The sequence below is a fragment of the Paenibacillus sp. J22TS3 genome (assembly GCF_018403205.1).
Classification (GTDB): Bacteria; Bacillota; Bacilli; order Paenibacillales; family Paenibacillaceae; genus Fontibacillus; species Fontibacillus tuaregi.
This window is the reverse complement of the sequence record NZ_BOSF01000009.1, coordinates 1-57,671: the sequence shown is the minus strand read 5'-3', so window position 1 is coordinate 57,671 and position 57,671 is coordinate 1. Positions and strand designations below refer to the sequence as shown.

52 protein-coding genes (1 of these 52 running past the window's edge) are annotated in these 57,671 nt (G+C 53.0%); 38 read left to right on the top strand and 14 right to left on the bottom strand.

Annotated features, from left to right (window positions below; all coding sequences use genetic code 11):
• From KJS63_RS22565 to KJS63_RS22555, 3 genes are all read left to right on the top strand, one after another.
• Nucleotides 1–1,759, top strand: partial view of a M4 family metallopeptidase gene (locus tag KJS63_RS22565; RefSeq protein ID WP_213621178.1) — the final stretch only. 2,615 nt of this gene lie to the left of the window's left edge; only the last 1,759 of its 4,374 coding nucleotides appear in the window; the start codon falls outside the window, past its left edge; its stop codon occupies nt 1,757–1,759.
• Between the two features lie 143 nt (nt 1,760–1,902).
• Nucleotides 1,903–3,027, top strand: a complete 1,125-nt coding sequence (locus tag KJS63_RS22560) for a DUF2087 domain-containing protein (protein ID WP_213621177.1) — start codon at nt 1,903–1,905, stop codon at nt 3,025–3,027.
• Nucleotides 3,028–3,306: 279 nt separating this feature from the next.
• Nucleotides 3,307–4,830, top strand: coding sequence for a sensor histidine kinase (locus KJS63_RS22555; protein WP_213621176.1), 1,524 nt, complete (start codon nt 3,307–3,309; stop codon nt 4,828–4,830).
• Here the strand turns inward: KJS63_RS22555 and KJS63_RS22550 are convergent.
• A complete protein-coding gene (locus tag KJS63_RS22550; protein WP_213621175.1) occupies nt 4,799–5,404 on the bottom strand; it encodes a response regulator transcription factor in 606 nt (201 codons plus the stop codon). The genes KJS63_RS22555 and KJS63_RS22550 overlap by 32 nt on opposite strands.
• 267 nt (nt 5,405–5,671) lie before the next feature.
• On the opposite strand from KJS63_RS22550, the gene KJS63_RS22545 reads away from it, so the two are divergent.
• The 15 genes from KJS63_RS22545 (at nt 5,672) to KJS63_RS22475 (ending at nt 17,241) form a co-directional block, all read left to right on the top strand.
• The gene (locus tag KJS63_RS22545) at nt 5,672–6,145 is read left to right on the top strand and encodes a hypothetical protein (protein WP_068613466.1); all 474 of its coding nucleotides are present in this window, start codon (nt 5,672–5,674) and stop codon (nt 6,143–6,145) included.
• Between the two features lies 1 nt (nt 6,146).
• Nucleotides 6,147–7,202, top strand: coding sequence for a phage tail sheath subtilisin-like domain-containing protein (locus KJS63_RS22540; protein ID WP_213621174.1), 1,056 nt, complete (start codon nt 6,147–6,149; stop codon nt 7,200–7,202).
• A gap of 294 nt (nt 7,203–7,496) precedes the next feature.
• Nucleotides 7,497–7,931 (top strand): phage tail tube protein, encoded by a 435-nt coding sequence (locus tag KJS63_RS22535; RefSeq protein WP_213621173.1) that lies wholly within the window; start codon nt 7,497–7,499, stop codon nt 7,929–7,931.
• 149 nt (nt 7,932–8,080) lie between these two features.
• Complete coding sequence (locus KJS63_RS22530) at nt 8,081–8,479, top strand: phage tail assembly chaperone (RefSeq protein ID WP_068613475.1); 399 nt, start codon at nt 8,081–8,083, stop codon at nt 8,477–8,479.
• 26 nt (nt 8,480–8,505) lie between these two features.
• Nucleotides 8,506–8,670, top strand: a complete 165-nt coding sequence (locus KJS63_RS22525; protein WP_204249253.1) for a hypothetical protein — start codon at nt 8,506–8,508, stop codon at nt 8,668–8,670.
• A gap of 26 nt (nt 8,671–8,696) precedes the next feature.
• Nucleotides 8,697–10,805, top strand: coding sequence for a phage tail tape measure protein (locus KJS63_RS22520; protein ID WP_213621172.1), 2,109 nt, complete (start codon nt 8,697–8,699; stop codon nt 10,803–10,805).
• Entirely contained in the window at nt 10,805–11,464 is a 660-nt protein-coding gene (locus KJS63_RS22515) for a LysM peptidoglycan-binding domain-containing protein (protein WP_244862738.1), read from the top strand. Before KJS63_RS22520 ends, KJS63_RS22515 begins: the two co-directional genes overlap by 1 nt.
• Nucleotides 11,461–12,471 carry an XkdQ/YqbQ family protein gene (locus KJS63_RS22510; RefSeq protein WP_213621171.1) on the top strand — a complete coding sequence of 337 codons (1,011 nt, stop codon included), beginning with the start codon at nt 11,461–11,463 and terminating at the stop codon, nt 12,469–12,471. Before KJS63_RS22515 ends, KJS63_RS22510 begins: the two co-directional genes overlap by 4 nt.
• 3 nt (nt 12,472–12,474) lie before the next feature.
• The gene (locus tag KJS63_RS22505) at nt 12,475–12,960 is read left to right on the top strand and encodes a DUF2577 family protein (protein WP_213621170.1); all 486 of its coding nucleotides are present in this window, start codon (nt 12,475–12,477) and stop codon (nt 12,958–12,960) included.
• Nucleotides 12,960–13,373 (top strand): DUF2634 domain-containing protein, encoded by a 414-nt coding sequence (locus KJS63_RS22500; RefSeq protein ID WP_068613492.1) that lies wholly within the window; start codon nt 12,960–12,962, stop codon nt 13,371–13,373. Before KJS63_RS22505 ends, KJS63_RS22500 begins: the two co-directional genes overlap by 1 nt.
• A 2-nt stretch (nt 13,374–13,375) precedes the next feature.
• Complete coding sequence (locus KJS63_RS22495; RefSeq protein WP_244862737.1) at nt 13,376–14,437, top strand: baseplate J/gp47 family protein; 1,062 nt, start codon at nt 13,376–13,378, stop codon at nt 14,435–14,437.
• Nucleotides 14,427–15,023, top strand: a complete 597-nt coding sequence (locus KJS63_RS22490) for a YmfQ family protein (protein ID WP_244862736.1) — start codon at nt 14,427–14,429, stop codon at nt 15,021–15,023. The genes KJS63_RS22495 and KJS63_RS22490 overlap by 11 nt, the downstream gene beginning before the upstream one ends.
• Nucleotides 15,023–16,495 (top strand): discoidin domain-containing protein, encoded by a 1,473-nt coding sequence (locus KJS63_RS22485; protein WP_213621169.1) that lies wholly within the window; start codon nt 15,023–15,025, stop codon nt 16,493–16,495. Before KJS63_RS22490 ends, KJS63_RS22485 begins: the two co-directional genes overlap by 1 nt.
• Complete coding sequence (locus tag KJS63_RS22480) at nt 16,488–16,928, top strand: hypothetical protein (protein WP_213621168.1); 441 nt, start codon at nt 16,488–16,490, stop codon at nt 16,926–16,928. The genes KJS63_RS22485 and KJS63_RS22480 overlap by 8 nt, the downstream gene beginning before the upstream one ends.
• Nucleotides 16,918–17,241: a hypothetical protein gene (locus tag KJS63_RS22475; protein ID WP_213621167.1), complete on the top strand. Its 324-nt coding sequence runs from the start codon at nt 16,918–16,920 to the stop codon at nt 17,239–17,241. The genes KJS63_RS22480 and KJS63_RS22475 overlap by 11 nt, the downstream gene beginning before the upstream one ends.
• Nucleotides 17,242–17,637: 396 nt before the next feature.
• On the opposite strand, the gene KJS63_RS22470 is transcribed toward KJS63_RS22475, so the two are convergent.
• The 6 genes from KJS63_RS22470 to KJS63_RS22445 all read right to left on the bottom strand — a co-directional run bounded on the left by KJS63_RS22470 (nt 17,638) and on the right by KJS63_RS22445 (nt 26,021).
• The gene (locus KJS63_RS22470; RefSeq protein WP_213621166.1) at nt 17,638–20,973 is read right to left on the bottom strand and encodes a DEAD/DEAH box helicase; all 3,336 of its coding nucleotides are present in this window, start codon (nt 20,971–20,973) and stop codon (nt 17,638–17,640) included.
• A 25-nt stretch (nt 20,974–20,998) separates the two neighbouring features.
• A complete protein-coding gene (locus KJS63_RS22465) occupies nt 20,999–21,328 on the bottom strand; it encodes a thioredoxin family protein (RefSeq protein WP_213621165.1) in 330 nt (109 codons plus the stop codon).
• 410 nt (nt 21,329–21,738) lie between these two features.
• Entirely contained in the window at nt 21,739–23,607 is a 1,869-nt protein-coding gene (locus KJS63_RS22460) for an alpha/beta fold hydrolase (RefSeq protein ID WP_213621164.1), read from the bottom strand.
• A gap of 63 nt (nt 23,608–23,670) precedes the next feature.
• Complete coding sequence (locus tag KJS63_RS22455; RefSeq protein ID WP_244862735.1) at nt 23,671–24,252, bottom strand: TetR/AcrR family transcriptional regulator; 582 nt, start codon at nt 24,250–24,252, stop codon at nt 23,671–23,673.
• 546 nt (nt 24,253–24,798) lie between these two features.
• Nucleotides 24,799–25,326, bottom strand: a complete 528-nt coding sequence (locus KJS63_RS22450; protein WP_213621162.1) for a GNAT family N-acetyltransferase — start codon at nt 25,324–25,326, stop codon at nt 24,799–24,801.
• Between the two features lie 233 nt (nt 25,327–25,559).
• Nucleotides 25,560–26,021, bottom strand: coding sequence for a MarR family winged helix-turn-helix transcriptional regulator (locus KJS63_RS22445; RefSeq protein ID WP_213621161.1), 462 nt, complete (start codon nt 26,019–26,021; stop codon nt 25,560–25,562).
• Between the two features lie 159 nt (nt 26,022–26,180).
• Between KJS63_RS22445 and KJS63_RS22440 the strand changes: the two genes are divergently transcribed.
• Nucleotides 26,181–27,056, top strand: a complete 876-nt coding sequence (locus tag KJS63_RS22440; RefSeq protein WP_213621160.1) for an SDR family NAD(P)-dependent oxidoreductase — start codon at nt 26,181–26,183, stop codon at nt 27,054–27,056.
• 261 nt (nt 27,057–27,317) lie between these two features.
• Nucleotides 27,318–27,644 carry a YnfA family protein gene (locus KJS63_RS22435; protein ID WP_213621159.1) on the top strand — a complete coding sequence of 109 codons (327 nt, stop codon included), beginning with the start codon at nt 27,318–27,320 and terminating at the stop codon, nt 27,642–27,644.
• Between the two features lie 184 nt (nt 27,645–27,828).
• On the opposite strand, the gene KJS63_RS22430 is transcribed toward KJS63_RS22435, so the two are convergent.
• Entirely contained in the window at nt 27,829–28,833 is a 1,005-nt protein-coding gene (locus KJS63_RS22430; protein ID WP_213621158.1) for a TPM domain-containing protein, read from the bottom strand.
• A complete protein-coding gene (locus KJS63_RS22425) occupies nt 28,830–29,486 on the bottom strand; it encodes a LemA family protein (protein WP_213621157.1) in 657 nt (218 codons plus the stop codon). The genes KJS63_RS22430 and KJS63_RS22425 overlap by 4 nt, the downstream gene beginning before the upstream one ends.
• Nucleotides 29,487–29,735: 249 nt before the next feature.
• Between KJS63_RS22425 and KJS63_RS22420 the strand changes: the two genes are divergently transcribed.
• From KJS63_RS22420 to KJS63_RS22410, 3 genes are all read left to right on the top strand, one after another.
• Nucleotides 29,736–30,758: an aminoglycoside phosphotransferase family protein gene (locus KJS63_RS22420; RefSeq protein ID WP_213621156.1), complete on the top strand. Its 1,023-nt coding sequence runs from the start codon at nt 29,736–29,738 to the stop codon at nt 30,756–30,758.
• Entirely contained in the window at nt 30,755–31,756 is a 1,002-nt protein-coding gene (locus KJS63_RS22415; RefSeq protein WP_213621155.1) for a glycosyltransferase, read from the top strand. Before KJS63_RS22420 ends, KJS63_RS22415 begins: the two co-directional genes overlap by 4 nt.
• A 299-nt stretch (nt 31,757–32,055) precedes the next feature.
• On the top strand, nt 32,056–32,331 hold the full coding sequence (locus KJS63_RS22410) for a hypothetical protein (protein ID WP_213621154.1): 276 nt from the start codon (nt 32,056–32,058) through the stop codon (nt 32,329–32,331).
• Between the two features lie 212 nt (nt 32,332–32,543).
• Here KJS63_RS22410 and KJS63_RS22405 read toward each other — a convergent pair whose 3' ends face one another.
• A complete protein-coding gene (locus KJS63_RS22405; protein WP_187386100.1) occupies nt 32,544–32,690 on the bottom strand; it encodes a hypothetical protein in 147 nt (48 codons plus the stop codon).
• 243 nt (nt 32,691–32,933) lie between these two features.
• Here KJS63_RS22405 and KJS63_RS22400 point away from each other — a divergent pair, with 243 nt between their 5' ends.
• From KJS63_RS22400 to KJS63_RS22355, 10 genes are all read left to right on the top strand, one after another.
• A complete protein-coding gene (locus KJS63_RS22400) occupies nt 32,934–33,719 on the top strand; it encodes a formate/nitrite transporter family protein (protein ID WP_068613546.1) in 786 nt (261 codons plus the stop codon).
• A 30-nt stretch (nt 33,720–33,749) separates the two neighbouring features.
• Nucleotides 33,750–34,214 carry a pyridoxamine 5'-phosphate oxidase family protein gene (locus tag KJS63_RS22395; RefSeq protein ID WP_213621153.1) on the top strand — a complete coding sequence of 155 codons (465 nt, stop codon included), beginning with the start codon at nt 33,750–33,752 and terminating at the stop codon, nt 34,212–34,214.
• Nucleotides 34,215–34,511: 297 nt separating this feature from the next.
• Nucleotides 34,512–35,336, top strand: a complete 825-nt coding sequence (locus KJS63_RS22390) for a transporter substrate-binding domain-containing protein (protein ID WP_213621152.1) — start codon at nt 34,512–34,514, stop codon at nt 35,334–35,336.
• 63 nt (nt 35,337–35,399) lie between these two features.
• Nucleotides 35,400–36,182, top strand: a complete 783-nt coding sequence (locus tag KJS63_RS22385) for an amino acid ABC transporter permease (protein WP_213621151.1) — start codon at nt 35,400–35,402, stop codon at nt 36,180–36,182.
• Nucleotides 36,155–36,865, top strand: a complete 711-nt coding sequence (locus KJS63_RS22380; protein WP_213621290.1) for an amino acid ABC transporter permease — start codon at nt 36,155–36,157, stop codon at nt 36,863–36,865. The genes KJS63_RS22385 and KJS63_RS22380 overlap by 28 nt, the downstream gene beginning before the upstream one ends.
• Entirely contained in the window at nt 36,862–37,614 is a 753-nt protein-coding gene (locus KJS63_RS22375; protein WP_213621150.1) for an amino acid ABC transporter ATP-binding protein, read from the top strand. Before KJS63_RS22380 ends, KJS63_RS22375 begins: the two co-directional genes overlap by 4 nt.
• 25 nt (nt 37,615–37,639) lie before the next feature.
• Nucleotides 37,640–38,683 carry an LLM class flavin-dependent oxidoreductase gene (locus KJS63_RS22370; RefSeq protein WP_213621149.1) on the top strand — a complete coding sequence of 348 codons (1,044 nt, stop codon included), beginning with the start codon at nt 37,640–37,642 and terminating at the stop codon, nt 38,681–38,683.
• A 2-nt stretch (nt 38,684–38,685) separates the two neighbouring features.
• Nucleotides 38,686–39,864, top strand: coding sequence for an amidohydrolase (locus tag KJS63_RS22365; protein WP_213621148.1), 1,179 nt, complete (start codon nt 38,686–38,688; stop codon nt 39,862–39,864).
• A 7-nt stretch (nt 39,865–39,871) separates the two neighbouring features.
• Nucleotides 39,872–40,990, top strand: a complete 1,119-nt coding sequence (solA, locus tag KJS63_RS22360; protein WP_280520846.1) for an N-methyl-L-tryptophan oxidase — start codon at nt 39,872–39,874, stop codon at nt 40,988–40,990.
• Between the two features lie 264 nt (nt 40,991–41,254).
• Complete coding sequence (locus tag KJS63_RS22355; protein WP_213621146.1) at nt 41,255–43,423, top strand: sensor domain-containing protein; 2,169 nt, start codon at nt 41,255–41,257, stop codon at nt 43,421–43,423.
• 372 nt (nt 43,424–43,795) lie between these two features.
• Here KJS63_RS22355 and KJS63_RS22350 read toward each other — a convergent pair whose 3' ends face one another.
• Entirely contained in the window at nt 43,796–44,782 is a 987-nt protein-coding gene (locus KJS63_RS22350) for an aldo/keto reductase (protein ID WP_213621145.1), read from the bottom strand.
• A gap of 310 nt (nt 44,783–45,092) precedes the next feature.
• On the opposite strand from KJS63_RS22350, the gene KJS63_RS22345 reads away from it, so the two are divergent.
• The 4 genes from KJS63_RS22345 to KJS63_RS22330 all read left to right on the top strand — a co-directional run bounded on the left by KJS63_RS22345 (nt 45,093) and on the right by KJS63_RS22330 (nt 53,324).
• Complete coding sequence (locus KJS63_RS22345; protein ID WP_213621144.1) at nt 45,093–46,412, top strand: glycoside hydrolase family 125 protein; 1,320 nt, start codon at nt 45,093–45,095, stop codon at nt 46,410–46,412.
• Nucleotides 46,409–49,705, top strand: a complete 3,297-nt coding sequence (locus KJS63_RS22340) for an alpha-amylase family protein (RefSeq protein ID WP_244862734.1) — start codon at nt 46,409–46,411, stop codon at nt 49,703–49,705. Before KJS63_RS22345 ends, KJS63_RS22340 begins: the two co-directional genes overlap by 4 nt.
• Nucleotides 49,706–49,813: 108 nt before the next feature.
• Nucleotides 49,814–50,374 (top strand): hypothetical protein, encoded by a 561-nt coding sequence (locus tag KJS63_RS22335; RefSeq protein ID WP_213621143.1) that lies wholly within the window; start codon nt 49,814–49,816, stop codon nt 50,372–50,374.
• 193 nt (nt 50,375–50,567) lie between these two features.
• Nucleotides 50,568–53,324, top strand: a complete 2,757-nt coding sequence (locus KJS63_RS22330; RefSeq protein ID WP_213621142.1) for an alpha-mannosidase — start codon at nt 50,568–50,570, stop codon at nt 53,322–53,324.
• A 235-nt stretch (nt 53,325–53,559) separates the two neighbouring features.
• On the opposite strand, the gene KJS63_RS22325 is transcribed toward KJS63_RS22330, so the two are convergent.
• From KJS63_RS22325 to KJS63_RS22315, 3 genes are all read right to left on the bottom strand, one after another.
• Nucleotides 53,560–54,414 (bottom strand): sugar phosphate isomerase/epimerase family protein, encoded by an 855-nt coding sequence (locus KJS63_RS22325; protein WP_213621141.1) that lies wholly within the window; start codon nt 54,412–54,414, stop codon nt 53,560–53,562.
• Between the two features lie 2 nt (nt 54,415–54,416).
• Nucleotides 54,417–55,298: a sugar phosphate isomerase/epimerase family protein gene (locus KJS63_RS22320; protein WP_213621140.1), complete on the bottom strand. Its 882-nt coding sequence runs from the start codon at nt 55,296–55,298 to the stop codon at nt 54,417–54,419.
• Between the two features lie 63 nt (nt 55,299–55,361).
• Nucleotides 55,362–56,420 carry a Gfo/Idh/MocA family protein gene (locus tag KJS63_RS22315; protein WP_213621139.1) on the bottom strand — a complete coding sequence of 353 codons (1,059 nt, stop codon included), beginning with the start codon at nt 56,418–56,420 and terminating at the stop codon, nt 55,362–55,364.
• A gap of 132 nt (nt 56,421–56,552) precedes the next feature.
• On the opposite strand from KJS63_RS22315, the gene KJS63_RS22310 reads away from it, so the two are divergent.
• Nucleotides 56,553–57,413, top strand: coding sequence for a helix-turn-helix domain-containing protein (locus KJS63_RS22310; RefSeq protein ID WP_068613582.1), 861 nt, complete (start codon nt 56,553–56,555; stop codon nt 57,411–57,413).
• The last annotated feature ends 258 nt before the right edge of the window (nt 57,414–57,671 follow it).

The window sequence follows — 57,671 nt, the reverse complement described above, 5'->3', positions numbered from 1 at the left end:
GTCGGCAGGACTTGGCTATGAGGTCATGCGCAGCAGTGACCAGCTGCTCTTGATCCGGTTCACCGGCACAGCCGCAAGCCATACGAACGCTGATGATGCGGTCGTTACGATTAAGATTAAGGCCGGATATATTGCCGGTGTTGATAAAGATCTGACAGCGGGGACCTTCCTTCTGGACTTTAATGATCCGGTTCAGGCTCCGGGGAACTCCTCTGGGGGAGGTTCCACAGGGGGGACGGCCCCGGATAATGGCAGCGGCTCCTCTGGCGGATCTTCCGGCGGTGGCAGCTCTGGAGGTACTTCAGGAGACACTTCCGGCGGCAGCAGCCCGGGCGGTTCCTACGGTGGAAGCACTGGGGGTGCTGACAGCGGCAGCCCAGGCAGCGGCTCAGCCGGTGGAGGTGGCGCCTCAGGGGGAGGGGGCAGCAGCTCTGGCGGAGCAGGTGGTGGCGGCGGTGTTCCTGCGCCGACCCCTCCGGCAGTACCTGAGACCCCGGCCGCCCCTGAGGGAACAGGCACGTTTAACAGCACCGCAGCAGGCTTCGAATACGTGCCGGCTACTGGTGAAGTGAAGACCAGCCAGGTGAATGGGCGCCAGCAGGCAGTGCTGGATGTGAGTGCCGATACGGCAAGCCGCGCGGTCAGCCGGATGTCTTCCGGAGCCGCTGTCTGGCAGGTCCGTCTGAACGATAGCGCGGACACCTGGAAGATCACCTATCCGGCGGATGTGCTCCGTCAGGCGGCGGGATTGGCCGGGGCTGTAGTCGAGCTGGATACTCCTGTCGGAAGCTTCGACCTGCCGTTATCGGTTCTTAACCAGAGTGCGGTTAAGGAACAGACTGGCAGCTCTGGAGCCGGCTGGCGGGTAGAAGTGACGATTAGCCAGGCCGATGCTTCCCGGAGCTCGCTATGGAACGCGGCAGTCTCCCGAGCGGCTGCAGGGAACCTGATCCGCCCGGTTGAATACGAGGCTGCATTGACGAACGAGGTGCAGAAATTTGTCCTGCAGGACTTCGGACGTGAGTATGCCTCCCGTACGATTGATCTGCCGACGGGAACAAATGGGCAGCGATGGTCTGCCGTAACACTGGATGCGGACGGGCAGCTTGTGTTTGTGCCTGCTGTTCTGATGAAGAACAGTGAGGGGTATTCTGTACGGATTCTAACAACCCACACAAGTCTATATGGGATAGTATCAAGCGGGAAATCCTTCAACGATCTGACCGGACACTGGGCACGCAGTGACATTGAACTGCTGGCTTCGAAATTGCTGGTCAAAGGGACTACCGCAGAGAAATTCGCCCCGAACCAGCGGATTACCCGTGCCGAATTCGCCGCATTGCTGGTCCGGTCTCTGGGACTGCCGCTGGATAGAATGAGTTCAAGCTTCCGCGATGTGAAGACCGGTGTCTGGTACACTGCTCCGATTGAAGCGGCATACCAGGCAGGGCTGATTAAAGGTACGGGGGGCGGTTTGTTCCAGCCGAACGCGCCGGTAACCCGTGAAGAAATGGCGGCGATGCTGAGCTCGGCTATGAATCTGCTCAATAAACAGGCTCCGGCTGGCGGGAACGGAATCAACGTATTCAAGGACAAGGGCTCCGTATCTGCCTGGGCGGTTTCTTCTGTGGATTCCGCTGTAAAGGCCGGGCTGCTTCAAGGCAGCGGAGGACTGTTCAGACCTGGTGCACCGTCCACCCGGGCAGAGGCTTCCGTGGTGCTTAAGCGGCTGCTGGTATTTGGACAGCTGATGAATTGAGATAGAGAACTCTTATTAAGGCCGCGCCTGGTCATCAACAGGCGCGGCCTTTTTGCCTGGATAGGCAGTACTGCTGCAACATAGATTGACAGAAATTAGACAAAATAATAAAATGCCTATTAATAAACAAACGAAATGAGTTGATGTCCGTGGTTGATTCGGAATTGATCTGGAATGCTACCTTGGCGGAGCTGGAGCGGGGTTACATGGAGAAGGAGGACCATTTCGTATGTATCTGCTGCGGACGCAGCTTTGAGAAGGGAATTATTTATCCGGAGGATGATGTTCTCTATGAGTCGGAGAAATATGTCCGCGTGCATATCAGGAAGAAACATGGCTCTGCTTTTGAATTTCTAATTGACTTGGACAAGAGCTACACAGGCTTATCCGAGATTCAGAGCAACCTGCTGAAGCTGTTCTATCAGGGGAAGAGTGACAAGGAAGTGCAGCAGGAACTAGGGATTGGCAGCACCTCCACCGTTCGCAACCACCGTTTCGTGCTTAAGGAGAAGGAACGGCAGGCCAAGGTGTTCCTCGCGGTGATGGAGCTGCTGCGGACAAGGGATAAGCATGCTCCCGCCCCGCTTAAGATCCAGACCGGCAGCAGCAAGGACGACCGTTACCGGATTACGGAAAATGAACGGGACAAGGTGCTGGGCAAATATTTTCCACAGGGCACGAATGGTCCATTGAAGAGCTTCTCCATGCGTGAGAAACAGAAGCTGATTATTCTTAACGAGTTGTCCAAGCGGTTCGAGCCGGGGAGAAGATACAGTGAGAAGGAAGTCAACGGGATTCTGGAGACGGCTTTTGAGGACTATGCGCTGCTGCGCCGTTATCTGATTGAGTATGGGTTTATGAACAGATTGCCGGATGGAAGCGAGTATTGGCTCGCCGGTCCGGCCTCGGAACAGGGGGAGAATGGAATGGATCGTAAGCAAGAGCTCAAGATGCTCGCCAAGGAAATTAAGATCGAAGCAGGAGTTTACCAAATCAGGAACAAGAAGAACGGCAAAATTTACTTGGACAGCACGCCCAATTTGAAGACAGTCAACGGCCAGGAGTTTTCCTTAAATATGGGTTCTCATATGTGTAAAGAGCTGCAAAAGGAATGGACGGAGATGGGTAAGGAGAACTTCGTGATCGAGGTGCTGGAGACTGTGAAGGAGAAAGAGGGCGTCCGGCTGGATATGAAGGACACGCTCAAGAAGATGAAGGAGAAATGGATGAATGAACTTCAGCCTTATGGGGAGAAGGGTTATCATTAGGGATTAGCTGAGGGACTGCTGCCTTGGTTACGCGTGCCAAGGCAGCTGTCGGCAGACAAGTCAGGAAGTCACTTTCAAGATTTAAGTACAAGCCTCAAAAGTCATATTAACGTATTCAGACCAAGTAAGGAAGTTATTTCAAGGTCGTGTGTCCTTTAGGACATACGGCCTTTTTGGATTGAAGACAGAGCATCATAATAATCCTGATCAACCCTGTGCTGAACGCAGGAAGGGGTACATGAAGAAGATAAATTCCCTGCTGACTGAATAAGGGATTTAATGTATGATAAGGTAATTAATGAGTATAAATGGAAGGGGCTTGGGGAAAGCCGGATGGGGATTATTTACATTCTTATGTTTCTGTCGTTGTGGACGCTGGGTATCATTATTCTTGCGTCCCGAACAAGGAGCAATGTCTGGGTCGGGCTCACGGTTCTGTTAGGGGGATCGGCCAGCTTTGCCTTTTCCATGCATCTGTCGATTATGCCCTTTGTTCAGGATGCGGCATGGCTGCATCCCGTCCTCAATGTGATTTTGTATGGGTCGACAGTGGTGGCCATGCACATTTATTTTTATCTGGTTCCCTATGTATTCTTCATGGGCGGTCTCTGGTTGAATGAAGGATTGTCTTACCGGATCAAACTCATCTGCTCCCTCGTGCTGCTCCCCGGTCCCTTCATCATGATCTTCAACCATCTCGCCACCGAGCCTTGGAACGCCTTCACTCTAGCCTGGTTCAGATGGTGGGACGGCATGTATGTCCTACTGGGCTGCATTGGATATTATGCGGCTTATTTCTTGGAAACGAACCCCGAGCGTAGGCGGAGTCTGAAGCGGGCCATGCTTATATTCCCTACCGTAATGGTGTGGGCCTTTACTTCGGACTATGTGAATTTTGATAACCTAAAGCTGGGCATGTGGTCTTTTCATCTAGAGAGCAATGGAATGTGGCAGGCGAATTTCATAGCTATTCTGGGGACTGTCGGGTTGATTCTCACTTATTCGATTCGCAACGGTTTTCTTGGCATTAAGCTGAGGATCGAACGACAGCGCCTGGACCACTCGATACGGACCCTGACGATGGGGGTATCCATACTCAATCACTCGATCAAGAATGAGATACAGAAGATTGATTATTTGGCGGAGAAATGCAGCTCGCTAATCCGGTCAGGACAGTCCTCCCGGGCAGCGGGCACGATTGAACAGGTACATACGTTAACCAGGCATCTGCTTCATATGGTGAACCGGATCAAAGAGAAGGCAGAGGATGTAGTCCTGGATGAGGAAGCACATGATATCGGGCAGCTGATTGAGTCGGTGCTTGATTCGGCCAAGACGTTAACGGAGAACAGGCCGGTTCAATTGTCAGCCCGGATGGAAGCGGAAGGAACCTTGGTATGTGATGCGGTTCATATCCAGGAGACCCTCTCTAATCTGATCCGTAATTCTCTGGATGCCCTTCCGGAGAGCGGAGGAGAAATAGTCCTTAGAACGGTTGCGGGAAGGAGGGAATTTAGGATTGAGGTTAGGGACAATGGTGCGGGTATTCCCAAAGAGCACTTGAGCAAGATCTTTGAACCCTTCTTCACCACCAAAAAGAATGCGCTTAACTACGGTTTGGGCCTATCCTACTGTTCCAGTGTGATGTCCAAACACGGGGGGAAAATGCTCGCGAGCGTAAATGAATACGGATCTGGAGTTACGCTATCACTGCACTTCCCCGGATTCAAATATAGACCTTTGGCCAGAGAAGTAAGACACTCCCGGGATGCTAGCCATCTGGATCATCCGCATCCATCTTAAAGTGGGTCAGCTTATTCTTGATGCTGCGCAATTGCGATTTGATCGTATTCGTCGATTTGTGCAGCTGTTCCGAGATCTGGCGCTTGCTCAGCCCGCTCCGGCGGAGGTCGAACACCTCGCGTTCCGTGGACGTCAGCTCCATGAGCTGAACCTCACTGCGCATAATGCGGGCCGCATCCGAATGGATCGCCGCGCGTCCGAGGTGGGCTTCACGTATAGCGTGCAGCATATCCTGCAGGCTGGATTTGTTAATATAGTTCAATGCGCCGAGTCTGAAAGACTTCATGACAACTTCGGCATCGGTAATTGACGTAAGCATAATGATCTTCACCTGGTCCTTGCCAGGCATCCGCAGAATTTGCTCCACGGCCTCGAGGCCATCCAGATTATTCTCGCTTAAATTAATATCCATCAGAATAATGTCAATATCCAGCCTGGAAGCCATTTCGATGGCTTCTTTTTTTGTTGCGGCTATCGCTGCAACCTCAATGTCGGGCTCGTCTGCCAAGTCGGCACTGATATTCTCCCTCCAGAATGGGTCGTCATCCACAAGCATAATCCGGATTACACTCACTCCACAATCCTCCCAGCCGTTCTCTACCAGATACTTACAAGTACATTCAGTATATCAATCCTCTGGGTCTTGCGATAGGGTGAAATGTTTTCACCCCTGGTGAAAAAAGTTCATCCTCCCCGGATCGCTGGAGTCGGCTCTATAATTCGTATTGCAGCTGCGGCAGCCGTGGTGGCATGAAGGTTGAAAGGGGGGAGCCCAAGCCTAGACCGCCTGAGTTAACCAGGGTGGCTAACAGGGATAAGTAAACGAAGGGGATGAAAGATCATGTCACTCGCCGAAGAGATTACAGGTATTGCGGAGGTTATTAAAGCCAAATTCCCGGATGCGGTGGTTCACTCCTATCAGGAGCCTGTGCCTGCCGAGCGGAAAAAAGGCCAGTTCGTCATCATGCTGAAGCAGGATATCCGCCGGGGCGAGAGCTTGTCCCAGACCTGGGTACAGCGACAGTATACGGTCGTTCATTATGGGGAGAACGCACGGCAAGCGGTAGTTGGCATGGACACGTTAAGCCGGTACGTGATGAACGAGCAGGTGTCTATTCCCGCTGCTGGTTCAGCAGGGAAAGCAATTAAGGCGGAATCTTTCACTTATGACAGCGCGGAAGAGCAGGAGAACGGCCTTGTCCGCTGCAGCGCGGTGCTTCAAATCCAGTACCGGGAGCCGGTGGCTGTTGAGACATTTACGAAGCTGAAGCGTGTGGAAGTCAGAATGCACAACAATTTGAAAGGTGGTCATTAATATGGGTGGAACATGGGATCCGATTACTCTGCCAGTCCGGCCGGGTCTTTATATTAATTTCGTGGAGGCCGCTGCGGCCCAGATCAAGGGAGGGGCCAGAGGCACCGTTGCGCTGCCGCTGTTCCAATATGGCACGGCTGAAGCAGGCAAGTTTTATACCATTGAGAAAGAGGTTGAGGCGGTAGAGAAGTTCGGGATCGCCAATGTGGCTCCTATTCGTCTTATTCTGCAAGGTGGAGCCAAAGAGGTGCTGGTCTACACAGTGCCCGCCGCACCAGCCAAGGCCAAGAGCGATGCAGAGGTGTATCTTGCGCTGAGAGATGCGTTTGAATCTCGCAACTTTAATGTATTTGTATTCCCGGGAGAGCTCTCGGCGGAGGAGCAGGATAATACCCGCAACTGGTGTATCCGCAACCGGGGGGAAGGCAAACACTTCCTCACCGTCTTTGGTGGAACCGCGGCGGATGATATGAATCCGGAGCTTGGGAACGCCCGGACAGACCGGCTTGCTGATGATTATGTGGTGAATTTGATTACGGGCGCCAGCATCAACGGCGAGCTGTACAGCTCTTCCCAATATGCGCCGTATATTGCGGGCTTAATTGCCGGTACAGGAATTAATAAGTCGATCACGTATACTCCAGTACGCGCCACGGATGTGGTCAAGCGGCTGAAGAACAGTGAAGTGACCGCAGCTCTTAAGAAAGGCTCACTGGTGCTTGTTCATGACGGGGAGAAGGTAAAGGTAGAGCAGGGGCTCGTTACCAGCAAGAAGAAAATTCGCGCAATCCGCGCAAGACAGGCGGTAGCAACTGATATTCCTAAGACGGCGGCTGACTCCTACATAGGCAAGCTGGATAACAATGCAGACGGTCAGGCCGCCCTGATTGCTGCCGTCAAGGCTTATCTGGAGCGTCTTGAGCTGAACAATGTGCTTACCGATATCGTGGTGGGACTTGACCCGGACCGCAAATCGGAAGGCGACAGCGTGTTCCTGCTAATCAGCTTTACAGAGATTGACAGCATGGAGCGGATTTTCCTGACGGTGAAGGTTTAGGAGCAGGAACAAGACCAGGAGCAGGAATAGGACCAGGAGTAGTCTATATAGAATGAATTTTAGGATTAGCCGATCTCAGCGGAGAGGCCGAGTGATTCTGAAGAAGCGGAGCGTCCGCCTTTGTCTCCGAAATGCCCCAGTGGATATCTAGTTCAAGTATTTCGGAGACAATAGCGGCCTTAAAGAACACTCGGCATCGCAGCGCCCCATAAGGGCAACCTTCATAAGTTCATTTTATATAGCTGGAAATCAGGATTTGATCATATTCAGAACACTATTTAGGAGGGATTTGTTTTGCTGGATGCAACCCGTGTAATTAATGGAACTTATGGATACGTGTATCACAACGGGCAGTGGCTGACCAATATCAAAACAGCCGAGGCGAATGTGGAAATCACGAAGGAGGAAATTAAACGTTCGGGTACCCGCTGGACCGCACACAAGGTTACGGGTCTAAGCGGAACCGGAACGATCTCCGGTTACAAGGTGACGTCAGAGTTTGTGGAGCTGATCGGCCAGGTTGCCGATGACTCTAAGGGAACGTTTATTACTGAATTGATTCTGAAGCTGGAGGACCCGGAGTCTTATGGGGCTTATCGTGTCCGTCTTAAAGGGGTTATGTTCGACAAAATCCCGCTCGTTCACTTCGAAGTGGGCTCGCTGGTGGAAGAGGAGCTTCCGTTCAACTTCACCGGTTATGAACTGCTGGATGTTATTCATCCGGAATAGGCTGGCTTAACCGGCAGCCGGGCTTTATGAACGCCCCGGGTGCGGCTCTGCAGGAGGGGGGGGCTGGTCTGCCTTCTTGGTGTGACAAGGCTCCTCACCTGATTCGGCTCCGCCTAGGAGCAATTAACTTATATAGAGGAGATGTAATTATGGCTCTTGCAGAAAACAGACAGAGCAGCGTGCTTCATGCCCTGCTAAGTATTGATAGCAAGCCGCAAAAGGATGTTCACATGAAGCGGCTTGGTGTGGATTTTCAAATTCAGGCGCTTGATGGAAAGACGATCAACCGGATTCAGGAGCAATGCACCCATTATACAGGCAAAGGACAGAAGCGGGAGAAGGTGCTGGATGAAGAGCAGTTCGGCGCGCTGGTGATCCAGAAGGCCTGTCTGATTCCAGACTGGTCGGCCAAGGAGCTCATCGACAAGTACGGCACACCGACTGAAGCGATTTTAGGGCTTCTGCTGGCGGGCGAAGTTGCGAAGCTGTCCACAGAGATTCTGGAGATCAGCGGCTTCGACAGCGACGACGATGAAATAAAAAACTGATCAAGGCGGGCGGCGAAGCCTTCCTCTTGCATTTGATCTTCCAGCGGCATCATATTCCGCCGGATGAAGTGTACAACAAGGAAGAAGGGGTCAAACGCTTCATGTACGCGTCGATGCTGCTTCAGCTGGAGGAGGAAGAGAAAGCACAGAAGAGGGAAGAGCGGCTGGCCGCCCGCAGAAGAGGCGGATAAGACGGATTGGCGGGAGGTGAAGATGCTTGAGCAATAATTTATCTAGTGCGGAGAAGCTGAGCAAGCTGCTAGCGAAAATCACGGAAATGACTAACAATCTGTCAAAGCCGGGTGTGTACAGCAAGATCAGCGAGGGCTGGCAGAAGGCAGCGAAAGGCCCCGCCCTGGCTGCTGCTATGCAGATGGAAATGATCCGCGGCGGGAAGCAGGCCGTCAAGAAGGCCTATGCCATCCGGGCCGAAGCCGCGAAGCAGGAGGCGGCGAAGGCGGCCAAGGCGGCAGCTGAGCAGGCCGAAGCGATTGAAGCGGCTTCGATGAAGGCGGCGATTGCCGCGGCTGCAGCGGGAAAGGGCCGGAAGGCGAAGCGCAAGCTGGAACGGCTGCAGGCCATGCAGGAGGCGCGGGAGAAAGCCAGCGCCGCGGCCAAAGCAGCGCAGGCAGCCGCTGCGGCCCAGTCTGCGGCTCCAGCGGCAGCTCCCGAGAAGAAGGGGCTGATGGAGCGGATCAAGAGCCGGTTTAGCAAGAAGGAGCCGCTGAGCATTCGCGACCGGATTAAGACGAAGTTCGATAATCCGCCGGGTGCCCTGAAGCGTGGATACCAGAAGCTGCGCAAGCCCCTTGGCAATGATCCGTTCCATGTTATGGCGGAGAAGAACAAAGACACCTTCTCCTCCATAACCGGAACGGCAAGCAGCCTGTTCACACTGGTCAAGGACCAGTCGATTGAGGCAGCCACGAAGTACAGCGAGGCCTTTGGGGAGCTGCGTTCATCTTCAGGTGCTGCGGCGGTGGATATGGACGTTCTTGTGGGCTCTTTCAAGACGGTAGGCGGCCAGGTACCGCAGAGTCTAACCGAGGTAGGCAAGGCGATGGGCATTCTGAACCGGGATGCCGGATTGACCGGCAAGAAGCTGGAGGGCATGACCAAGACGCTTCTGGATGCGTCGCGGCTTACCGGCACGGACAGTGCGGCGGCTGCGGAGTCAGCGGCCAAGGCAATGAGTGTATGGGGCATTGCCACGGATGACAGCAAGATGATGATGGAGAAATTTTTTGCGGCGAGCCGGGCCGGGGACACCTCTATGGGGGATCTGATGAAGAAGATGGGCGAGTCTAGTGAGCCGCTGAAGCAGATGGGTATGGGCTTTGACCAATCCATGGTTCTTATGGCCAAGTGGCAAAGCCAAGGACTTACCCCGATTGAGGATGCCTTGAAGAAGGGGCTGCCTGCAGATGGCATCGCGGCAGTAGCGGATAAAATCCGCAGCGCAGCCACAGAGACGGAAGCCGCCCGGATTGCCACGGAGACCTTTGGCGCCTCGGTAAGCGGAGACTTGGTTACTGCCCTGCGCGGGGGCCAAGTGGAGTTCAAGGGCATCATGGATGCCATGAATGCGTCAGACGGCGGCATACAGAAGCACGCCAGCTCGGTGGAGAGCTTCGGCGACCGGTTCGCCACGCTGCAGAACCGGATTACCCTGGCGCTGGCCCCGCTTGGCGAGGCGCTGATGCCATTCGGGGAAGCGATGGTCAGCGTGATTGAGTTTATTACGAATCAGGCGGATATTCTTGTGCCGGCAATTACAGGCATGGCCGCAGTGCTTATCGGCTTGTTCGCCCCGGCTCTATGGGCATCGGCGGTGGCGGGCTGGGCTGCGGTTGCTCCGTTCCTGCCAATTATCGCTGTAGTGGCACTGGTCGGCGTAGCGATCGCGGGTCTGGCGTATCTGTTCAAATATCACATGCAGGGGATTCTGGATCTGGTGGAGACCGTATCTACAGCAGTTTCCTCGTTCTTTGGCGATCTTTTCGGGGACGACAAGAGCGTAGCAGCTACCGTGAACGTTCAGAAGGGGACCGCCGCAGGGCAGGCGACTTCGGGAAGCGCCCCGCTCCAGAACCGGTATCATGGCCTGGACTATGTCCCTTATGACGGTATGCAGGCCAGGCTTCATAAAGGCGAGCGCATTATGACGGCTAGTGAGAACCGGGAGTACTCGGCTGCCTCCGGGGCAGGTGGTGGGGCCATCTCCATAACGGGCAACACATTTAACGTCCGGCAGGACTCGGATATTGATGCCATTGCCAGAGCCCTTGCCCGTGAAATCAAAAGTGCGGGAGGGCTGATGGCCTGATGGCGTCTCTAGAATTTTGGCTGTCTACGCTGGATATGGAGGAGAGACTGTGGCTGCCTGTGAATCCGGAGCAGATCTCGGTGAAGAGCTCGCATGGATACGAGGATGTGAAGGTGACCCAGCTTGGAGAATATACGGTCATCGGAGACCCGGAATTGAAGGTGTACTCCTTCTCTTCCTTTTTCCCCCGCGATTATCATCCCGGCTACTGCGAATACGAGGATTTATTGGCTCCCTGGAAAACGGTAGAGCTGATCGAAGGTTGGATGGCGGCACGCCGTCCCATCCGGCTGACCATCACGGGAGCGGAGATCAAGAAGCAGGTGACGGTCCGGTCGTTCCAGTACAGCGAGCGGGCGGGGAGCCCGGGGGATGTATACTACGATCTGGAGCTGAAGCAGTATGAGGAGGTTCAGTTCCGCCAGATTGAGAATACGGATTACGGTGCAGCGGTTGTTGTTGATCGGGACGCCAGACCTGACTCACGCGTCCCGCCGAAGGCTTATGTGGTTATACCGGGGGATACGCTGTGGAAAATCTCTCAGCGGACGCTTGGAAAGGGTGACCGCTGGAATGAGATCTATAGTCTGAACCGGCAGACCATTGGGAAGAATCCGAATTCCATCTATCCCGGACAGAAGCTGGTGATTCCTTCATGAGCTGGAGTGTCGCTTATATCGAAGGCGGGGTACAGACGTTTCTCGATCCGATTGTGAAGTCGGTCAAGTGGTCTGGGGACAGTAAGCAGGCTTCCCGGAAGCTGGTGGTGGAGATGTCCAATACCGCGGATATGCGCAGCCGTCTTCAAAGGCCCCAGAAGGGAAACGAGCTGAGGCTGATTATAAATGAGAAGAAGGAGCTGTTCCGGGGTGTTATTTTCTCCGATCAGATTGATGCGCAGGGGCAGATGTCACTGACGGCGTATGACGAGAACATTTATCTGACGAAGAACAAGGACACCCGGATTTTTCGAGGGATGACAGCGTCTGCCGTGGTGAAGAAGCTGTGCGGTGATTTCTCGATAGATACAGGGGAGATTAAGGATACCGGATTTGTTATTCCAAAGCTGGTGTTCCGGGACAAAACCCTGTTCGAAATGATGATCATGGCAATTAACGAGACCCGCAAACAGACAGGGGAGCAGTTCTATCTGACTTCCCGCAAAGGCAAGCTTCATCTTCTCCCCCGCAAGGAGCAGGAGGTAAAGTGGGTGCTTGAGAACGGGGTTAACATTCTGGGTGCCAGCTACTCTCAATCGATTGAGGAAATGAAGACCCAGATCAAGGTGGTCGGTGGCGACAGCAAGAAGAAGGAGCTGACAGCAAGTGCGATGGATGCCGGGTTGATTCAGCGCTTCGGCATCATGCAGCATCTGGAGAAGCCGGACCAGAGCATGACGAAATCCCAGATGGAGCAGCGGGCCAAGCAGCTTCTGGAGGATATGGGCACCATTGACGATGAGGCCCATGTTGAATGCCTGGGCATTGATGAGGTAGTATCCGGCTCTGCGGTGTACGTTAAGGAGTCGATGACAGGGATTCTGGGTGGGTACTATGTGTCCTCCGACGACCACTCTTTTGAGGGCGGGGTCCACAAAATGTCGCTGACGCTGTCGGCCACCGACGAGCTGCCGAAGATGGAATACAAGGAGTCCAAGGAGGTCTAGCTCATGGAGCGAATTGAAGGTTCAGGAGCAAGTCAGCTTGTTCAGTTAATCCGGGCGATCGGGTATAACTCGGATGTCTCCATTGAGCTGGCAACAGTCACAAATGCTCCCCCTGAACTCAGGATTAAAGTGGATCATATGAACGTGGAATTGGAAAAGGATGACCTGATCGTTGCACAGTCACTGACGAAGCACAAGCGGACGGTCAATTTGAAGAGCAGCGGAGGCGTGAAGCTCTCCGCAAGCAGTCCGCCCCTGCCTGCTCCGCCCACCGGTCTGAAGGTGGGGGTGACGATGGTACAGATGCCGCCGGGACCACATGATCATGCCTTGTCCTTCACCAGTCTCGAACTGAAGGATGCTGATCAGACGGTGGAGGAAGCCGAACTCGAATTCACGGACGAACTCAAGAAGGACGACCGGGTGCTGGTTGCAGGAATTCAGCAGGGGCAGACCTATATTATTTTGGACCGGGCGGTGATGTACTAATGGCATTGTCTCCGCTAAGAAAGCAAGAGGAACGGTTTGTTCTTGTTCAACCGGAGCCGCGGTCTTCACGGACCTATGCCCTGGATTTCGATTCCGGAGAATTCACCGGGCATATGATTGACGGCATGGAAGCATTAAGACAATTCATCCGCAAGGCGATTATCACGGCCCGTTACCGCTATCTCATCTATAACGGCCAATACGGCTGCGAGCTCGATAGTCTGCTGGGACAGGACATATCCCAAGAGCTGCTGAAGAGCGAAATTACCAGGGTGATTACAGAAGCCTTGATTTATGATGAGCGGATTGAGGCGGTAAGCCGCTTTCAGATCGTCCGCAAGGCGGATGAGCTGTATGTATCCTTTCAGGTGCAGACCCGGGATGGAATCATTGAACAGGAGGTGACAATCTAGCCGTGTATGAGAAAGAAACCAAAGATGTAATTCTGGATCGGATGCTAGCCCGAATCCCGGACGATATTGATAAGCGCCAGGGAGCAATCACCTATGATCTGCTCTCACCGGCAGCCATCGAGATGGCTCACGCTTACATAGAATTGGATAACGTTCTCCGTTTCGGCTTCGCCGGTCCGCAGCAGCCTTCAGAGTATCTTGAACGAAGGGCTGCGGAGCTTGGACTTACCCGGAGACCAAGTGTCAAAGCACAAGGAACTCTGGAGTTCAGCGGGGATGATAATATTGTGATTCCTGCGGGAACGGCCGTTTCTACAGATGAAGAGCAAGCGATTCTGTTCGTGACGACAAAGGCCGGTACAATGAAGTCCGGCAAGCTGCAGGTCCCTGCGGAGGCAGTTCTCGGCGGAAGCCGGGGCAATGTGGCTGCCCGTCAGATTAAGCTTGTACTTGGGAATCTGAGCGGAATTGTTGAGGTGACGAATAAGGAAGCCTTTGTGAACGGGGCAGATCTGGAGTCTGATGAATCGCTGCTGGGCCGGTATCTGGATCGGGTGCGGCGACCAGCCACCAGCGGAAATGCCTGGCATTACAGACAGTGGGCGCTTGAGGTGCCGGGGGTTGGCGATGTACGGGTGTTTCCAGTCTGGAATGGCAACGGGACCGTAAAGCTTGCCCTGCTGTCGGATGATAAGCGGGCGCCGATTCCCGATATTGTGGAGAAGGTTCGGGTTGCGGTTGAGGAACGCAGGCCGGTAGGGGCCAAGGTTACTGTAAGTCCGGCGGAAGAGGTCAAAATCGAGGTTGCCGCCAGTCTTACCCTGCTGAGCGGTGCGTCGCTTGAGGAGGTCAAGATAAGGTTTGCGAAGGAGCTGACCGAATACTTGGCGGACTTGGCCTTTCGGGAGTCTGTAATACGTTACAACCGTGTGTTGGGACTGCTTTTGAATATCGAATCTGTGATTGATTTTGATGGTCTGACCCTAAACGGAGTGGAAGGCAATCTGAAAATTGAGGATGATCATGTGGCGGTGTCCGGGGCGGTGAAGTTCATTGTTACGTGAGATGCCGAGGGATATTGAGCAGGATATGCACGATTACCTGCCCAAGTATTATGCGGATTCCAAGATCGTCCAGCATCTGCTTGCGCGGGAGTCGGAAGAGATCATGGAGTACCACAAGAAGGTACGGGATGTGCTTGACCAGTTCTTTGTGGAGACCGCGACATGGGGATTGTCCAGATGGGAGGCTATCTGTGGAATTCCTGTGTTGGAGAGCAAGCCTGAGGATCAGCGGCGTTCACTAATTAAGTCGAAGCTGCGCGGCTCCGGTACGGTTACCGTATCTGTAATCAAGTCTGTGGTCGATTCATTTGAGAACGGGCAGATTGATGTGCAGGAGAATTTTGAGAAATATGAAGTTGTCATTACATTTATCGGCACAAGAGGAATTCCGGCCAATCTGGACGATGTGAAAGCGGCGGTCCGGGAGATCGTACCCGCTCATTTGGGAATTAATTATCAATTCACCTATCTCCGGTGGGAAGAACTGGATGAAGCCAAGCTGACCTGGGAGCAGCTTGAGGCGATGAACAAGAACTGGAACCAGTTGGAAGTATGGAAGCCTAAAAAAGAAGGGAGCGTGAAGTGATGGGTAAACTGCCAAGTGGACTTAAGACGTTTGAGGCAACAGATACAGTCAGACGCGCCGCACAAAATGAGAATATTGAAGCCACGGATGCCCTATTCAGCGATACCAAGGGCCATCGTCATACCGGCAAACCGGGCGACGCGCCCCAGATCGGCAAGGAGGGGCTGGCTGCCGGGGCGGTTACCACTGACAAGGTAGCCGCGGGTGCAATCCTAAGTGACAAAATCGCGAAGAACACCATCGAACGTCAGCATCTGCGTTCGGGAGGACTGAGCTCTAATGTAGCCAAGTACAAATCTGTGACGATTACCGGCGGGGAGCTTAGTGGGGTGCCCACGACGCCCTATACCTTTCAGTGGGGGAGCAAGGGGGACAATCACCTATGGTCGATCCCCAAAGAGACCGCTCTGCCCCAGTCTATTACCATCTCGCTGGGGAAGCTGCACAACCAGGTGGAGGGCATGTCCTTCGGCTCCTGGGTTGGCTCGGATATAAGCACCCTGCCTAAGGGCTTTAATATCGAAGTCAGCGCGGACGGGAAAACATGGACACAGGTCTATACATTCAGCGGAGGGATGTATGAGCCGTTCAGCTTCATTCCGTTCAGTCAAGCGATGGACGCGATCTATGTGAAGCTGACCGTAACAGCTCATGGCAGCTCAGCGAGGACGGTGCTGTCCTGCCTGTCCGTCTACAGCAGGTTCCACGGAGGCGTTGGAGAAGACGCTCTTGAAGATATTCGGCCTTGGGGATTGAATGCCCGTATGCAGGGCCTGAGCATTATGGCGGAGGGAAATGTAACTGATAACGGAAGCGGAGTGCTCACGCTGGAGAAAGAGATTATCGTCATGAACGGGCCGGCAGGGACATATTTCCGCGTCAAGGCGGGCGCTTATATAATTCCGGACTGGGGGTATCTCTATGTGGATATTCCTTACGAGCATGCTATTACAGTTCAGCCTTCGGTAGGACAATGGAAGGAAGGGCTGCGCAGCTATGACAGCAAGGACCGGCTGGTGCTGGCCCAGCGCAACGGGAACAAGACCATTTATCTCAACGCCTCAGTTCAGTCGAGGCTATCCGGGGATACTCCGCAGGCTGAGAAAGTGAATGGCATCTCCTTAAGATCAGATAAGGGTAACTTTCAATTTAACGATGGACTGGGGTGGAGAGGTGTGGGAATCAAGAAAGTGCAGCGAGGTACTGGATTTTTACGTAGGGACCAAAATATACCTGATGATACTAATTACCGGGAAATTATTATAGATCCTGTTGATGTCAGCAAAGCTTTTATTAATGTGTATTTTCACGGATGGCAGGCCCGGCCTGAGTGGGGAAGCAACCGGCAGGAATACAAGGAGACGGATATTAATGCGGCAATTATTGCCTCGAACAAGATAAGTGTATTTGCCTCATTTAACTTCGAATATGCCTTCAACTCCTTCTCATGGGAGGTGATCGAATTTGCCTAATTATTATGCCCAGATTGATTCGAAGGGAAGGATAGAGGGGCTCAGCGCACTGTCTGGCGAAGTTCAGTCCGAATTCCTGGTTCCGATTGACGAGAAGCTTTACGGGAATGAGAACCTGCTGTTCACCCGTTATGTGAAGGGAGAGTTCACGGGTTATTTGGCTGAACTGAAGGCGGATAAGGAGTCCATCCCGGCGGACGGCACAGAGGTTCTGACTGTCCATATTACAATTCATGACTGGAATGGGGAAGTTCACCGGGATTACCAAGAGCCCATTTCGATTGAGGTGGCGGGAATCCGGCAGGAGGTACAGTCTGTTAACGGAACAGCCGAAATTACGATCAGCAGTGAAGAGCCTGGGGAGTTCAAGGTAAGGACATTTGGGCTTGACCGTGATGCTGAACTGAAGGTGGTGATACTTGATGTCAAGTAAGAAGGAGGAGCAGCTTAAGTCTGTGATGCCGGAGCAGGAGGCTGTATCCATTTCGAGTGAGCATACCGGAAACTCAGAGTCTGCTGCCAAGCCAGCCATCCCTGGCAAGAAGCCGAGCCAGAAGAACTATTTCCATATTCCCGCAGACCCGATCAGGGTCAAAGCGGCGGAGATTCAGCTCCGCCAAGCCAAGCGGGTGCAGGGCCTTAGAGCTGCCGAGGTGTCCAATCAGGTTATCTATGAGATGCTCACCGATATTCTCGATAATCAGGCTGTTCTGGATGCCAAGCTGCAACGGCTGTTAAAAAAGTAAAACCCTTTACTCGCGGGTGCATTCAATGGCTCGGCTATGGCCGGCCATTGCCTGTGGATAAAAAGTTGGCTGATCCTCAACCTCAGCATGCTAGACTGCACTGCCTAGAGGAGGAAGGGACCATATGCAGAAGGTAGTAACAAACAAAGCAAACAGAGCAAACAGAGCAAACAAAGCAAATAACCAAACAGAGTAAACAAACAATGCAAACAAAGCAATCAAAGGCAGGGGGCTCTGTGGCAGAGAATGCTAAGCTGAGAGAGCTGTCTCCACAAAAGCACAGACATAGCAAACAGCTCCCCCTCTGGATTTATTAATCGGGAAGGGGAGCTGTTCAAGTTACCAGCTGCGGCTATCTAACTGAATATATCGTTTGGGATCACGGGGAGCGAACGGCTAAATGTCCAAAATCTCCCGGATGTCCTGCTCCGTCAGGGAGGACAGGGATTCCTGCCCAGGCTGGATGACCTCATCAATGAGGTCTTTTTTCTTTTGCTGAAGCTCGAACATCTTCGTCTCGACCGTTCTTTCAGTCACCAACCGGACAACCTGCACGACATTCTTCTGCCCAATCCGGTGCGCCCGGTCGGCTGCCTGCTGTTCCACTGCGGGATTCCACCATAGATCATACAGGATCACGGTGTCGGCTCCGGTCAGATTAAGGCCTGTTCCCCCGGCTTTGAGGGAGATGAGGAACAGATCGCCTTCGCCCTCATTAAAGCGGGCGCACAGTTCCACCCGTTCCTTGCCGGGCGTCTGACCATCAAGATAGAAGTGGGGTACGCCTTGGTAACCCAGCTCTTTGCGGATCATACCCAGCATCTGGGTGAACTGCGAGAAGATCAGCATCCGCTTGCCGGCGCTCCGGCACTCCTCGATAATCTCCAGCAGCTGCTCGAATTTGGCTGAGCTTCCGGTATAACCCTCCACGAACAGGGCCGGATGGCAGCAGAGCTGGCGAAGTCGGGTCAGGCCGGCCAGAATTTTGATCCGGTGCTTCTGCAAATCCTTGTCCTTCAAGTGCTTCAAGGTTTCCTGCTGAAGTTCGGCCAAATAAGCGGCATACAGCTTCTTCTGTTCCGGCAGAAGCTCGGAGGCCTGAACGGTTTCGATCTTCTCTGGAAGCTCCCGAAGAACATCGGTCTTCAAGCGCCGAAGCAGGAATGGGCGTACCCTTCTCGCAATCGTCTCCCGGGGCAGCTCCCTGAAGTCCTGACGATTCGGGAACAGCCCCGGGAATACGAAGCTGAAGATTGACCACAGTTCTTCCAGGCCGTTCTCAATTGGGGTTCCCGTCAGGGCAAAACGGTATTTGGCCTGGAGCATTCTTACCGCTTGCGCCGTTAAGGTGCCGTGATTCTTGAAGGCCTGGGCCTCGTCCATGATCAAGGTGTGGAACGGCCTTGAGGCATACAGGTCTTTGTCCTGGCGAAGCAGGGGATAAGAGGTGATGACCACATCGGCCCCGGAGGCGTTCCGGAGCAGCCTGCCGCGCTCGGTTCGGGTACCATCCGCGATAAGGGCGCGCACTTCTGGAGCGAATTTCTTAAGCTCGTTGCGCCAGTTGTACACTAGGGCAGCGGGAGCTACGACCAGAACCGGCAGATCTAGATGCTCCGCTTCGGGAAGAATAGAAACAATGAAGGTGATGGCCTGAAGCGTCTTCCCGAGGCCCATATCATCGGCAAGGATACCGCCAAACCGGTAGTGGGCTAATGTCTTCATCCATTGGTAACCGTATTTCTGATAATCCCGGAGTACGGATTCCAGGCGTTCCGGTACGGCGAACTCCAGATTGTCCGGATTTCTCATATTGTCCAGCAGTTTCCGGAAGGATCTGCCGAGGACAAGCGAGCGATTCTGCTCCTGTGCATCGAGAAGATACAGCCCCCGGGCCACAGGGACGCGAACCTGAGTCCCTTCAAGGTCGCCAAGCCGGATGCCCACCTCATTGATCAGCCGGACGATTTCCTGGAATTCCTCTGACTCTAGGGGCAGCAGGGACCCATTTGGCATTTTGTAATATCGGCGCTTTTCTCCAAGCGATTTCAACAGGTTGCGGATTTCCGATTCAGGAATTCCACCCATGTCGAAGGAGAACTCCAGCCAGTCCGTCCGTTCATCAAGATCAGCACGGATTTTGGGCGGAGCACTCGGCTGAATAATTCTGACCTTGACTGCTGAAGTGGCATAGATTTCCGCAAGCTTCTCAAGCTGGGGCATAATGTGCTGAAGAAATTCATACTCCCCGTCCTCATCCTCCATGAAATAACCGCTCTCACTCCTTGCAAAAGCGCTCATCTCCATCAGCTCAAGAATTCGCCTCTCCTGTTCGCCATCACGCATCAGAATCCGGCCCTCTGCCCGCTGGGTGCTGCTGTCATCCACGGGATTAATCATAATGTTCCCATAATGGAATTCCAGACTTGCCAACAGCTTGTCCCTGACCCGGTCAAGGAACAGCTTGGCTTTAAGCGGGGTCCTCAGGATCTGGCCGGACACCGTCTCAGCAATGTGGACCTCACCCAGCCTCATCAACCCCGGAACGACCCTTTCCATAAAAGGCTCCATCTGCTGGGGCGAGATCCGAATTTGTGGATCACGTGAACTATCTAACATGTTCTTCAGCTCAATCAGCCGCTTGCACTGGGCCGCCGGCAGCTTCAGCAGCCTGCCTTCCGACAGGACAAGTTCATAAGCGTCCAATATGGTCAGTTCATCCAGGCCCTGAATGTCCAATTGATAGCCATCATCCGGTGATTTATCGAATTCGAACCGGATAGGCACTGCTTCAGCCGACAGGCTCAGTCCATCATATGTCCGGTCATTCTGCATGAATTTAACTGTTGGGACTAAGGCAAGATGCGGAAGCAGTGGTTCCCAGAAGGAGGGTGGAACAGGAAGTAGGCGCTCTCCCCCAGATTTACCTCCATAAGTGCCGCTGCTGTTTAGAGTATCCCGGTAGATTTGCTCATGTTGATGAATCTGGATCAACTGGCGAATCACGGCGTCGTCCTCGGGCTTAAAGCTGTGGAGTTCGGGCACATAACTGAAATGCTTGGTGAACATCATCGACTCTCTGCGTTCAATTCGGCCAAGGAAATCGCGGATTTTCTGGACGATATAGAGCCTTTTGCTGGTACCAACCTTCATCTCAAGACCAAGCATCATTTTATTGTAGCTGTACGAAAAAGGTCTGCAAATGAACTCCACCTGAAGCTGCTCTCTTGTATCGAACAGATTGCGTGTCCCACTAGGCCGCTGGGGCTTGTCCCGGAACAGGCCGAGCAGCTCTCCGGCCAATTGGGTGTCCGGCTCGGAACTTGCGCGGGTACTCCATCTTCTCTCCTTGTCCTCGAAGTGGAACACCCGCTGTCTTGCCGCCCCCAATTGGTGGGGCACATTCGGCTCTGAAATGCCTGAGCGGATCTGGGGCTCCCCGCCGCTCTCGATTTGACGGATGTTCAGTAGAGCAGCTGCTATATGCTTACAGTACTGGAAGCTGGAGTAGTATGCGGGGCAGGTACACTTGGCTTCCACATCGCTGTTGCTGTCAATCTCGATGTGAACGTCGTAGTTCTCATGTCCACGGACGACTGCCTCGAAGCTGCCGAGGTCATCATCATACTTGCGGAAGGTAACCCGGTTGTCCAGATAGTAAGCTTCACCCTGCTCATAGGAGAGTGGGCCGCACAACAATTTGATAATCCGCTGGGTCAACTGAAAATTCATGTTTATTTCCTTTCCATATTCTTTGTTACTTCGGGCTGCTGAAATGTTTAGTCAGCAAGGTATATAAATGATCGACGGAACGCATCGCATATTCAGTTTGTACTGGGGCTCCGTGCTCGAGCAGCACAAGCGCGGGAACACTGGCTATTTTCCACTTATCCCTAAGGAGCGGGGCATAGTTGATGTTTATTTTGTACACCCGGATCGAGGGGGCTGCCACCAAGGCAATCTCAAGCATCCGTTCGCCCAATTGGCAGGTGCCGCATAATCCTGTATAAAAGTAGACTGCTTCAGCGCTGCTGTTGTCTTGAAGTGATTCGAGCAATTCTTGTTCTGTAACTTCCTGAAGTGACATAATCCACTTCCTTTCATGCGGGCTTTTGCCGGTATATCCCGCAAAATGTGCTCTTTAACAGTATAGGATGGATTGGGTGGAATTACGAGCCGCCGATAGCAGGGGAAGAGAGGAGAAGAGAGGAGAAGAGAGGGCCAAACGGGGACACAGACAGGGGATAAGTAAGGACAGGTATGGACGGGTAAAGACAGGTAAGGACAACCAAGAACAATCAAGTACAACCAAGTACAACCAAGGATAACCAAGAAACAACCTAGAGCAGCCAGGGACCCAAAAATACAAAGGACACCCCTGCTTCAGGGCTGCCGGGCGGCAGACCAAATTGACAGGGGCGTTGGGTGGAGGATGGATTGTACACACACAACACGCAGCTTCCTTTTTCAGCTCTCTATCCCCTTAGATCGGGTTCTTCATTTACCTGGACAAGGGGCCTGCATTAATACGGCCGTCTCACCGGGGTGTGACAATGGGAAATGATGTCCAAGGGGAAGCGTATGTGCTTTCAACCGGCGGAAGCGGTCAGGCAGGTGGTAGATTCGGTCCTTATCTCCCCAGATAATAGATACTTTATCTTTGGGCCAAGCTTCCGGGTGCAGATCAAAAGTCTTGGCTTCTGTAAGGCTGGCCATAACCTTGGCTGTAACAGCCCGGACCCTTGTGGAACGCAGCTCATCCAGGATATGAGAGATATATCCTTCCGGAATTTGATCCTCGGATTCGAAGCAGGTCCGGCTGATTAGTTGGCGGCTTAGACGTTTGCCCGTCAGTGTCCCCAGCATTGCCCGCGTAAGCGCCGGATACTGGAGCAAGCGTCCAGCAGGATGGAGTGCGGGCTGAAGCAGGTATACGGCATTCAGGCGCTCAGGAATCCGCTCTAACACTTTGGCTGCGATTAGTCCTCCCAAGGAGTGGCCTACCAGCGTTACAGGAGCCGCCTGGGACATAATGGCTTGGGTTACTGCATCCACATAGCCGTTGATCACGTCATCTTGGTGATGATAGGGGGACCGTCCGAAGCCCGGCAGGTCGGCCAGCCATACCGGAACGCAGTCCCAATGTTCAGCCAGTGGAATTAAGCAGTCGGCTGTGCTGAACGTTCCGTGCAGAAAAAGCACGGGGTCACCGCTGCCGGTTTTCTCCAGCGTGGCCAAGGAACCCCGCCGTCCGCGGCGATAGCCAGCAGCCTTGTTTGTATACTGCCCTTCGCTAGTGTGGGCGAGGCGGAAATCCAGATCGGCAATGGTGTTAGGCAGTATTGAAAAATTAACGGAAGTCGTTAAATCATGGCGCTCACAGATCACGTTTACGGGATCTGCTGGATAGTCAAGGTCCACAATAAAGGAGAGCGACTCGGGTGGAATGCCGAGCTTCTTCCCGAGGCCTCCTCTTCCTCCAAGCAGCTTATGCAGCAGGGGAAGAGGAAGCGAGCCGATGGGCCGGGGAGCTAGCAGTTCCTTGGAGATCTGTCCCACCAAACCCTTGATGGAAGGGCTTGACTGACGGTTATCGAGGAGGTAGTAAGTTTTTTCTGCGGCAGATATATCCTTCTCGGCGGCGAGCGCGGCGACGAAGGCACCAAGATGGTCCACATGGACTAGGGGAAGCCAATGCCGTGCATTGCCTGGAACAAGGCGCAAAAGTCCACGGCTCACAGAATGCACAAGAATTCCAAGCCCACCGGTCTGTTCCGTGCTGCCGGTTACCGAATCCCCGATGACAACGCTGGGGTGTACCACGGACAGTGGAAAACCAGCCTCCCTGGCTTCCAGCCGCACCTCAAGGTCTGCGAGCATCTTCATCTGCTCATAGGGAGGCTCCTTCGCAAGCTCCCTCCGGGTCTCATCCGGATTGTCCAAGGAATTCCCGTGAATCGGGCTCTTGAAACCGACGATGTGGATGAACTGGTGCAGCCCATGGTGGGCGTGGGCCTCACGAGCCAGGTTCAGCACCTCCCGGGTGCCCTGCAGAAATACGTCGCGTGCCGCCTGTTCACCAAGCTGAATATCCATAGGCCCTCCAGCGTGAATAAGGACCTCGGTCTCCCGGACCAGCTCTTGCCATCTGGCGGCTTCAAGTCCGAGATCAGGCAGAGCCAGATCACCCACGACGGGATGAATGCGCTCTGCCGGGGAGGGCGCAATTCCCAACTGCCGGAGCACCTCGTTGAACCGCTCTTGCGACCTTACAAGCACTCGCAGCTCGTGACCCTGCTGAGCCAGATTTCGTAGGATATGCTTGCCGATAAATCCTGTACCACCAGTAATAAATATCGCAGCCAATCTAATTCCCCCAATACAAATTTGATTTTTAGTACTATACAGTACTAAAAATGATTAAAAAAATTACTTTAGCAAATCTGCTAAAGTAGAGACAGCCTCATCCAGGATGGAACGGTCGTCACCGGCATGGGTGAGGAACAACCCTCCCTCGATCAAGGACAGCATCATAGCTGCGGTAGCCTTGATATTCAAATTTTTTCTAAATTCCCCGTTTGAGACGCCTTCGGTTAACAACTGCTCTAACTGACCGCGCAGCCCCCTAAAGAAGCCGCTAATCTGTGCCCGAATGTCCCGGGCATCCGGCGGTGTCTGTGCGTAGAGCGTCAGAAACGGGCATCCGGCCAGACAATTGCCGTTTTGCGCCATCAGAGCTTCCAGCATCAATTGCAGACGTTCAAGCACGGTTAGGCTTGTGTCTGCGGCTGCCTTCTCAATGAGGTCGCCGTACTCCTGAATCATACCGCTGAGAATCGCGGACAGAAGCTCCTCTTTGCTTTTGAAATAATAATAAATGTTGGTCTTGGATACCCCGCTGGCACTCACGATATCATCCATACTGGTAAGCAGGTAGCCTTTACTAAGGAACAGCTCGCCAGCTGTGCGCAGCGCAACGTCGCGGTTGGATAGTTTGGTTGTTGGTTTCATGTTAGTACTATACAGTTCTAATTGCCGTATTGTCAAATGGAACATCGGAAAGGCAGGAGCTTGTGGTAAGGTCCGTACTTTTTTAACGGCAAGTTCTCAGACTTATTCAAACTGAATTACAACGTTTTGCATTACGCTGGTACGGTGTCGAAGAGTTTAAACTTGCTCTGGAGAGCATTGGATTCTCAGACGTGGTGGTATCAGCCGATTTCCAATACGGTCAAGCACCGACCAATGGAGATCCGCCATTTGTTTATGAAGCAATACGGAAGTAAGTGCCCGTAAGGGAGGGCCTTGGGTTTAAGCCAAGACCCTCTCTTTTTAGGGAATCATTTTCTTGTAAAAAAATCACCTGCCACAACTCCCGTCATGATGGACATTCATGACGGACATATTGAATATCCAATAGTCTTCATCATCTAAGTATTAGTACCGGGGGTGGGCCTGAGAAAGAATGCCGGGCTATTCTGTTATTCCTGGAAGGAGATCGGGAAGCAGAAGTTCCGGCATTCTTGACAGTTCTGTATTACATTGTCTTCGGATCAGCTACGTTGCAGAATGAAGATCCAGCCTCCAGTCGTTGCATCGCATCAGGCTTCCTGGGGGGTATTCGAAGTCACATTCCGCGAGGAACGAGAAGCCAAGTTTCTTACATACCGCGTTGGACGCCGGGTTGTCAATCGAAGGAAAGGCATGAACATACCTGACCTTTTGCTCCTTCCTTGCAAGAGCAACTGCAGCCGCAACAGCCATGGTTGCTATACCTTTGCCCTGATATGGCGGCAGCACACCCCAGCCGATTTCGTATACATGCTCATCCTGCCATACTCTGTTCCAATAGCCGATACTGCCAACCGGTTCACGATCGGGAAGCATGACAATGGCATACATGCGACCGGTCCCCCGACCGTCAATCTCAAGATAACGCTTATGACGGGCTAAAATCTTTTCCTCGGTCTCCGGCCCCCCGAGGTGTTCCGTCATCTCGGGAGCATTGAGCAGCCGCAGTAAGCCGAGGTCGGCATCTGACCAAGGTTCAAGCTTAATCTGTGGCGGGTTTGTTGATTTTGACATACCTTTCACCCCATTCTGTGAATTTCGTGCAGCATGGCAGATAACCATGTTTTCTTAAACTCCGATAACTAGTATAACTTATTTAGAATGCCATATGGAACATATGTTCTCAAAAAACTCACCGCTCAGGCTAAAAGTATCGAATGAACAGAAGAAACCTGCCCGTTAGCTTAGCAAAGAGGCAGCCGATTCTTGTGATCAGCTGCCTCCCGCAGGCGCATACGATTACATCCTTAATGACGATTGAATCCATTAAATTGTTTGAGCATTTGGATGAAATCATAAAGCTCCTCATTCTCCCATTCCGAAATCCGTTCATAGAAAACAGATTCTTTCTCCTTAAGCGCATCTGTTATTTTTTGTTGTCCAAGCTCGGTAAGGGATATCACAATTCCACGTCCATCATTTGGAGAGGCCTCTCTGTTCACATAACCCAAAGACTGGAGCTGTTTGACAAGGCGGCTGACCGAGCTTCGGTCCATTGCCGTTGATTCCGCTAAGGCTGCCGCATTCGTTGGGCCATAAGAATACAGCCATCGAACAATATGGAAGGCAGCAGGCTGTAAGGAGGAGTCGAATTTCGCTGCGGCTCTGACATTCAGGGCATGTAAGGCACTAATGAGCGCGTTAAGCTGCTCGCCCAACTCCAACTCCAGATTTCCCCGTGGTATATCCTTCAACTCTTTATAGTTCACCCTCAATCACCTTTCCCTAGATCAAAAAACAGTTTGAAATTAATTGACATATATCAATTAAGTAAATATAGTGGACATATATCAATTAAGTACACAAGCTCTTCTGTTGTTTGGATTAGCTGCTTCAAAAAAATTGTATCACATGAAGGAGAAATGACGATGCCTAATAAAGCAACGGTTGTTATAACGGGGGCCACTAGTGGTCTTGGACAGCTTGTCGCGCTTGAATTGGCAGGCCGTGGGTTCGACCTTGTCTTGACGGCCAGGAGTAAAGCGCGCGCTGAAGCCACAAGAGAACAGATTGAGACGAGATCTCCATCTGCTAAAGTTGATTTCTTCTATGTGGATTTATCCCTGCTGAAGGATGTTAAACGGGTTGGGAGCGAAATAACCGCCGCTTACCCTAAAATTGATGTGCTGTTGAACAATGCGGGAATCCATGCTTTTGAGCCCCGTACAACACCCGAGGGGCTTCCTGAAATGATGGCTGTCAATTATTTAGCACCATGGCTGTTATCCCATATGCTAAAACCGTCTCTACAGAATGCAGGCAAGGCCAGAGTGGTCAATGTTGCCTCCGAAGCTTCACGCCGTCACGGAGTTCTACAGCTCTCTGGGGATTTAACGGATACAGCCCCTTTTTCTGCACGCGGCTCGTCCTCCATTTATGGAAAAACCAAATTGTTGAATATAATGTTCACTGCTGAGCTGTCACGACGATGGGAGGGTACGGGAGTTAGCGCAAATGCGCTTAATCCGGGATTTAACGTTACCGGACTTGGGCGAGAACTCTGGTTCGCCCCTTTATTAGAACGACTGCTTGAGGTTCTTCGTCTTGGAGATCCGCGAAGAGGAGCGGATATTATCATCCGCTTGATTGTGGAGCCCGAATATCAGAACATGACAGGCGGGTACTTTAACGTTGGAACCGGAAAGTCAATTGAACCCGTTCCGCCCGGGGGGGATGCCGCAATGCAGCGCAAGCTGTGGAAGGTCACGGAAGATTTGCTTGTGGAAAGAGGATTTCTTTCTTGATAAAACGGTCTTATTAAGTCAGATGGATAGCTTTTCACCCTGTGCCCGCAGCTGTTTCTTTCAGGTAAGGTTGGCGTTTTTGCCGAAACAGGGAGTATCGCAAGCCGACGGGAGGGAGCAGTTTCGCTCTGAATTGAACAAGCTGGTGGCTGGTATGCCCGGCTTTGCACCGATCAGGCGGGCAGGTTATTTTCATAAGATAGAAATGGGAGTATAGTTGAGTCAACTAACTGCAATAGGGGAGGGAGCACTCGTCTTGGCATGCTGATATCTCTGATTGTTTTCGCTCTTGCAGGCCTGGCCGAAATAGGCGGGGGCTACCTGATTTGGCTGTGGATTCGCGAATCGAAGCCCGCCTGGTACGGGCTGGTCGGCGCCTTAATTCTAGTTGTGTATGGGATCATTCCGACCTTTCAACGGTTTCCTTCCTTTGGCCGCGTGTATGCCGCATATGGAGGGTTATTCATAGTTTTGGCCCTCCTGTGGGGGTGGGTCGTTGACCGCAGAAGTCCGGATATGTACGACTGGCTTGGTGCGGCAATATGTATGATCGGGGCTTCGATCATTTTGTGGGCTCCCAGAGGCTAGCCCAGGTATAAGAAGGTGCTTGTAATGAGCGCCTAGGGTTGTTTGGAAGTGTTGAGTAAGAGTGTTCAAGAGCTCTTCAAGAGCTCTTCAGGAGCATAAAAAGAAACAGCCTGATCTGAATATCTGACACAGGCTGTTTCTTTTGTGCTATCCACGAGGATGGCTGCTTATACAATGGGTGGGGTCAGAATCTCCGGCTTGCTCCGCCCCCACCGGATGAACCACCGCCTCCGCCCCGGAAGCCGCCTCCATCTCCGCCGCCGCGTCCCCAGCCTCCGCCTCCCCGACCCAGCATGGAGAGAAGGGTCAGCGTAATCGCACCCCGGAAAAAGATAAAGTCCAGCGCAATCAGCACGGCAATTCCGATCATCCAGAGAATCGAGAATCCGCCTTCGCCGTCTTGCCCCGCCGCTGCTCCAGATTCGGGTTGCACCACGGCTTCCGGGTTCAGTTTATCCTGGACTCCGTATTCAGAGGCAACCTCATTATAGAGGGCCTTATAAGTCTGGATGATGGCCTGATCGGGTTTGTTCTCTTTCAGGTAAGGGATGGTCGTGCTGTCCAGAATCCGTCCCGCTTTACCATCGGGAATCGCGCCTTCCAGGCCGTAACCGACCTCGATCCGGGCCTGTCTCTCTCCCATCGAGAGCAGCAGCATAACCCCGTTGTTCAGCTCCTTGTTCCCGAGAGCATACTTCCGGAAAGCCTGATTCCCGTACTGCTCAATATCGGCTCCGCCGAAGTCAGGTACGGTGAGTACGGCGACCTGGGCCTTGGTGGCGCCTTCGAGCGCCCGGCCCAGTCTGCTGAGCTCCGCCTTCTGATCGGCGGCGAGCAAGCCCTCGAAGTCCTGGACATAGATATCGCCTGTCGGCTCAGGGATGTCCAGGTTCGCAGCAGCGGCCGCCGCGCTTCCGAGCAGCAGGAGGACGAGCAGAGCAGCTGTCAGCGCGGCAGGCCAGCGGAGCAAGCGGCGCGGCTTTGTGAGGTGGCGGCTTCCAGAGCCGCCGCCAGAGTTGGCGCTGGGCTTGACCTTATCCGCCTGCCGCGACTCTTCCGTTCGTAGTCCGAGCAGCTCCGAGTTCGCCTGCCCCAGGCCTGCTTGCTGCAGTCCAACCTGGCTTAGGCCGGTCTGCCGTGAGACGGCTCGCGTCTGCCGCGCCCCCGGCCGCTTCACTGGCCCGTTCATGCCCGCATACCTACCGCGGTGGCCAGGTCATCTGCATGGCGCGGATTGCCGAAGCGCAGCGAGGTGGACCCATCGGTCCTGAAATCGACCTGCGGATTGGTGCGGGATTCCGTGGTGGTCTGGAAATACTGCTTGGCGTCAAAGCCCATTATTCCGGCAACCAGACGACCCGGGAACCGCTTGATCATCTTGTTGTATTCCGCGACAGCGTCATTATAATCTCCGCGAGCTACGGCAATCCGGTTCTCAGTGCCTGCCAGCTCGTCCATCAACTGCGTGAAGTGGACGTCCGACTTCAGGTTCGGGTAGTTCTCGACCACGACAAGCAGCCGTCCCAGAGCGCCCTGCAGCTGGTCATTAGCCGCGGCCTTCTCGTCTGCCGTCCGGGCCCCTCCAAGCGCGGCCCTTGCATCAGTCACCTGCTTGATGACCTCCTTCTCATGCTGGGCAAAACCCTTGACCGTGTTCACAAGGTTGGGAATCAGGTCATAGCGCCGCTGCAGATCTGTCTCAATCCGGCTCCATTTCTGATCCACATTCTCCTCTGCGCTCACATATTTATTGTAATTACTGATCATAAAGATCACGATAATCACCACAATCGCAGCGATCCCAATGAGCGGTATTAGACAGCCTTTTCCTTTCAAATTCATAGCTGCAACCTCCTCTAAGATATGTAATTTGTCCAGGCTTCCTATGCTTTGGCGAACCCCGCAGATTTAAGGATTACTTATCAGTTCATATACCCGAAGCTCATCCTGAAGAATCTTGAACCGGCCCTGGTGTGGCCCTGGTGTACAAGCGTGGAAGGCTTTGAGATAATAGTGAATTAACAGCAAGTTAACGGATTTTTTACACACAGCTGACATTCGAATCATTAATTTCAATTGAATGAGGGAGCCATGGATAATCTGAGGGATTTCATAACATCGGACGGTCGTTTGGACAGCCGTTATATTCATAAGCGCCAGACGCTTTATCAAGGGATGAACGGCAATTTGGTGGAGCGCTTCTACACAGCTCCTGACCGGAGCTATATCTTTAAACCGCTAACGCATCCAGGCCAAGATGGCAGGGAGAGCTGGGTCTACGAACATATTCTGCCTAGGCTTCCGGCTATTTATCCGAGAATGCTGGCCAGATCAGGACCGCAGCAGGAAGGGCAGGGGTGGTCTATATTCGAGGATCTGGGACCGCTTAGTCATGAGTTTGATGCGGATACGATGCTCAAGGTCGTTAAGGAGATGGCCTTCTGGCACGCTTTTCCACAGACGGCTTGGCCTGCCGACCTGCCGCTTGTGGGACAGAAGCCAAGGATTGAATCGATTGTGGAGGAGCTTCGGGAGAGACAGGAAGAAGCAAGCGAACTGCTTACTGAGCTTGGCCTTCCGGGCATTCGTCTGACAGAGGAGTTGACAGAGCTGTTACAGGCAGCTGCCACCCCTGCTTTCCAAGCCTCACAGGTGCTGTGCCACGGGGACCTTCATCTGGGCAATTTTGCTTTGGCAGGAGACAAGCTGTTCATTCTGGATTGGGAGCATGCGCATTTGAATACCCCATATTGGGACCTGTATCACGTGCTGGATATGTCGCATCCGTTATTTCCGAAGCAAATGACCCCAATACTTCGGGAGCAGGCGCTGAACGTTTACGCGTCTGAGTCGTCCCGCCATGGTAAAGCGTGGGATATGGAAAAGCTGAGGAAGGAATACTGCTTGTTCGCGGCGGTCTTCTCGGTCTGGATGCTGCTCCTGATCCGTTCGGATCTGAAGCGGGGAAAGGCGATTTGGCCAGTCCCCCTGCTCAAGGCGCAGTGGCATGAGACTGTGAAGAGCTTAGCTGAGTGCGTGAAGTGTCTGTGCCGGCGGGAGGCAGAGACAATTGGATACCTTAGCAACTATACAGATAAGGTGGTGGGTGAATGAAAAAGGTAGGATTGGTGATGCGCAAAATCCAATTTTCGGAGGCACAGGGGCCGCGGGTATTTGCCGAACGATTGCGGAGTATTGGCCATGAGCTCGGGGTGGAGATTGTGTTTATCTCTCCTGAGCGGCACGTAAGCGGTCATGACTGGCTCCCTGGATATGAGCATGAGAAGGGGGATCTGGTCAACTATGACGTAGTACTGGACCAGATTTACGGGCAGGGGATTGAGCATGTGATCTACACAGTGTCGGGTTTTACTTTTCTGAACATGTTCTTGAAGAACAGTGTATTGTTCCCGCATAGCTTCCCGGACCCGGCTCTCACCGGCTATGAAATGATGAAGCCCTTCTATTCTATTGTGGACAAGGCCATTGTGCAGACGGAATTTCTAAAGCGTGAGATGGACCGGAACTTCGGTATTACGGATGTAACGGTAATTCCGATTGGATTCAACGAGGAAATTGCTAATAAGCACTTTGATCCCGCCCAGGTCGTGGACAACCGGATTATGTGGATCGGCCGGGATGAGGAGAACCGCCGCCCGGATCTTGTGCTGGAATATGCGCGCCGGAATCCCGACAAGGAAGTGTTTATGGTATTTGGCGGGGAGCGCTACCGGGAAAGCATGAAGAAATATGAAATTCCCTCTAATATTAAGCTCCGGTTTGCCTTATCTCAGGACGAGGTATTTCAATTGATGAATACATGCAAGGTATATTGGAGCAGCTCCAAGTTCGATACGTTCGCTATGCCGCTGACAGAAGCTATGGCCATGGGTAAAATCGTGGTTAAGCCGGAGCATCCTTGTTATGGGCATATCAGCTCGACCCATGCGTTTGCTGGCAATGAGATGAACTGGTTTGAACTGGTGAACATGGCCTCAGCCGTCCCTTACAAGGTTTCGAACGAGAACCGCAGCTATGCGTTTGAGAAATTTTCAAGCCGCGTGATGAAGGCGGGTTATGCGGACTTTTTTGACAAATGGTTGAGCAGCTGAGGAGGCTAGCAGAAGATTTATAAGTCAGAAGTAAACTGAGTTAAGTACAATAATTTACAGTACCTGCAAGAAGGGCCTATCTCAGTGTATGGACTTTCTTGCAGTTTTTATATTTAGAGGACCAGACCTAAGTATGATTATGCAGCCACTGAATTTGGGGTGTTATGGATACCTCTAATCGTAGATGCGTATTCAAAAGAGTAATTAACTCATAAAGTGACACTGGGCCTCGTACTAGGCCTGGATGATCTGTCCTTAAGGGTGCTTTCAAAAAATTTAAGTGGGGGTGGTGGGTCATCATGAGAACTTATCCCGAAGACAGGGTACCTGCAGATCTGCGTACGAAAAGCCAATTGCGGAAGAGCGGTCTGACTCCGGTGGCAGCGCATACCGCCTATATGGTGATTCCTCCAAAGAGGAGGAAATACAAGCTGTACAGTCTGGAGAACGTTACAACCCTTGATCCGAATATGGGGTTCTCCATTCTCAGGGAGATTACCTCGGAAGATGAGCTGCGGCGGATTGAGGACATGTTCCGGAGGCTCCGGGAACGGCATGAAGGGAATGATGACTAAGCGGTTAGGGGAAGGGAGCGCTATGGTTGACCAAAGAGCTCCTTAAAACTTACAAGCTGCCTGCACAACTTTTGTTATGGGCCTGTTATTAATTTACTATGTATAAGGTAGGGAATGGCTTTACTTAAAAAATCAGGGGCCGTCCATAAGACGGCCCCCGCTTATCTTATTCCTATTAAGCATGACGCCTTCAAGGAGACATAACCACAGTTCTATTGTTCTTTCTTGGCTTCGTACATGTAAGAGAGCTTGCGGATGATTTCCTTCTGCCACTTCTGATCTCCCAGGCTGGTTGCGAGATTAAGAAGATCCAGGTACTCATCAATACGTTGACTGTTCTGGGCTGCGGCTGTTCTCATGGACTTAACCCCTTTGTGTGAAAATAGTTCGAGAATGAGATGCTCGGCGTTCTCTTTAATAATGAGAATCATTATCACGAGATCCTTTAATTAATATTATGCATGATCATTCTCAAAAATCAATATCTAAACGTGAATTTTTCCCGAATGGACCCGGTTTCAAAATGAAATACTTGTGTTATAGTACGGGAAACGGGTAAATGGGCTAAAATTATCCATTCAGCATTAGGAAGGGGACGAATCGTGGAGACGGAATCACTATTAAAAGTGGAGGAACTGGCACTCAAGAAATACAAAATATTTAAACAAAGCTGGATCAGGTATATTGCAAGAGCGATGCTCGCCAGCATGTTTATCGGCTTCGGAGTCATTGTGGCTTTCAAGACAGGCAATTTCTTTTACATGGAGAAATCCCCGCTTACTTATCCGATGGCGGCCATTACATTCCCGGCGGCGATTATTCTGATTGCTTACGGGGGCGGTGATCTGTTCACCGGCAACACTTTTTATTATACATACGGGGCTCTGCGCAAAAGGTTAAGGTGGTCTCAGGTGCTTAAACTTTGGGGTTCGAGCTACCTGGGCAACATTCTTGGAGCTTGCGCTTTCGCGCTGCTCATCTACCTGACCGGCTTGTTCGACAGCTCTTCGGTAAATGGTTTTCTTCTGAGCGTGGTTGACCATAAAATGCATGCACCTACGATGGAGCTGTTCTTCCGGGCCATTTTGTGTAACTGGCTGGTCTGCCTGGCTTTTTTCATACCGATGTCCTTGAACAGTGACGGGGCGAAAATGTTTGCGATGGTGCTGTTTGTATTCTGCTTTTTCATTTCCGGTTATGAGCACAGCATCGCCAACATGTGTACGTTTGCCATTGCGCTGGTTCTGAACCATCCGGGGACCATTTCGTTTGCGGGTGTGGTGAACAACCTGATTCCGGTCACGCTGGGCAATCTGGTGGGGGGCGTACTGCTGATGGGCTTCATGTATTATTTTGTGAATAAGCCTTTCATGGATGAGAACAATTAAGGCATATCTTAAGGCTAAGGGGGAGATGCGATGAATATCAAAAACAGAATTCCACCCCAGCTCTACGAGCTGCTGGATGGCAGCAATCTGGCTGCGAAGCAGCAGGAGGCCATGATGCTGCTGACCGTTACAGAGGATGGCTGGCCGCATGTGGCCATGATCAGCGTTGGTGAGATTGTGGCCCTCTCGCCAGACACGCTAAGGCTTGGATTGTGGTCCGGTACGGTCACAACCGGCAACATCCTGCGTTCCGGCAAGGCCATGCTGTGCGTCTTCTATGCCGGAACGGCCATGTACAGCAGGCTTGCGCTAAGTCCACTCGAAGCGCTGGCAGACGCCAAGCATCCGCGGCAGCGCTTCGAGGCCCGCGTTGTCTCCAGCCGCGCGGATACCGCCCAGTATGCAGATATTCTGGGCGGGGTTCAGATCGCCCTGCATGACCCGGCTGCGGTCATTGCCCGCTGGCAAGAGACGGTCGCAGATCTGCACAAGTAACAGGTCTGCCTGGCCCGTTGTCAGCCCAAGCGTAAAATTTAATTAAGCGGCTTATTAAGAATTCATGCTGGCCGCTAATCAAGATCCCTTCCGGGCTAATCCGGAGGGGATTTTTTGATGGGCAAAAAACCGCTGCACTCAGCGGTTTTATTTCTTCTATATCCATATAGAAAAACCCTATTACTCCAAGGATTGACGATCGCAATAGACGTGTGTAAAGTAATCCTCAACATAAATCTTATTAACTTAATAGGAATTATCAGATTAAAGATGAGCTTACATTCGGAGGGTGAGGTTATGAGAAGAAAAGTTGGTTTGTTACTAGTGGTTGGATTGTTGGCGGGGATGCTGGCAGCCTGCAGCAGTGGGGACACGCTGGAAGCCTCCAAAGGGGCAACGGCGAATGCGCAGGGCGGCAACGTCAAGAAGATCATTGTAGGAACAGGAACCCAGTTCCCCAATGTGTGCTTCATCGATGCGAACGGAAATCTGACCGGATATGATGTGGAGTTGGTCAAAGAATTGGATAAGCGGCTTCCGGAGTATGAGTTTGAATTCAAGACGATGGAGTTTTCCAGTCTGCTGTTGAGTCTGGAGACCGGAAAGATTGACTTCGTTGCACACCAAATGGAGAAGAATCCGGAGCGTGAAGCTAAATATTTGTTCAACAAAGAGCCGTACAGCATCTTCCTCAACAAGGTGGTTGTGCCGAAGACCAATACGGACATCAAGTCCATTGATGACCTCAAGGGCAAGAAGATTCTGACATCCGCGACGAGCAACGAAGCCTATATTCTTCAGGAGTACAACAAGAAGCATGATAATGCGATTGATATTGTCTATACAAATGCACCGTCCAATGACAGAACCAACCAGATTCTGACCGGCCGGGTGGCGGGCACGGTCAGCACCGACTTTGCGCTCAAGTACATGCCAAATGGCGACAAGCTCAAGACTGTCGGGGAAGCGCTGACCCAGTCTGATGTGCTGTTTGTTCTGCGTAAAGATGAGCAGGAGCTCTCGGATAAGCTGGATCAGGCGATTAAGGAGCTTAAAGCGGACGGAACTCTCTCCAAGCTGAGTGTGCAGTGGCTGGGTGAGGATTTTACGAAAAACAAGTAGGAGCTGAAAGCAGACTAAGTCTACCTGAACGCAAGGGGGGACAAGAAGGGGGCCATCAGTCGCGTGGATAACACGTTTGATATCGTGTATGTATTTGATTTTATTCCCAAGCTGCTTGCCTATGTGCAGATTACCTTGTTAATTGTCGCAGGGTCGGTGGGGTTCGGGCTGATTGCGGGATTCCTGTGGGCTCTGCCCCGCATGTATAATGTTCCGGTGCTTAAGCACCTGGCCGCGCTCTGCGTCTCCTTCTTCCGGGGAACCCCGGTGCTAATTCTGCTGTTCCTGATCTATTACGGGGTTCCTGAGGTTCTAAAGCTGGTCTCCATTGACGTGACAAGAGTACCTGTTCTTGCCTTTGTTATATTGACGTATGCGCTGAACAGCGGAGCATACATCTGCGAGATTATCCGGGGCGCGGTGGCTGCAGTGGACCGCGGACAGATGGAGGCCGCTTATTCGGTGGGCATGACCAAGGTTCAGGCCTTCCGGCGGATTATGCTGCCGCAGGCTCTGGCTGTCTCTGTGCCTAATTTCGCCAATAAGGTACTGGCGAATCTGAAGGAGACCTCGCTGGCTTATACGCTGGGGACCATGGATATCAGCGGCAAAGCGCAGACGCTGGGAAGTACAACGATGCATTTTTTTGAAACCTATATCGCCCTGTCGCTGATTTATTTTGTGATCGCCATGATCCTGGAGCAGCTGTTCCTCTTGGCGGAGCGGCGGCTTCACAGACATGAGAACCATTACAGGGCCAGAACCAGCTTCAAGCTCTTCCGGAGCATTAGGCAGACAGGAAAGGAAGGTGAGGGCTTATTCAACTCGACCCGCAGTTTATCCTGACGGCATTTCTGGATCTGTTCAAGGCACTGCCCTTGACGCTGCTTATTACAGCCGTCTCACTGATTGGCGGCTTCATTATTGCGCTGCCCGTAGCGCTGGTTCGGATTCACCGGGTGCCTGTGCTCCGGCAGCTGGCTTCGGCCTATGTGACGGTCATCCGGGGCACACCGATGCTGATGCATCTGTTTTTGATATATTACGGGCTGCCGATTCTGATTGATGCCTTGGCCAGAAAGTTCGGCTTTGATTACACAGCAGCCTCCATTCCAATTGTATATTTTGTCTTTATTGCCTTCTCGCTCACAGCCGGAGCTTATATGTCCGAGGTGATCCGCTCTGGAATCCAGGCGGTGGACCGCGGGCAGGTGGAAGCGGCTTATTCGGTCGGCATGACGCCGATCCAGACGTTCCGCCGGATTATTCTGCCGCAGGCGCTGGCGGTCAGCCTGCTTAATCTGTCCAGCGAGGTGATCGGCATGCTGCATGGGACTACCCTCGCTTTTACCGTCTCCATTACGGAGATTAATGCCAGGGCGAATATTATTGCTTCGACGAATTGGAAGTTCTTTGAGGCTTATATTGCGGCGGCTCTGATGTTCTGGGGATTAACCGTAATTATTGAACGGGTAACGGCCCGAATTGAAAGAAAGATCAATACGTTCAACCGAGGCGGTGTCGCATGATAAGAGTTCGTAATATTACGAAGAAATTTGGCAAGCAGGAAGTGCTGAAGGGAATTGATTTATCCGTGGAGCAAGGGGAGGTAGTTGTTATTCTGGGGCCAAGCGGCTCCGGCAAAACGACCCTGCTTCGCTGTCTGAATTTCCTGGAGAAACCGGACAGCGGAGAAGTCGAAATCTCCGGTTATCAGGTGGACTGCAAGCGCCCCGGCAAGCAGGATATCCAGACACTCCGCAGGAAGACCGCCATGGTGTTCCAGCATTACAATCTGTTCAAGCACAAGACCGTCCTTGAGAATGTCATGGAAGGGCTTGTTATTGTACAGGGATTCGGAAAGGTGGAGGCGAGGGAGAAGAGCGTACAGGTGCTGGAAAAGGTAGGGCTTGGCGATAAGCTGGATATGTATCCAAGCCAGCTGTCGGGCGGACAGCAGCAGCGGGTCGGCATAGCCAGGGCGCTTGCGCTTGAACCTGAGGTGATCTTGTTCGATGAGCCGACATCGGCACTGGACCCGGAACTTGTTGGGGAGGTGTTGTCGGTGATCCGCAGGATCGCTGCTGAGGGGATCACCATGATTGTGGTGACCCATGAGATGGGCTTCGCCAGGGATGTATCCAGCCACGTGGTCTTTATGGACGGCGGGGTCATTGTGGAGGAAGGAAAGCCAAATGAAATTTTCCGGTCTCCCAAAGAGGAGCGGACCCGGCAATTTCTCAGCCGGATTACGCCGGAGCTTACTTACGATATCTAACTTAAGGGAAAGCGGGGGAGAAGCATTGGGGATCAAGCTGAGTATATTGGATCAAAGTCCGGTGTTTGAAGGCGAGACACCGGAGGAAGCGTTCTTGCATACTGTGGAGCTGGCCCAGGCCGCCGAACGGCTGGGTTATGAGAGGTTCTGGGTGTCTGAGCATCATGATGGGGACAAGGTAGCGGGTTCCTCGCCAGAGGTGCTCATCGCCTACTTGCTAGCCAAGACGAGTCGAATCCGTATCGGCTCAGGGGGTGTTATGCTTCAGCATTACAGCCCGTATAAAGTAGCCGAGAACTTTAATGTGCTGGCATCCCTGGCACCGGGCCGGGTGGATTTGGGGATCGGGCGCGCCCCCGGAGGGCTGCCGCGCTCGACGCGGGCGCTCCAGCAGGGGAATCCGGTAGCTGGGGATTCGCTCACAGATAAGCTTAAGGAGCTCAGTGGGTATGTGTACAACCGGCTGAGTGAGGAGCATCCGCTCTTCGGACTGAGAGCGACTCCTCTGCCGGGACAGCCCGCACGGATTCACCTGCTTGGCGCAAGTGTGCAGAGCGCGGAGCTGGCCGCAGAGCTCGGGATGCCTTATGTGTTCGCTTTGTTCATCAACAGTGACCCTGTAGTGGCTGAGGACGCCTTTGCCGCGTATCATCGGTCCTTCAATTATGCAGGCGGAAGCAAGCCTCAGCCGATTATCGCGCTGCCTGTCATTGTGGCGGATACCGATGCTGAGGCCGAGAGTCTGGCCAGCGAACAGAAGCTGTACCGGGTGACGCTGGAGAGCGGCGGGAAGGTGACCGTGGGCAGTCTCGAGCAAGCCGAAGAATTCGGCAGGCAGGCCGGGGAGCCCTTCACTATAGAGGAGCGGCTGGCGGAGGTTACGAAGGGTTCCAAAGCAACCGTCAGGCAAAAGCTGCTTGAGGTAGGAGAACGGTACGGTGTGGCCGAATATATCATTATTACGGCACTGCAGGACTTCAGCAAGCGGGTCCGCTCCTATGAGCTGCTTAAGGAGGCTTTTACGGAGGCAGCTGCCGTACATTCGGAAGGAACGATCAAGGAGGTCTAATCATGCTGCTTGAAGATCAGCTTATTGCCATACGCCGCCAGCTTCACGAATATCCGGAGGTTTCGCATGAAGAGTATAAGACAACGGAATCTATCCGGGGCTGGCTGACCGAGGCTGGAATCCGTATCCTGGATTACGGTCTCAAGACCGGCGTTATCGCCGAAGTGGGAGGCCTGCGGGGCGGGCCCGTCATCGCGCTTCGGGCCGACATAGACGCCCTGCCGATTCAGGAGGAGACTGGTCTCGAATATGCCTCTAAAATCCCGGGCCGCATGCATGCCTGCGGACATGACTTTCATACTGCCTCGGTGCTCGGAGCCGCCTACCTGCTTAAGCAGCGGGAGGACGAACTGGCTGGCACCGTGCGCCTTGTCTTCCAGCCTGCGGAGGAGCGGGCTGAAGGGGCGGAGTTAGTGCTGGAGAGCGGTGCGCTGGATGGGGTCAGCGCCATCTTCGGCATGCACAACAAGCCGGATCTCCCGGTCGGCACGGTGGGCATCCGTCCGGGGCCTTTGATGGCCGCGGCGGATGGCTTCGTGATCGAGGTGCTGGGCCAGGGCACGCATGCCGCCGTGCCGGAGAATGGCCGCGACCCGATCGTGGCCGCTTCGCACATTGTCACGGCGCTTCAGACCATCTCCAGCCGGAATGTAGGCTCACTGGAGAGCGCGGTGGTCAGCGTGACCCGCTTCCACAGCGGTACAGCGTGGAACGTTGTCCCGGATAAGGCTGTCCTGGACGGGACGATCCGGACATTTGACCCGGAGGTGCGGACCCGGGTGCTGGCCCGGTTCGAAGAAGTGGTGCGCGGCGTTAGCGCGGCGCTCGGAACCACGGCAGAGCTTAGGTGGGTGAAGGGGCCGCCGGCCGTTCACAACGATCCTGCGCTTGCCAAGCTGACGACCTCTGCCGCCGAGAATGCGGGGCTGGCTGTGGTGGAGGTGGAGCCTTCGCCGGCGGGCGAGGATTTCGCGTATTATCAGAAGCGGATACCTGGCTTTTTTGTGTTTATGGGGACATCCGGCAGCAGGGAATGGCACCATCCGGCATTTGACTTGGACGAAAGGGCCATGCCGCTTAGTGCTGAATTTCTGGCGGAGTGGGCGAAGCTTGGGGTAGACCGCTTCAGCACGCTTCAGGTAGGGAGCCGGGGAGGGGAAGAAAATCAAAACGACCTTTGATGTCATTGTGGTCGGCGCGGGCTCCATGGGTATGAGTGCCGGGGCTCATCTGGCCAGGCGGGGGATACGCATCCTGCTGATTGACGCCTTTGACCCTCCTCATAAGGAAGGGAGCCACCACGGTGATACTCGCCTTATCCGGCATGCCTATCACGGCGGGCCGTCTTACATAGCTCTGGCGATCCGGGCTCACGAGCTGTGGAATGAGCTGGAGGAGGAGAGCGGAGATACGCTGCTGGTCACTTCCGGCGTGTTAAATCTTAGCTCCCCACAGGTGTACTCGTACAGGGAACGGCTTGAGGATTCTCTGCGGCTCGGTCTGCAGATCGAGCATCTGGATGCGGCAGAAATCCACAAGCGCTGGCCGGGTTTTACGGTACCCGAGGATTATATGGGGCTGTATGAGCCGGACGCGGGTTATCTGCTTAGCGAGCGCTGTGTGTCGGCGTACCGCATGGCGGCCGGGGAAGCAGGGGCTGAGCTCCTGGCCAACACCCGGGTGGTAAGGCTGGAAGAGCGGGGCGAAGGCGTATCCGTACATACCGATAAGATGGGTGTATTTCATGCAGCCAAGGTTATTCTTAGTGCAGGAGCATGGTTTCAGACGCTGGAGCCCTATGTAACCCTGCCAATTACACCTGTCCGCAAGACGGTGGGCTGGTTCGGGACCGCAGGAGCACAGTTTGACGCGGGGAGATTTCCCGGCTTCACCCTGAACACCCCGGAGGGAGGCTATTATGGGTTCCCGAATATTGCCGGGACCGGTCTCAAAATCGGACGCCATGACGGGGGAAAGGTCTGGAGCCCGGGAGAGCCTTATCTGCCGTTCGGCAGTGATCCAGACGATGAGGGGGATTTGCGAAAAGCCCTGGAGGCTTACATCCCCGGTGCGGCAGGTGCCTTGAAGCGGGGCATGGTCTGTAAGTACGAGCGGACTCCGGACGAGGACTTCATTATCGACCGCTATAATGGATATTCCCATGTCTGGATTGCTGGAGGCTTCTCTGGACATGGCTTTAAATTTTCGAGTGTGGTGGGAGAGATCCTGGCCGATCTGGCCGAGACGGGAACAACCCGGCATGATATCGGATTGTTCTCCCTGAGCAGGTTTAACTTAAATAAATGAGACTGAGGCGGGCGGGTTACAAGCCCGTCTTTTGCTGTTCAAAGCCAGTCGTTCCTGAAGCCGGGGCCGGTGGTTCTTATCAACCTCTTTTCACAAGGAGTAGTGACTCTTTTATTTTCACATTCCTGATTTAGAAATCAAACCCACTAGGGTTTATTTGTTATACTTATATTTAGAATTTTTTAGTAAGCAAAATGGACAATATCTAAGCTAATCTACTCAGGTTTTCCGTAGACAGCAAACTGGCTTAAAGGAGGGGCAATTATGGACTGGGCTGGTCCTGCCGCATTATTCGGAGCCGCGTTTGTCCTGCTCTTGGCTATTGGCTTCATCGTGCTGCGATATTATTTGCGCCGTCTGCGCTTTAATGAGAAGCGCTTTGAAGCGGCCGCGCTGGGATCGGATGCCGTGATTTGGGACACTGTGGATCCGTTTGGGCATTATTATGTCTCGGACAGCTGGTATGAACGGATGGGTTATGCTCCCGGGGAGGTTAGCGGACATCAGGACAAATGGTGGGATTTGATCCATCCGGAGGATGCCCCCAAGGTGGCGAAGGCCAGAGATGAGCATTTGAAGGGGTTGACCCCGTTCTATAAGACCGAGTACCGCATGCGTAAGAAAAATGGGGATTACATTTGGTTTGAAGTGCGGGGCAAAGCCATTAGACAATCGGACGGCCGTATTCTGAGGTTCGCAGGCTCCATGGTCGATATCACGGAGAAGAAGAATTACGAGCTTCGGCTCACGCAGAGCTACAATGAGCTGAAAGCTAGTGAAGAAAACTATCGGCTGATTGTCGACGCCGTGAATGACGGAATATGGGAGATGGACTACGAGAAAGGGCATCTGTATCTATCCCAACGTCTTAAGGAAATGCTTGGATTTGCCGACCGGCCTGAAATGAATATGCAGCTGCTGTTTCAGAAGATTCATCCGGAGGACCGGGGCAGGGTAAGGTCCGCCGCGCTCAGGCATATCAGACAGCGCACAGAGCATTTTCAAGTTGAATACCGCTTAAGGCAGGATAATGGTATTTATAATTGGTATCTCGGGAGGGGCAAGGCGTTGTTCAATGAACAGGGCCAAGTCTATCGTCTGGCGGGTTCAAATACGGATATTCACCGGATGAAGCAGGTTCATGAGGAGCTTCACACCCTGGCTTATTACGATTCCTTAAGTGGTCTGCCGAACAGGCTGTTTATGCTGGAAGAGCTGGACCGTTTCTTTAGAAGCCCGGAGGGGGAAGCGGCTGTATTCTTCATTGATATGGATAACTTCAAATTCATCAATGACACGCTGGGGCACAAATCCGGAGACAAGCTGATCCGGCAAGTCAGTCAAAGACTGGCCTCACTGCTGCCAGCCGAGGGGATCTTGTTCCGGCTGGGCGGGGACGAATTTGTATATTTTCTTAAGGGGCTCGAGAGCCGGAGCGCTGTGCTCGGAATCGCCGAGAATGTGATCCGCAAATTCAAACAGCCGATCCGGATTAACTCCAGCAACCTGTATGCGTCGGTCAGCATTGGCGTAGCCTGTTACCCTGAAGATGGGCAGGATACGGAGGAGCTGCTGAAGAATGCGGATGTGGCCATGTACAGGTCGAAGAAAGCCGGCAAAGGCCTGTGTACCATGTATGACAAAACCATGCAATCGGCGCTTTTGGAGCGGATGAACATTGACAAACATCTACGGAATGCTCTGGACCATGATGAATTCATCCTCCAGTATCAGCCACAGATGAACATGGTCACCGGCCAGATTGACGGCTTCGAGGCTCTGCTCCGCTGGCATAATCGGGAGCTGGGCAAGGTGCCGCCGGGGCTGTTTATTCCGGTGGCCGAGGACAGCCGGGTAATCATCCCGATCGGGGAGTGGGCCTTGATTACGGCGTGTGCCTTCATGAAGGCGATGCATGATAAAGGCTACCCGGAATGCCGGATATCCGTGAATATTTCGGTGATCCAGCTGGTTCAAGAAGAGTTCGTCACTACGGTGCTGGATATCCTGGAGGATACGGGGCTTGCTCCGCAGTTTTTAGAGCTGGAGATTACGGAGTCCATCTTTATGGAGTCGTATGAGCCGATTATCGATAAGCTGGAGATTCTCAAGTCCCTTGGGGTACGGATTGCCTTGGACGATTTCGGAACCGGCTATTCTTCACTCAGCTATTTGAAGCAGTTACCCATTTCCACACTCAAGATTGACAAGGCATTCATCGATAACCTGCCGGAGGAGAACAAGAACCGTTCTTTAACCGAAGCGATCATTGCGATCGGGCACAAAATGGGCCTTGAAGTCGTTGCAGAAGGCGTGGAATCCTATAAACAGCTTTCGTATTTAAAAGATAGCGGCTGTGATTTGATTCAAGGTTATTTTCTGAGCAGGCCTGTGAATGAGGATGAAGTGGAAGCCCTGCTTCAGCGGTATTAATTCGTCCTTCGGTTATTACCCTTTAATTCAAATCTGTTAAGGTCATTTGGGTCACCGCATACGGAAGACGGGCAGCGCGGACTGGACTTTCGGCGTGGTTTGCTTAGATGCTTTAATGTTTAAATGGATCAAGGACTGCGATAGCCCGATAGTTAATTTCTTGAATTCACCTAAAATGCCCCGGCCTGGGATAGCTGTTATCCTTGGCTGGGGCACTTGTTATAAGTAGATACAATCCAATTGAAATTCAGCTCAATCATATCCCAATCGCAGATATGCTCCGGTAATTCTAAGCTGACAGCATACACCGAAATTTATGGGCGGAAACTTTGGCTATCCTTTTTGCGCTTGAACGGCTAACTCGCCTTGGGTTCAGCGGTCCAAGCTTTTCATCGATGCTTCAGGATACCGCTGGCCTGCTGCGGCTCCCCGCGGGGCCACATCTTCGATTCTTGCTTTATCCTCATCGGTCAACACAATTCGGAGTGCACCGATATTTTCATCCAAATAGGTTCTGCGCTTGGTGCCGGGGATGGGAACAATATCGTCTCCCTGGGCCAGCAGCCAGGCAAGCGCGAGTTGGGATGGCTGGCAGCCTTTCTCTGTGGCAATCTCCCGGATTCGCTCCACCAGCTCTAAATTTTTCTTAAAGTTCTCGCCTTGAAAACGAGGTGAATTTCTACGATAATCATCCTCCGGCAGATCTTCAAAACGCTTGATTTGACCCGTAAGAAATCCTCTCCCAAGCGGGCTGTAAGGCACGAATCCAATACCAAGTTCACGGCATACCGGCAAGATCTCATCCTCGACGTCACGGCTCCATAGTGAATATTCGGTTTGAAGCGCGGTAATGGGATGAACTGCATGCGCTTTGCGGATTGTTTGCGCGGAGGCCTCGGATAATCCCAAATAGCGAATTTTCCCTTCCTTCACCAGATCGGCCATTGCACCCACAGTTTCCTCAATCGGCGTATTCGGGTCCACGCGGTGCTGGTAATATAAATCGATATGGTCCACACCGAGCCGCTTCAGACTGGCTTCACAGGCTTGTCTGACATACTCAGGCCGCCCGTTAATCCCGAGCATAGTCCCGTCAGCCGCCCGGACATTGCCAAACTTGGTAGCTAGAACAACTTGATCCCGGCGGCCTTTAACAGCCCGTCCGACCAGCTCCTCATTTCTGCCGACCCCGTACATATCAGCTGTGTCCAGAAAGGTTAGCCCCTGCTCAAGTGCGTGGTGGATCGTGTGAATGGACTCTTCATCATCCCGTCCACTATAGAAGTCCGACATGCCCATACAACCCAAACCTAAAGCGGAAACTTGCAAGCCTGTTTTGCCTAAAGTTCTTGTCTGCATTCTTAGGATCATCCTCCATATGAATTCAAATGGTTATTACAGGGCTAATCTGTGACCGTGTTCCATTTTAAATTATAGCACTTTTCCCTTTCCTTCCAAATTATTAACAGAACCCGATTATTGACAGAACCCAGCTTAAGACCAGCTTACAATAATATTCTTGCGTATGTGCCATGCTTTTGCTTCATAAGGTTCTTTGATTTGTCCATGTCATATTAGTTTTTTTGTCTGTTTGAAAATGCTTTCATCCATTAGAGTAAGGATAAGTCTATTTATGTCAAACAACAGTCCCACAAGGAGTGAAGATCATATGGAACAATTCAGATTACCGAAGATCGCAATGCCGGAGCTTACTCTGCCCAAGGCTATTCAGGATGTGCTGGCCGAAGCGGAAGAGAAGCTGAAGCACCGGCCGAAGCTGCTGCAGCTGTTCAAGAACTGCTTCCCAAATACATTGGAGACTACTACTAAACTGCTTGATGACGGAACGACCTTTGTCATTACCGGAGACATCCCGGCGTCCTGGCTCAGAGATTCGGTGGAGCAGGTGATTCACTATATTCCTTTTGCCAAAGAAGATAAGGACCTCCAGCGTATTATTGGCGGACTAATCAAGCGTCACGTCAAGTATATCCTGATTGATCCGTACGCGAATGCTTTTAACGAGCTGGCGAATGACTGGCACTGGAGCAAAGCGGATATTACGGAAATGTCGCCATGGGTATGGGAGCGGAAGTTCGAACTGGACTCCCTGTGCTTCTCTATGCGCCTGGCTTATAAATACTGGAAGGAAACTGGAATTACCGATATCTTTGATCTGGAATTCAGACAGGCGATGCAGACTATCTATGATCTGTTCAAAACCGAGCAGCGCCATTTCGAGCTGTCTCCTTACCGGTTCACACGCAACAACGGCATTCCGGAGGATTCCATCCGCAACAACGGGATGGGTATGCCGGTGAACTATACCGGAATGATCTGGTCCGGCTTTAGATCCAGTGACGACGCCTGCGACTTCCATTACAACGTTCCAGCGAACATGTTTGCTGTGGTGACTCTGCGTCAGATGCAGGAGTTCGCGGAATGGGTATACCGTGATCTTGGCTTTCTGGCAGAGCTTAAAGCGCTCGAAGCTGATGTGGATCATGGCATCAAACTGTACGGTATTTACCGTCATCCGAAGTTCGGACCGATCTATGCTTATGAGACTGACGGCTTCGGGAATTACTGCCTGATGGATGACGCAGGCACACCAGGATTGATGTCTATTCCTTATTTAGGATATGTAGGCGCTGAGGATGAAATTTATCAGAATACAAGACGTTTTGCGCTTAGCAAAGAGAACCCGTTCTATTTCGAGGGCAAGGTGGCTAGGGGAATCGGAAGCCCGCATACCCCTAAGGACTACATCTGGCACATGGCGCTGTCGATGCAGGGCCTGACGGCGAGCAGCAAGGAAGAGAAGCTGGAGATGATTGCGACTCTGGAGGCAACGGATGCGGATACCGGCTTTATGCATGAGGGCTTCCACGCGGATGATCCAACGATTTTCACACGCAAATGGTTCGCCTGGTCCAACAGTCTGTTCTCCCAGCTCGTCTATACCGCGATGAAGGAAGAGATTCTATGAGACAAGATATTGTCATTCTCTGCGACCCGGGATTCCCCGGAGCCAGTCTGCCGGCTGGCTTAAGCGGAAGTGGGAAGGCTGTCCAAGGAAATGACTCCGCTATCCAGGAGTTAAAGGATTTGGGCACGTTGGTTCGTGCGGAGGGGCTGGCTGAAGCTCTTCGCGGGCTGGAAGGCGGATGTCTGGTGAACCTGCATGCCCCGTATTTCCCGAAGTCGGCTTGGCCGGAAATTATCCAATATTTAAGAAGAGGTGGCAATCTGATCAGCATCGGGGGTGCCCCGTTCAAGCATCCGGTTAGAAGAGAGCAGGAGGCTTGGGTTGTTGAACCGGAACAGACAGCCTACCATCAAGAGCTGTACATCCACGAAGCACTTCAGGTTGACAGTGCGCGGGTTCATTCCCTTAAGTCACTGGATACAATTCCTTTGTTTGAGGGGCTGGAGCCGCTGTTCCGTCCAACCTCGAACACTTGGAATTTGGTGCCGCATACGACCAAGACCAGCGATCTGCCGCATCAGATGGGCTCGTCCGGACCCATGAGCACACGGATTTATCCGCTGCTTAAGGGTCTGACGAAGGACGATCGGGAGACCGCTGCTCCTGCCGTACTGTGGGAGAACACACTTGGCGGATTCGCCGGTTCGCGCTGGCTGTTTGTCAATGTTCCTCTGGAGGATGCGTTCTGGGCCCAGGGAGGCGTAAAGGCGTTAGCCAAATGGATTGCCTTCACGGCCAAGGGCGTCACCGAAATGTGGATTAAGCCAAACTATGCCTCCTACGAGTCGGGGGAACGGGCTGTGCTTACCCTTCAGATTCAGGTTGTCCGGAATCTACAGGCTGTTGAAGAAGTGAGGGGGGTAGAGACTTACAGAGCACATCAGAGAACGAATAATCCAAATCAAGAATCTCTTGCCCAAGCGGCCGGAACTGCCAATGGCAGCCGGGTCAATTCGGATGCGGCATCAGCTGGAGCAGGGCCGGAAGTATGGAAGTTCGACATCACCGTGCAGCACGAGAGCAGCCCGGCTCTATCCTGGTCGGGGCATACTCAGCTTACCGCGGATGAGGAATTCCGCCAGGTGCGGCTTCCCATCCCAATGGATATTGAGAGCGGATTTTACCGGGTGGAATGCCGGGCTGAATCCACATCTGGAGAGGTGCGGATTCTTCGGCAGGGCTTCTGGGGCCATGCGCCTGAGCTGCTTGCCGAAGGTGAGCCTGTAACCAGCGGCCGGGACTATTTCATCAAAGACGGACGCCCCCTGCCGGTTGTGGGCATGACCTACATGACCAGTGATGTGGCGCGGAAGTTCCTTTTCCTCCCGAATCCACAGGTGTGGGATCAGGATATGGCGCAGATGCGTAAAGCCGGCATCAATTGGATCCGGACCGGGATCTGGACCGCTTACCGGAACATGATGCAGGTGGATGGGCATGTCTCAGAGGACGTGCTGCGCGCGATTGACGCGTTCATTATGACGGCGAAAAAATATGATTTACAGGTGACCTTCACCTTTTTCTCCTTTACCCCGGAGACCTGGGAAGGGGTCAACCCGTACCTTGACCCTCAAAGCGTAGAGGCGCAGAAGCGGTTTATCCGCTCCATCGTATCGCGTCATACGCACACAACGAATGTAGATTGGGATCTTATTAATGAACCCTCGATGTTCGATCCCGTGCGGATCTTCTCGGACGGGCCAAGCTCCTGTCATGACCGGTTCGAGCAGAAGGCTTATCAGGCCTGGCTTCAAGACCGGCACGGCCGGATTGAGGTGCTTCAGGAGCGCTGGAATATGACACCGGAGCAGCTGCCTGACTTCCAGTCAGCTCAAATTCCGGAGAGTGCCGAGATTAACTTTAATGTGCAGGATATGCATAAGGCAAAGAAAGGCACACGCTGGCTTGACTACTGCCTGTTCTCCATGGAAATGCATAACCGCTGGGCTAAGCAGCTGTACAGTACGATTAAGGAGCTGTGCCCAGGCCATATGGTGACCGTGGGGCAGGATGAAGCGCTGGGCGCCCAGCGTCCATCCCCATTCTTCTATGAGGAGGCGGTGGACTACACTACGGTCCACTCCTGGTGGCTGAATGATTATCTGCTGTGGGATGGCATCTTCGCCAAAACAGCGAATAAGCCGAACCTGGTTCAGGAGACCGGAATCATGTACGTAGAGACTCCAGACGGACGGGCGAAGCGAAGCGAACAGGAGCTTCGGAGCCTGCTGGAGCGGAAATATACGTACGCGCTGTCCACTGGGGGAGCAGGAGCCATTCATTGGATATGGAACACGAATTTCTACATGGATAACGCTAATGAGTCTCACATTGGGGCACTCCGGGCAGACGGGACAGAGAAGCCGGAGGCGGATGTGTCCTATGACTTCGGTCAGTTCATTGAAGGCATACGGGATGTGTTCAAAGACCGCAAGTTGGAAGAAGCAGCAGTGGTCTTTCCTTACTCTAATGATTTCTCCAACCGGAAGCTGGCGTTCGATGCGACGACCAAGCTGACCCGAATCTTGGCCTATAGGCTGAAGATTCCTTTCCGCGGAGTCTCGGAGTATCATCTGGATGATCTCCTGCAGAACCCGGCGAAGCTGATTGTGCTGCCGAGCGCGCACAACTTCGACGATGCGGCGATGGATCAACTGATCCGCATCGCCGAGGAGACCGGGGCCGTGCTGCTCGCCACGGGCCCGCTAGGCATTGACGCTTACTGGCGTCCAACCGGCCGCCTGAGCGGACTGCTCGGGCAGCACGAGCTGCGCAACGTGCGCAGGGAGGAAGCGCTTGTGCTGGACGGCCAAGCGCTGCCGGTCTCGTTCGGCCACCGGCGGATCGCTGAGGTGGCCGCAGAGGCACCCGTTCACGAAGCGCTGGGAAGCTCCGGTGGAGCTTCGGTCGTGAACGTGCCTCTGGGCACGGGCGGCGGGCGGCTTATCTGGAGCCCGCTGCCCGTGGAGCTTAGCGAGCGCAGCAGCACGATCGCTGCGCTGTACCGCTTCGCCGCCGAGGCCGCCGGAGTAGGCCGCGGTCTGGAATGGCTGCGCGGCGGCGAGCTTCCCGGCGTCTACGGCCGGAAGCTCAGCTACGCAGACGGGGCCTTGTTCACCTTCGTGTCCGAGTATGCACTCGACACCGAGGTGGAGGTGAAGGACCCGGATACCGGCAGCATCTATTCGTTCCTGCTGGAGCAGGAGCGCTCGGTCCTCTTCGCGGTCGATTCCCGCGGTGTACTGCTAGGCGTATACCGCCCAGATGAGGTCAAGATCCAAGTAACTCAATAAAAGCGCTAGGAAGCGGCCCCCACGAGGATTCGCACTCAAGCGAAGCGAATCCCGCAGGGAGAGCGCCTCCCCGAACGCAGTAGAAGTAAAACGTTGGAAGCAGCTCTCATGGGGATTCGCACTCAAGCCAAGCCAATCCCGCAGGATGAGCGCCTCCTCAAACGCAGTAGAAGTAAAACGCTCGGAAGCAGCCCCACGAGGATTCGCACTCAAGCCAAGCAAATCCCGGAGGGAGAGCGCCTCCCCAAACGCAGTAGAAGTAAAGCGCTGGGAAGCAGCTCTCACGGGGGAATCGCACTCAAGCCAAGCGAATCCCGAAGGGAGAGCGCCTCCTCGAACGCAGTAGAAATAAAACGCTCGGAAGCAGCCCTCACGAGGATTCGCACTCAAGCCAAGCGAATCCCGGAGGGAGAGCGCCTCACCGAACGCAGTAGAAGTAAAACGCTGGAAGCAGCTCTCATGGGGATTCGCACTCAAGCCATGCCAATCCCGCAGGGAGAGCGCCTCCCCGAACGCAGTAGAAGTAAGACGCTCGAAAGCAGCACCCACGCCCCAGGCAGGAGCGCACCAGTAGAGCGGGCCCCGCAGGGGCGGCAAGCGGCTAACCGCACGCCAGCTACCCGGGTGCTCCAAACCCTGCGCCGCCCACCAACGGAATCAGGTAACTAAACAACACCGCAAGTTAAGCGGGTCCCGAAAGGGACGGCAAGCGATCCACAATCCCAAGCCGATAAGCTCCGCCTCAGTAACGCCCACGTTATTCCCATTCCGGGTGTCCAGAGGGCGAAGCCCTTGGGGCCCTCCCTTGGCTAAGGGAGGGTTTGGGAGGGATCGAATTACAAATTTGAAGGAGGTCTTCACCTTGGACCCAAACCATAAACAGCGCAAAGCCCATATCATTTCCCATACCCACTGGGACCGGGAATGGTATTTGCCTTACGAGAAGCACCATGTCCGCCTGGTCCAGTTGATGGATGCGCTGCTGGACAAGCTGGACAGCGGCAGTGAATTCAAGAGCTTTTTCCTGGACGGACAGACAATTATTCTTGAGGATTATCTTCAAGTACGGCCGGAGAATCTGCAGCGGCTGCAAAAGCATATTACAGACGGAAGATTGCTAATCGGACCTTGGTACATTTTGCAGGATGCTTTTCTGACCAGTTCTGAAGCGAACGTGCGCAATATGCAGATCGGACACCAGGATTCTGCCAGATATGGGCAGCCAGCCAAAATCGGGTATTTCCCGGACACCTTCGGTCTGACGGGTCAAACGCCGCAGCTTATGCAGCAATCTGGCATTACCAACGCCTTTTTCGGACGCGGTGTCAAACCGACGGGCTTTAACAACACCGTATCGGAAGGTGAATATGAGTCTTCCTTCTCCGAGCTGATCTGGGAAGGGCCGGATGGTTCTAAGGTGCTTGGCATTCTGTTTGCGAACTGGTACTCCAACGGAAACGAAGTTCCGGTGGATGAACAGGAAGCCCGCGAGTTCTGGGACCGTAAGCTGGCGGATGCGGAGAAATATGCATCTACTGGCGAACTGCTTTATATGAATGGGTGTGACCACCAGCCGGTTCAATTGGATCTGCCAGAGGCGATTGAGACCGCCCGGAAGCTGTATCCGGACACGGAGTTTATTCATTCCAACTTCCCAGATTATTTGAAGGCGCTGGATGAAGCAGTTGACCAATCCAATCTGTCCACCGTACAAGGTGAACTGAGAAGTCAGCGCAACGACGGATGGGGAACGCTGGTGAATACGGCTTCCGCCCGGGTCTATCTGAAGCAGATGAATCAGAGGGGACAGGCTATCCTGGAAAAAGTAGCTGAACCGCTTGCCTCCTTCGCCCATGTGCTGGGCAAGGAATATCCGCATCATTTGTTCACCTATGCATGGAAAACCTTGATGCAGAACCATCCGCACGACAGCATCTGCGGATGCAGTGTGGATGAGGTGCACCGTGAGATGGTGACGCGCTTTGATAAAAGCCGCCATGTCGCCGAGGCCATCGTTGACGACAGCAAGCAAGTTATTGCGGATGCTGTGGATACGACAGTTTTCTCCGCTTATGGGGAGGACCCGCTTCCTTTGGTTGTGATGAACACGAGCGGTTGGAGCCGGACGGGCGTTGTGCGTGTTGAAATTGATGCCGCCCGCCTCTATCTGCGCGATGGCCACGGCTTGGAAGAGACTGCCCGCCGTATGAAGAATGTGGATTTATCCGGCCGGGTGCTGGTGGATGCTGAGGGACGGGTGCTGGATGCTTCCGTGGAGGATCTGGGCCTGTTGTTCGGCTATGATCTGCCTGACGATAAGTTCCGCCAGCCGTACATGTGCCGCAAGGTCAGTCTGACTTTTGAAGCGGAACAAATTCCGGCCCTCGGACTTAAAGCATACGCTTGGGTAAGAAAGCAGGACCTGAAGGGGGCTGACACCGCTTCTGTGTCAGAATCTGCACTGCTTCAGGGCGGACGCATTCTGGAGAATGCAAACCTGAAAGTGGAAATTGCGGATGACGGCTCATTCAGCCTGCATGACAAGCTTAGTGGACGCACCTTCACCGATCTGGGGATTTACGAGGACACCGGGGATATCGGGAATGAATATATGTACAAACAGCCTGAGGGAGAGACGCCGCTGACCACTAAGGGCCTTCAAGCCCAGATGGCGGTGCTTGAGAACACACCATACCGTGCAAGTGTAGAGATCAAGCATGAGTGGGCGATACCGGAGTCGGCGGATGCCCAGCTGGATGAGGAGCAGCGGGAGCTGGTGTATTATCCTGAACGGAAGGCTAAGCGAAGCCGCAACCTTGTGACGGTTAGCCTTCGTACCGTTCTGAGCTTGGAGCGGGGAGGCAAAGGTCTGCGGGTCGACACCACTATTCAGAATACGGCCAAAGACCACCGGATTCGCGCTCTGTTCCCAACCGATGTGGCTGCATCCGTGCACCAGGTAGATTCGATGTTTGAAATTGCTCAGCGGGATAACGAGCCGGCACCGGAATGGCAGAATCCGAGCAATACTCAGCATCAGCAGGCATTTGTGGACGTCAGCGGTGAAGGTGCGGGACTTACTGTTGCCAATCTTGGTCTGAATGAATATGAGGTGCTGCGCGATGGACGCAACACGATTGCCATCACGCTGCTTCGTTCGGTAGGCGAGCTTGGGGATTGGGGATTGTTCCCGACACCGGAAGCACAGTGCCTTGGTGAGCATACCGCCCAGCTGGAGCTGATTCCTCACTCTGGAGACGGTCTCAGTACTGGAGCCTACGCGGAGGCATACCAGTTCCAAATTCCGTGGACAGCAGTCCAAACTGAAGTACATGGCGGGCCAATTGAGCCGGTATATACCCCGTTTGAGTGGGAGAGTGCGCAGCTTGCCTTCTCTTCTCTGAAAATGAATCAGGACACCGGCGATCTCCTGCTCCGTTGGTATAACATGAGCAAAGACGAGTCTGAGCTCACGCTGAGCTCCAAGATTCCTCAACAGTATTTTTACAAAACGACGATCTTAGAGGAAGCAGGTCAGCCGCTTACAGGCAATGTCGCCAATGGGCTGTCTGTTCTCGCAGGTCCATGCGAAATTCTGACTTTGGGTGTGCGGCGATAAGCTTGCAGCACTTGAGGAAGAATAAATAAGTAACCAAAAAAGGGTGCTCCCGTTATGGGGCACCCTTCTTGAATTGGTTTTGGCGTTAGGATGAATTTTGTTTCGAATGTAATGGTCTGATCCCAGCTTCCGTCATCGTATAATTTATCCGTTAAATAATGAAGGACATCTGGCCTATCTTCAAGGTGGCCTCAAGGCTCTTCTGAACTAAGCTACAACTCTACTAGCATCTTGATCAAACCTCATTCCAAATCCGTGCAACATTGTCAAAAGCGATCTTGGTCCCTTTCCGGCATTCCTCCATGCCTTCATACTCAATGGAGATGTACCCGTCATAGCCAGAGCTCTTCACGATCCTGAGAATCTCATACAGGTCCAAATCGCCTTGTCCGGCAATGGCCCCGCGAAGGTAAGAGCCGCCGGCGCTGCGGAACCAGCCTTCTCCCGGGTTGCGGGAGGCCGGGCGGATATAGAAGTCTTTGACATGAACCATGGAGGCGTAAGGAATGTTATTCTTCACCGCCGTAATTGGATTCTCGTCCACACACACGAAGTTGCCCACGTCAAGGGTGGTTTTGAAATTGGGGCGGTTTACGGCATGAACTACGGACTGCACACGGTCACTGGCCTGAACATAGTAGCCGTGATTCTCCAGGCTGGTTGTGATGCCGTACTGCTTCGCATGGTCGGCAATCCGCTGGCAGGCAGCGGCCACGCGTCCCAAGTCTTCATTGAACCTTGCGATAGAGGTATCTGTCCGGGCAGCGACATCGTGGCGCATGAGCTTGACGCCAAGCCGGTGTGCCCGGTCCACCTCAGCCTTGACCAGCTCGATCTCGGCTTCGTATTCTTCCTCGGAGCTTGTTACAAAGTTGGCCCCGATGGCATAGTTGGAAATTGCGATTCCTAGAGAGGCCGCTTTTTCACGGATTTGATCTTCCAGCTCCAGATTTTCAAACGTGAAGCCATACGGAACAATTTCAATGTGTTCTGCTCCGATTCCAGCTACCCATTCCATAATCTCTAAAATATCCATTTCTCCTGCTTCTAAGGCTTGATACAGGCTGTATGAGCTAATTCCCAGTTTCATGACTATTTCCCCTTATATGACTTGATAAATGCTACCGCCTTGCGGATGTCTTCTTCTGGATTAGCACCGACTTCACGCTCGATGGTCAAATAACCTTTGTAGCCGATTTCCTGGAGGGCCGCGAAATAAGCTGGGAAGTCTACCGTCCCTTCACCCAGCGGGACTTCCTCAAAGGCAGCACCCGATGCGGCCATTTCCGCAATCTTTTCATGGCTCATGGCTCCATACCCGAGGAACCCATATACATCTCTCGGGTCAACTGGACGCAGCTGCTTGCCGTCCTTCACATGGGTGTGTACCACATAGTCTTTAAGCAGCTTCACACCCTCAACCGGATCATCACCGGTGACCATAACCATGTTGGCTGGGTCAAAATTAACCGAAACACCGTTGGTGCTGAGCGAGTCGAGGAAGCTCTTCAGATGAGCGGAGCGCTCCGGGCCGGTCTCAATGGCGAAGTAGGCGTTCATGCTCTTGGCGTAGACACCGAGTTCTTCACAGGCTCTCTGCATCGAGTCGTAAATCCGGCTGCTGGTGTCGTCCGGCACGATTCCGATATGGGTGGTAACCACATTTGTTCCAAGCTCCACAGCCAGATCAAGAATCCGCTTGGATTTCTCGATTTTCTCCGGATTGGCGGTTTCGTCCTGGAAGCCGTGTCCGGCGAGATCCCCACACAGCGCGGAGATTTCAAGGCCTAATCCCTCAATATAGCTGCGCAGCTCCTTGCGTTTGGCGGGACTGAGGGCCGCCGGGTCCATTTCCCCGGATACGGCATAGATCTGCACACCGTCTGCGCCAACTTCTTTGGCTTTCTTAAGACCTTCTGTAACGCCCACACCAAAGCTGTCGACAATGACACCGATTTTGTTCGTAAAACTCATTAAGCACCTGCCTCCTTATTGCGTTGAAATAGAATTTGGGTCTCTTAGAAATTGCCGCCGGATTTAGAAATGAATTTCCCGGCCCTCTGCTGCGGATTGGTAAATTCCGTTAAGGATCTTGATCATTTCCACACCGTCTTCCACTGGACTGTTGGTCGTGATGAGGCCCAGACAGCTGTCGACAAAATGATTGATCTCGTTATTAAAGGCGCCTTGGAAATTGAAGCCCGGTTCCGTGATCTGCGGGGCCACATTGATGATGGTATTGTGCTGCTCGGTCACGATCAGCAGCTCGGGCTCGATTTCGGCGCCGCCTTTTTCCCCGTAAATGTTCACTTGGGCCGAGTTCTCCTTCGCATGAAGGGAGAAGCTCACATCCACCAGCAGAGAGGCTCCGTTCTCGAATCTGACGAGTGCATTGGCCATATCCTCTACCGTATTGAACGAGGCATCATAATCGGCAGCCTGGTAGAACTCATAATTCTCAATGTTGGAGCGGTTGCCCAGCTTGCTATATGTGTTGCCGCTGACGGATTTAACCTTTGGTCTGCCCATGAGATACCAGCAGAGATCAATGACATGTACGCCGATATCAATTAGCGGACCTCCGCCGGAGCGCTCCTTGTCGGCGAACCAGCCGCCTGGATTGCCGAGACGGCGCAGCATGCTGGCTTTGGCATAATAAATCTGGCCGAGGTCTCCGGCATCGATGAATTTTTTGAGTACCGCAATGTTGGAAGCGTGACGGCGTACATATCCGACCTGAAGCATTTTTCCGGTCCGGCGCACGGCATCTTCTACCTTAAGCGCCTCTTCCACCGTCTTGCACAGCGGCTTCTCACAAAGCACATTTTTGCCCGCCTCAAGGGCAGCGATGCTGATCTCCGCGTGAGAGTTGTTCCAGGTGCATATGCTTACCGCCTGAACCTCGGCGTTCGCCAGAAGCTCGTTGTAATCTGTATATACATGAGGAATATCATATTTCTTGGCTGTTTCTTTGGCTCTGCCTTCGTTCAAGTCACAGACAGCCCAAAGCTTGACTTTCGGATTGGCTTGGTAGGCGAGCAGGTGGCACTCAGAGATGGAACCGTTGCCGATAAGACCGATTTTTAGTTCACTCATTGTTTGCGCTTACATCCTTTCTTGGTCCGCAGGGTTCTGATACAATAATCCTAATGTATGCAGCACGGATTTGTTTTATATATTCATTGATTCCAATTTAGCACACTGATTGTGAGAGGGAGAATGTTCAGGATGACAAAATATCTGGATTATATGATCAGTTCTGACCCGATTAGGGTATTCAATCCGGCTGTGGATGCCAGCAAGCGGAAGGTGAAGTCTCTTACTGTGATAAGTGCCGGTCACTTACCCGGCCGGACACCTCAGCGCAGGGATGCCCAATTTGAGAATTGGGCTTTTGTGATGATCACTGCGGGGGCTGGATTTTATCAGGTCAACGAAGGTGAGGTGCAGCGGGTGGAGGCGGGAAGCTGGTTCTGCTTGTATCCAGGCGCGGTGTTTAACTATGGACCGGATCAGGGCGGTTATTGGGATGAGTATTATTATAGCTTGGATGGGTCCAGGCTCACCGAATGGATAGAAAATTGGCTGCCTCATCCGGCTTACGTGAATAAGGCTGTCATTGATGAGACCTTCATTCATAAAATGGAGGTGGCCTTCATGCTGATTGAAAGCGGAATGCCGAGCAATCTGGATCGTGCCTCCCTGATGATTGAATCCTTCATGTATGAGCTTGCGACTCAAAGCGACCGCACCCATGCAGGCAGCCGGGGCAGCCTCGTGATTAAGGTGATTGAGGACCTGGCCAGCTCCTTGCATATTATCCAGGAGCCTGCGGCCCTTGCGGCAAGGCATCATATTTCGGTCTCGACTCTGCGAAGAATCGTGCATGAGTATACAGGCTACCCCTTAAATGAATATCTGCATCAGCTGAAGGTTGGGGAGGCCAAGAACATCCTGCTCAACACGGATCTGTCTGTGAAGGAAATCGGGGAATCGCTCGGTTACAAAGATACGTTCTATTTCTCCAGAGTATTCAAGAGAATTACGGGCATTTCGCCAAGAAGCTACCGGAGCCGGGTGGGGCAGTAGGGGGACGGGAACCCATTAAATTTATAGATTCTATATAAAATGAACTTATGAAGGTTACCCATTAGAGGCGCTGCGATGCCGAGGGTTCTTACGACCCCTGCTGTCTCCGAAATGCTTGAACTAGATACCCAAGTAGAGGCATTTCGAAAGACAAAGGCGGACGCTTAGCTTCTTCAGAGTCACTTGTCCTCTCCAATGAGATCGGTATCTTCTAAAGTTCATTTTATACAGAAAGAACTTTTGTGGTAAAATTGGAAA

Bases quoted from the DNA above. Each gene is read 5' to 3' on its own strand.
- KJS63_RS22350 (WP_213621145.1), bottom strand. From the start codon at position 44,782: ATGCAGACAAGAACTTTAGGCAAAACAGGCTTGCAAGTTTCCGCTTTA.
- KJS63_RS22420 (WP_213621156.1), top strand. From the start codon at position 29,736: ATGGATAATCTGAGGGATTTCATAACATCGGACGGTCGTTTGGACAGC.
- KJS63_RS22335 (WP_213621143.1), top strand. From the start codon at position 49,814: ATGGGGATTCGCACTCAAGCCAAGCCAATCCCGCAGGATGAGCGCCTC.
- KJS63_RS22390 (WP_213621152.1), top strand. From the start codon at position 34,512: ATGAGAAGAAAAGTTGGTTTGTTACTAGTGGTTGGATTGTTGGCGGGG.
- KJS63_RS22515 (WP_244862738.1), top strand. From the start codon at position 10,805: ATGGCGTCTCTAGAATTTTGGCTGTCTACGCTGGATATGGAGGAGAGA.
- KJS63_RS22340 (WP_244862734.1), top strand. From the start codon at position 46,409: ATGAGACAAGATATTGTCATTCTCTGCGACCCGGGATTCCCCGGAGCC.
- KJS63_RS22485 (WP_213621169.1), top strand. From the start codon at position 15,023: ATGGGTAAACTGCCAAGTGGACTTAAGACGTTTGAGGCAACAGATACA.
- KJS63_RS22315 (WP_213621139.1), bottom strand. From the start codon at position 56,420: ATGAGTGAACTAAAAATCGGTCTTATCGGCAACGGTTCCATCTCTGAG.
- KJS63_RS22320 (WP_213621140.1), bottom strand. From the start codon at position 55,298: ATGAGTTTTACGAACAAAATCGGTGTCATTGTCGACAGCTTTGGTGTG.
- KJS63_RS22405 (WP_187386100.1), bottom strand. From the start codon at position 32,690: ATGAGAACAGCCGCAGCCCAGAACAGTCAACGTATTGATGAGTACCTG.
- KJS63_RS22560 (WP_213621177.1), top strand. From the start codon at position 1,903: ATGTCCGTGGTTGATTCGGAATTGATCTGGAATGCTACCTTGGCGGAG.
- KJS63_RS22365 (WP_213621148.1), top strand. From the start codon at position 38,686: ATGCTGCTTGAAGATCAGCTTATTGCCATACGCCGCCAGCTTCACGAA.
- KJS63_RS22505 (WP_213621170.1), top strand. From the start codon at position 12,475: ATGGAGCGAATTGAAGGTTCAGGAGCAAGTCAGCTTGTTCAGTTAATC.
- KJS63_RS22355 (WP_213621146.1), top strand. From the start codon at position 41,255: ATGGACTGGGCTGGTCCTGCCGCATTATTCGGAGCCGCGTTTGTCCTG.
- KJS63_RS22345 (WP_213621144.1), top strand. From the start codon at position 45,093: ATGGAACAATTCAGATTACCGAAGATCGCAATGCCGGAGCTTACTCTG.
- KJS63_RS22375 (WP_213621150.1), top strand. From the start codon at position 36,862: ATGATAAGAGTTCGTAATATTACGAAGAAATTTGGCAAGCAGGAAGTG.
- KJS63_RS22540 (WP_213621174.1), top strand. From the start codon at position 6,147: ATGGGTGGAACATGGGATCCGATTACTCTGCCAGTCCGGCCGGGTCTT.
- KJS63_RS22450 (WP_213621162.1), bottom strand. From the start codon at position 25,326: ATGTCAAAATCAACAAACCCGCCACAGATTAAGCTTGAACCTTGGTCA.
- KJS63_RS22435 (WP_213621159.1), top strand. From the start codon at position 27,318: ATGCTGATATCTCTGATTGTTTTCGCTCTTGCAGGCCTGGCCGAAATA.
- KJS63_RS22310 (WP_068613582.1), top strand. From the start codon at position 56,553: ATGACAAAATATCTGGATTATATGATCAGTTCTGACCCGATTAGGGTA.
- KJS63_RS22410 (WP_213621154.1), top strand. From the start codon at position 32,056: ATGAGAACTTATCCCGAAGACAGGGTACCTGCAGATCTGCGTACGAAA.
- KJS63_RS22455 (WP_244862735.1), bottom strand. From the start codon at position 24,252: ATGAAACCAACAACCAAACTATCCAACCGCGACGTTGCGCTGCGCACA.
- KJS63_RS22510 (WP_213621171.1), top strand. From the start codon at position 11,461: ATGAGCTGGAGTGTCGCTTATATCGAAGGCGGGGTACAGACGTTTCTC.
- KJS63_RS22440 (WP_213621160.1), top strand. From the start codon at position 26,181: ATGCCTAATAAAGCAACGGTTGTTATAACGGGGGCCACTAGTGGTCTT.
- KJS63_RS22530 (WP_068613475.1), top strand. From the start codon at position 8,081: ATGGCTCTTGCAGAAAACAGACAGAGCAGCGTGCTTCATGCCCTGCTA.
- KJS63_RS22545 (WP_068613466.1), top strand. From the start codon at position 5,672: ATGTCACTCGCCGAAGAGATTACAGGTATTGCGGAGGTTATTAAAGCC.
- KJS63_RS22555 (WP_213621176.1), top strand. From the start codon at position 3,307: ATGTATGATAAGGTAATTAATGAGTATAAATGGAAGGGGCTTGGGGAA.
- KJS63_RS22470 (WP_213621166.1), bottom strand. From the start codon at position 20,973: ATGAATTTTCAGTTGACCCAGCGGATTATCAAATTGTTGTGCGGCCCA.
- KJS63_RS22500 (WP_068613492.1), top strand. From the start codon at position 12,960: ATGGCATTGTCTCCGCTAAGAAAGCAAGAGGAACGGTTTGTTCTTGTT.
- KJS63_RS22415 (WP_213621155.1), top strand. From the start codon at position 30,755: ATGAAAAAGGTAGGATTGGTGATGCGCAAAATCCAATTTTCGGAGGCA.
- KJS63_RS22395 (WP_213621153.1), top strand. From the start codon at position 33,750: ATGAATATCAAAAACAGAATTCCACCCCAGCTCTACGAGCTGCTGGAT.
- KJS63_RS22325 (WP_213621141.1), bottom strand. From the start codon at position 54,414: ATGAAACTGGGAATTAGCTCATACAGCCTGTATCAAGCCTTAGAAGCA.
- KJS63_RS22425 (WP_213621157.1), bottom strand. From the start codon at position 29,486: ATGAATTTGAAAGGAAAAGGCTGTCTAATACCGCTCATTGGGATCGCT.
- KJS63_RS22475 (WP_213621167.1), top strand. From the start codon at position 16,918: ATGTCAAGTAAGAAGGAGGAGCAGCTTAAGTCTGTGATGCCGGAGCAG.
- KJS63_RS22465 (WP_213621165.1), bottom strand. From the start codon at position 21,328: ATGTCACTTCAGGAAGTTACAGAACAAGAATTGCTCGAATCACTTCAA.
- KJS63_RS22430 (WP_213621158.1), bottom strand. From the start codon at position 28,833: ATGAACGGGCCAGTGAAGCGGCCGGGGGCGCGGCAGACGCGAGCCGTC.